This window comes from Paenochrobactrum pullorum (genome assembly GCF_041929845.1).
In the GTDB taxonomy this organism is placed as follows: Bacteria; Pseudomonadota; Alphaproteobacteria; order Rhizobiales; family Rhizobiaceae; genus Paenochrobactrum; species Paenochrobactrum pullorum.
The window spans coordinates 291,540-338,680 of the sequence record NZ_JBHEEH010000001.1 but is presented as its reverse complement, the minus strand read 5'-3'; the positions used below and the strand labels follow the sequence as shown (position 1 = coordinate 338,680).

38 protein-coding genes, 1 tRNA gene and 1 riboswitch are annotated in these 47,141 nt (G+C 49.7%); of the genes, 24 read left to right on the top strand and 15 right to left on the bottom strand.

What is annotated here, in order from left to right:
* Positions 1-781: 781 nt before the first annotated feature.
* A complete protein-coding gene (locus tag JNC77_RS01695; RefSeq protein WP_374830412.1) occupies positions 782-1,672 on the top strand; it encodes a cell wall hydrolase in 891 nt (296 codons plus the stop codon).
* Between the two features lie 125 nt (positions 1,673-1,797).
* Here the strand turns inward: JNC77_RS01695 and JNC77_RS01690 are convergent, their stop codons facing one another.
* Positions 1,798-4,284, bottom strand: a complete 2,487-nt coding sequence (locus tag JNC77_RS01690) for a PIG-L family deacetylase (protein ID WP_374830410.1) — start codon at positions 4,282-4,284, stop codon at positions 1,798-1,800.
* A 451-nt stretch (positions 4,285-4,735) separates the two neighbouring features.
* Between JNC77_RS01690 and JNC77_RS01685 the strand changes: the two genes are divergently transcribed.
* Positions 4,736-5,989 (top strand): aminopeptidase, encoded by a 1,254-nt coding sequence (locus JNC77_RS01685; RefSeq protein WP_374828984.1) that lies wholly within the window; start codon positions 4,736-4,738, stop codon positions 5,987-5,989.
* Between the two features lie 105 nt (positions 5,990-6,094).
* Here JNC77_RS01685 and pheT read toward each other — a convergent pair whose 3' ends face one another.
* The 6 genes from pheT to infC all read right to left on the bottom strand — a co-directional run bounded on the left by pheT (position 6,095) and on the right by infC (position 12,150).
* Positions 6,095-8,512 (bottom strand): phenylalanine--tRNA ligase subunit beta, encoded by a 2,418-nt coding sequence (pheT, locus tag JNC77_RS01680; protein ID WP_374828983.1) that lies wholly within the window; start codon positions 8,510-8,512, stop codon positions 6,095-6,097.
* 21 nt (positions 8,513-8,533) lie between these two features.
* Entirely contained in the window at positions 8,534-9,643 is a 1,110-nt protein-coding gene (gene pheS, locus JNC77_RS01675; RefSeq protein WP_374828982.1) for a phenylalanine--tRNA ligase subunit alpha, read from the bottom strand.
* A 147-nt stretch (positions 9,644-9,790) separates the two neighbouring features.
* Positions 9,791-10,609, bottom strand: coding sequence for a BUD32 family EKC/KEOPS complex subunit (locus JNC77_RS01670; protein WP_374828981.1), 819 nt, complete (start codon positions 10,607-10,609; stop codon positions 9,791-9,793).
* An 89-nt stretch (positions 10,610-10,698) separates the two neighbouring features.
* On the bottom strand, positions 10,699-11,100 hold the full coding sequence (gene rplT / locus JNC77_RS01665; protein ID WP_343801999.1) for a 50S ribosomal protein L20: 402 nt from the start codon (positions 11,098-11,100) through the stop codon (positions 10,699-10,701).
* A 28-nt stretch (positions 11,101-11,128) separates the two neighbouring features.
* On the bottom strand, positions 11,129-11,329 hold the full coding sequence (gene rpmI, locus JNC77_RS01660) for a 50S ribosomal protein L35 (protein ID WP_184222183.1): 201 nt from the start codon (positions 11,327-11,329) through the stop codon (positions 11,129-11,131).
* Positions 11,330-11,673: 344 nt separating this feature from the next.
* Positions 11,674-12,150: a translation initiation factor IF-3 gene (gene infC, locus JNC77_RS01655; RefSeq protein ID WP_374830408.1), complete on the bottom strand. Its 477-nt coding sequence runs from the start codon at positions 12,148-12,150 to the stop codon at positions 11,674-11,676.
* Between the two features lie 359 nt (positions 12,151-12,509).
* On the opposite strand from infC, the gene JNC77_RS01650 reads away from it, so the two are divergent.
* The 13 genes from JNC77_RS01650 (at position 12,510) to JNC77_RS01590 (ending at position 28,895) form a co-directional block, all read left to right on the top strand.
* On the top strand, positions 12,510-13,280 hold the full coding sequence (locus JNC77_RS01650) for an alpha/beta hydrolase (RefSeq protein WP_374828980.1): 771 nt from the start codon (positions 12,510-12,512) through the stop codon (positions 13,278-13,280).
* Between the two features lie 11 nt (positions 13,281-13,291).
* A complete protein-coding gene (locus JNC77_RS01645) occupies positions 13,292-14,452 on the top strand; it encodes a benzoate/H(+) symporter BenE family transporter (RefSeq protein ID WP_374828979.1) in 1,161 nt (386 codons plus the stop codon).
* Between the two features lie 184 nt (positions 14,453-14,636).
* A riboswitch (glycine riboswitch) is annotated at positions 14,637-14,740 on the top strand.
* Between the two features lie 47 nt (positions 14,741-14,787).
* Positions 14,788-15,897: a glycine cleavage system aminomethyltransferase GcvT gene (gene gcvT / locus JNC77_RS01640; protein WP_374828978.1), complete on the top strand. Its 1,110-nt coding sequence runs from the start codon at positions 14,788-14,790 to the stop codon at positions 15,895-15,897.
* Between the two features lie 5 nt (positions 15,898-15,902).
* Complete coding sequence (gene gcvH / locus JNC77_RS01635) at positions 15,903-16,271, top strand: glycine cleavage system protein GcvH (RefSeq protein ID WP_374828977.1); 369 nt, start codon at positions 15,903-15,905, stop codon at positions 16,269-16,271.
* Positions 16,271-19,069, top strand: a complete 2,799-nt coding sequence (gene gcvP, locus JNC77_RS01630) for an aminomethyl-transferring glycine dehydrogenase (protein ID WP_374828976.1) — start codon at positions 16,271-16,273, stop codon at positions 19,067-19,069. The genes gcvH and gcvP overlap by 1 nt, the downstream gene beginning before the upstream one ends.
* A 485-nt stretch (positions 19,070-19,554) precedes the next feature.
* A complete protein-coding gene (locus JNC77_RS01625) occupies positions 19,555-20,541 on the top strand; it encodes a Gfo/Idh/MocA family protein (protein WP_374828975.1) in 987 nt (328 codons plus the stop codon).
* Positions 20,542-20,754: 213 nt separating this feature from the next.
* Entirely contained in the window at positions 20,755-22,662 is a 1,908-nt protein-coding gene (gene dnaK, locus JNC77_RS01620; protein ID WP_374828974.1) for a molecular chaperone DnaK, read from the top strand.
* Positions 22,663-22,965: 303 nt separating this feature from the next.
* Entirely contained in the window at positions 22,966-24,114 is a 1,149-nt protein-coding gene (dnaJ, locus tag JNC77_RS01615) for a molecular chaperone DnaJ (RefSeq protein WP_374830406.1), read from the top strand.
* A 200-nt stretch (positions 24,115-24,314) separates the two neighbouring features.
* Positions 24,315-24,914, top strand: coding sequence for a phospholipid N-methyltransferase PmtA (pmtA, locus tag JNC77_RS01610; protein WP_374828973.1), 600 nt, complete (start codon positions 24,315-24,317; stop codon positions 24,912-24,914).
* Between the two features lie 228 nt (positions 24,915-25,142).
* A complete protein-coding gene (gene pyrF, locus JNC77_RS01605; RefSeq protein ID WP_374828972.1) occupies positions 25,143-25,841 on the top strand; it encodes an orotidine-5'-phosphate decarboxylase in 699 nt (232 codons plus the stop codon).
* Between the two features lie 100 nt (positions 25,842-25,941).
* Complete coding sequence (locus JNC77_RS01600; protein ID WP_374828971.1) at positions 25,942-26,232, top strand: DUF1330 domain-containing protein; 291 nt, start codon at positions 25,942-25,944, stop codon at positions 26,230-26,232.
* Positions 26,233-26,334: 102 nt separating this feature from the next.
* On the top strand, positions 26,335-27,276 hold the full coding sequence (gshB, locus tag JNC77_RS01595; protein ID WP_374828970.1) for a glutathione synthase: 942 nt from the start codon (positions 26,335-26,337) through the stop codon (positions 27,274-27,276).
* 89 nt (positions 27,277-27,365) lie between these two features.
* Entirely contained in the window at positions 27,366-28,895 is a 1,530-nt protein-coding gene (locus JNC77_RS01590) for a YifB family Mg chelatase-like AAA ATPase (RefSeq protein WP_374828969.1), read from the top strand.
* Positions 28,896-28,902: 7 nt separating this feature from the next.
* On the opposite strand, the gene JNC77_RS01585 is transcribed toward JNC77_RS01590, so the two are convergent.
* On the bottom strand, positions 28,903-29,421 hold the full coding sequence (locus tag JNC77_RS01585; protein WP_374830404.1) for a transglutaminase-like cysteine peptidase: 519 nt from the start codon (positions 29,419-29,421) through the stop codon (positions 28,903-28,905).
* 520 nt (positions 29,422-29,941) lie between these two features.
* On the opposite strand from JNC77_RS01585, the gene JNC77_RS01580 reads away from it, so the two are divergent.
* Together JNC77_RS01580 and JNC77_RS01575 are read left to right on the top strand one after the other, a co-directional pair.
* Positions 29,942-31,045, top strand: coding sequence for a branched-chain amino acid ABC transporter substrate-binding protein (locus JNC77_RS01580; protein ID WP_374828968.1), 1,104 nt, complete (start codon positions 29,942-29,944; stop codon positions 31,043-31,045).
* Between the two features lie 292 nt (positions 31,046-31,337).
* The gene (locus tag JNC77_RS01575) at positions 31,338-31,538 is read left to right on the top strand and encodes a hypothetical protein (protein WP_374828967.1); all 201 of its coding nucleotides are present in this window, start codon (positions 31,338-31,340) and stop codon (positions 31,536-31,538) included.
* Positions 31,539-31,738: 200 nt separating this feature from the next.
* On the opposite strand, the gene JNC77_RS01570 is transcribed toward JNC77_RS01575, so the two are convergent.
* Together JNC77_RS01570 and JNC77_RS01565 are read right to left on the bottom strand one after the other, a co-directional pair.
* Positions 31,739-32,788 carry an aldo/keto reductase gene (locus tag JNC77_RS01570; RefSeq protein ID WP_374828966.1) on the bottom strand — a complete coding sequence of 350 codons (1,050 nt, stop codon included), beginning with the start codon at positions 32,786-32,788 and terminating at the stop codon, positions 31,739-31,741.
* A gap of 131 nt (positions 32,789-32,919) precedes the next feature.
* Positions 32,920-34,017 carry a saccharopine dehydrogenase family protein gene (locus JNC77_RS01565; protein ID WP_374828965.1) on the bottom strand — a complete coding sequence of 366 codons (1,098 nt, stop codon included), beginning with the start codon at positions 34,015-34,017 and terminating at the stop codon, positions 32,920-32,922.
* A gap of 122 nt (positions 34,018-34,139) precedes the next feature.
* On the opposite strand from JNC77_RS01565, the gene JNC77_RS01560 reads away from it, so the two are divergent.
* The 3 genes from JNC77_RS01560 to JNC77_RS01550 all read left to right on the top strand — a co-directional run bounded on the left by JNC77_RS01560 (position 34,140) and on the right by JNC77_RS01550 (position 37,566).
* Positions 34,140-34,568, top strand: a complete 429-nt coding sequence (locus JNC77_RS01560; RefSeq protein ID WP_374828964.1) for an Lrp/AsnC family transcriptional regulator — start codon at positions 34,140-34,142, stop codon at positions 34,566-34,568.
* A gap of 244 nt (positions 34,569-34,812) precedes the next feature.
* Positions 34,813-36,198, top strand: a complete 1,386-nt coding sequence (locus JNC77_RS01555; protein ID WP_374828963.1) for a DUF6538 domain-containing protein — start codon at positions 34,813-34,815, stop codon at positions 36,196-36,198.
* Positions 36,199-36,414: 216 nt separating this feature from the next.
* Positions 36,415-37,566, top strand: a complete 1,152-nt coding sequence (locus JNC77_RS01550) for a COG3904 family protein (protein WP_374828962.1) — start codon at positions 36,415-36,417, stop codon at positions 37,564-37,566.
* Positions 37,567-37,927: 361 nt separating this feature from the next.
* Here JNC77_RS01550 and JNC77_RS01545 read toward each other — a convergent pair whose 3' ends face one another.
* The gene (locus JNC77_RS01545; RefSeq protein ID WP_374828961.1) at positions 37,928-38,566 is read right to left on the bottom strand and encodes a recombinase family protein; all 639 of its coding nucleotides are present in this window, start codon (positions 38,564-38,566) and stop codon (positions 37,928-37,930) included.
* A gap of 202 nt (positions 38,567-38,768) precedes the next feature.
* Between JNC77_RS01545 and JNC77_RS01540 the strand changes: the two genes are divergently transcribed.
* On the top strand, positions 38,769-39,194 hold the full coding sequence (locus tag JNC77_RS01540) for a hypothetical protein (RefSeq protein ID WP_374828960.1): 426 nt from the start codon (positions 38,769-38,771) through the stop codon (positions 39,192-39,194).
* Between the two features lie 1,245 nt (positions 39,195-40,439).
* On the opposite strand, the gene JNC77_RS01535 is transcribed toward JNC77_RS01540, so the two are convergent.
* The 4 genes from JNC77_RS01535 to JNC77_RS01520 form a co-directional block, all read right to left on the bottom strand.
* Positions 40,440-41,009: a Rha family transcriptional regulator gene (locus JNC77_RS01535; RefSeq protein ID WP_374828959.1), complete on the bottom strand. Its 570-nt coding sequence runs from the start codon at positions 41,007-41,009 to the stop codon at positions 40,440-40,442.
* A 530-nt stretch (positions 41,010-41,539) separates the two neighbouring features.
* Positions 41,540-41,785, bottom strand: coding sequence for a hypothetical protein (locus JNC77_RS01530; protein WP_374828958.1), 246 nt, complete (start codon positions 41,783-41,785; stop codon positions 41,540-41,542).
* A 273-nt stretch (positions 41,786-42,058) separates the two neighbouring features.
* A tRNA-Ala gene (locus JNC77_RS01525) sits at positions 42,059-42,134 on the bottom strand.
* A gap of 220 nt (positions 42,135-42,354) precedes the next feature.
* Positions 42,355-42,729: a TIGR02300 family protein gene (locus JNC77_RS01520; RefSeq protein WP_374828957.1), complete on the bottom strand. Its 375-nt coding sequence runs from the start codon at positions 42,727-42,729 to the stop codon at positions 42,355-42,357.
* Positions 42,730-43,060: 331 nt separating this feature from the next.
* On the opposite strand from JNC77_RS01520, the gene aroA reads away from it, so the two are divergent.
* The 3 genes from aroA (at position 43,061) to rpsA (ending at position 46,939) form a co-directional block, all read left to right on the top strand.
* Positions 43,061-44,401, top strand: a complete 1,341-nt coding sequence (aroA, locus tag JNC77_RS01515; RefSeq protein WP_374828956.1) for a 3-phosphoshikimate 1-carboxyvinyltransferase — start codon at positions 43,061-43,063, stop codon at positions 44,399-44,401.
* The gene (gene cmk / locus JNC77_RS01510; protein ID WP_374828955.1) at positions 44,394-45,035 is read left to right on the top strand and encodes a (d)CMP kinase; all 642 of its coding nucleotides are present in this window, start codon (positions 44,394-44,396) and stop codon (positions 45,033-45,035) included. The genes aroA and cmk overlap by 8 nt, the downstream gene beginning before the upstream one ends.
* 203 nt (positions 45,036-45,238) lie before the next feature.
* A complete protein-coding gene (gene rpsA / locus JNC77_RS01505; protein WP_374828954.1) occupies positions 45,239-46,939 on the top strand; it encodes a 30S ribosomal protein S1 in 1,701 nt (566 codons plus the stop codon).
* The last annotated feature ends 202 nt before the right edge of the window (positions 46,940-47,141 follow it).

Below are 47,141 nucleotides of genomic sequence, written 5' to 3'. Positions count from 1 at the left end.
GTTAATGTTGAAAGGCGCACAGTTTTTCTAAGCGCATGTCTTTATCCCGAAACCGGTAACCACTTTCGGGAGACATGCGTGCGCGGTGCAGGCTATTCATTCGGTTAATGTTGAAAGGCGCACAGTTTTTCTAAGCGCATGTCTTTATCCCGAAACCGGTAACCACTTTCGGGAGACATGCGTGCGCGGTGCAGGCTATTCATTCGGTTAAATCGCCTCATCAATAAACATAAGAAAAGCGGCAGCTTGATTAAATCGGCTGCCGCTTTTTCGAATCGATATCTGTCCTATAAATCATGATTTTTGATGAAAACCGTAAAAACGGGTCGATTATCACACAAAGTTACAATTCAGGAATAAAGTTGAGAATGGCATAGGGAACCATAAAAGCAAAAGCGCATTTGCTGTTTTAAACATATGTTCGAGCTAAGTCTGCGTTAAACCAAACGAAACTGCCCTGCCTCTCATTGTTTGCCTCAAAAAGCTATAAATCAGGGGCTTTCAAAGCATGTTACATGAAAATGCGCCGCAGCATCAGCCAAAGCTTTTTAAGAAAATATTAATATAAATAAAGTTTCATCAAAACTGTATCCCGATAAATTTCACGTCTTTTAGGCGTTCATTCACGAATTTATTGTAACTGTGACATTTGACCCACAGGTTCGAATGCGGTTAAAAAATCACACGGATCCACAAAAGACAAAAAGTTACCCGCTTTGGAGCTCTTCCACTGCGCCCTTACAACTTTCGTGCCTGATATAGGATTAAACTGATGAAACACATGTTCTCTGGTCATTCGGCAAAATTTGCCCTGACAATGGCAATGCTGGCAGCATCAGTAATTGTTTCAGGCTGCACCACCACCGACCAGACCGCAGCGCTCAGCAGCGCTAAAGCGACGACCCAAACAGCCAGCGCTGATAAAGGCAATGTCATCCGCGTCAATGGTGTGAAAACCTATACTTACACACCGAAAGACCGTGAATGCCTCGAACGCGCCATGTTCTTTGAAGCCAACCGCTCCAGTCAGGATGGCCTTGTTGCCGTTGGAACAGTTGTGATCAACCGCCTGTTGTCAAAACAATATCCAGATACGATTTGTGGCGTTGTCGGTCAGAAAAACCAGTTTGCGCCGGGTGTTCTGACCCGCAAGATGAATTCAAAAGCGCTGCCGGATGTGCAAAAAGCCGCCGATGAAGTATTGAAGGGCAAGCGTCACCCCGCCGCCAAGAACTCAATGTTCTTCCATACGGCCGGTTTGAAATTCCCTTACAAAAACATGCATTATGTGCTGGTTGCAGGCGGCAATGCTTTCTATGAAAAGCGCAATAAGGACGGCTCCTTGCAAGCGCCTGTTCCTTCAGAGCCATACAATCTGGCCAGCATCTACACACCACAAAATCAGGCTGTGCCGAGCGACAAGGCATATAATGTCACCACACCACAAACGGCAGAAGAACCGGCAGCAATTGCACCGACCACAATGATTGCGGCTGCCGAACCACAAGCGCCGGTACGGACACAACAGAATACAACTGCACAAGTAGCTGAGCTACAAGTACCGCTGCCAACGGCACAGCCAACTGAATCATTGGCCTATGCACCGGCTGCCGAAAATGTGGATGCGATCGGTGCGTTCCTACTGACGCAGCAGCGCCCAGCCCTCAACTGATTTTTTAAATTTCTCTATAAAAAAAAGCCCCGCCAGCAGAACTGACGGGGCTTTTTTCTTGTCATATTTTTTCTTTATCGCATTATCCTACGCAAAACCGCTTCACACTTTTGCTGGAAATGCTCTTAGTGCTTGGCAGGCTGAACCAGATTGGCCAGCAAGCGGAATGCACCCGGCACCAGCTTGTCGAGCTGATGATGCAGCACAAGGCTTGTATGCGTATGACGGCCTTCACCAATTTCAGCAGAAACCAGTGAACCTTTCAGCTTGTCTTCACCGGCATCGCTCATGGCGAGCAACGGCTTGTAAGCCTCGTCCCATTCGGATGCGAAATAAAGACCGCGTTCCTTATCCCAATTCGCCCAGTCTTCCGGCCCGATTTTGTTCGGGTAGTTGAGCAATGGATGATCAGGCTCAAGAATATCCACCTCCGAATTCGCGTCTGTCACGCGGAAACGGATGGAAGGCGAGCCGATTTTCAGGAATGCCGGTGGCACAGTTTCAGGGTTCCAACCGTCCGAAGGGCGATGATAAAGCGTTACCAAATGGCCGCCCTTCTTAACCCATTCGTGCAAGGCCGGAACAGCAGCCGCCAGATCTTTACGACGACCGAAAGCAAAAATACCAACGACAATGGTTTTCAGATCACGGTATTCACCGCGTTCAACATCCGTTGGTGAAAGCTCCACGACATCAATGCCGAGGCGCTTCATCCACAGACCAACATTATCATTACCGCCGCTGATATAGCCAACTTTGTGGTTCGCAGGCAGTTCAGCACCAACGGTCTGAACAGGCACGGAAACCTTGGTCGGCACAACGGAACGGCCTATATGCGGGTAAGAGAAGGTGTTGATTGCATAGGCTTCTTTGCCGAGCAATTCCGGCTCGATCGCAAAGCGAACTTCACCCGGTTTTGCCGGTGGTTGCAGGTCAAAACTTGCAGCTTCGTCAGATGTGTTGCCAGTTTTGTTCATCGCCCAGCCTTCAGGCAGATCAATCTTCAGATCATCCGTCTTGGCATTGGTAACCGTTGCCGTCATTGCAACTGGCTCAAGCTCTTTAGCTGTGTTGAACACAACGGCATCAGGCTTCAGTTCCAGCGATGCGGATGGCAGAACGCGCAAGGCATCTTCCAGATCCACATCAATTACCGCAGCGCGATCACCAATTTTAGCGGTCAGACGCACGAAGGCATCGCCGTTACCACCAAGCGGATCAAATTGCTCGGTCAAGGGATTGGTAAGGCTCGCATCAGCTGATGCAGTTACCTGATCACCTGCCGCATTCAAACCTTCGCGGGCAATGATTTCTGCCGACTGAATTTCCACGCTTTCAGGCGCATCAACAAGGGTTTTAATGGTGATCGTATCACCGGCCTTGATGTCTGCTCCTTCAGTAAAGGCACGGATATGCATGCCAGACGCTGTTGCCAGCGCCAAATCGATTTCGCGTGTCTTGCGTTCCAGACGATGCGCGATATTGTCATGCAGTTCCTGCGGCAACTGCTTGCGTGCTTCATCAACGGCTTTGCCGATTTCGAGGAGCTTGGCAGTGACAACAACAGGATCGCCATAATCAGCAAGGGCTTCGTCGATCAAGCCTTGCGCATTGCGCAAGCTATCTGCCGCAGAAGCAGGCATGCCATCAACATTGGCGATATCGCCAACAGTTGCAACCAGACCTTCGCGAATGTCTTTTTCAGTTTTCGCTGGCTCGCCCTTGGCAACTTTAGCCAAATGCAATGCCCATTCGGTCTGGGGTTCCGGACGCCAGCGCCCCATAGCCTGTGTGAGGTGGCAAGAACGTGACCATTCACCCATCTGCGGGAAGGTTGCGCCTGAAATTTTATCGCGTTCAGGTGCTGTTACCGTCAATGTGGTTGGTGGTGGTGGAGTTTCATCATCGTAAACACCACCGCCGCCGCCATAAGCAGGCGAATAGATTTTCGGCACGCTCCAAGGGGCAAGGCCGGCCTCAATCTGTTCCGGGAACTCATCTGGGTTGCCGGAGATGTCAGCTGTGATAAAGGTTGCAACCACTGCCGCACGGTGATGACCATGCTGCCCCGGAACATCAAGGAAGCAGTTCATCACGATATCAGGCTTATACTGACGGAAAGCCCATGTCATACGCTCGATGACGCGGTCACGACCCCAACGATCGATTGTCTGGTTCGGATCTTTGGAAAAGCCGAAATCATGGACGCTGTCATTGTGGCCGCGACCACCAAATGCCAACGAGGCATCTAATGAGCGTGATGCTTCTTCCATTTCGCGGGTACGCAATACACCCAGCACAGAGCCACGCTCCGCACCAATGCTGTTTTGACCGCCTTCACCACGCGTGATGCAATAAAGCACTGGACGGATACCATAGACATGGCGCAATGATGCCAGCAGGCCGCTTGGCTCGTCATCCGGATGCGCGCCGGTGGTCATGAATGTGAGCGTTGAGGTCAGACGCTCCAGACGGCGATGCATAGTAACAATCGCCGGTTCCAATTTTTGTTTCGCGATCAACTGAAGATCGCTGGCCGGTGCCGCATAGGCAGGCATTCGGGTTGCTAAAAGTGCCGGGGGAAGGGAGGCGATAAACAATCGCCTTGTCATTTTAGTCACGATTTACTCCTCTCATCAAAGGCGCTCCCAAGGAAGTTTCCGCACGCGACAGTGGGGAGGAAACTTACTAACACCTTGTATTCACTTAACTATGCCTGCCCTTTACCAAAGCAGACAAGACGCTACCGTTTAATTCTTGTTCTTGTGTCTACGTATCAGCGCGCTTGTGCCGATTGATCGAGTATGATGAAGTAAATATAATAACTCAAGTGTGTTGATATAATTTACTGTAATAAACCTTTCACGAAATGAAACTTACATTTTTATTTCAACATAAACTTGCGTGCTCGTTTAAATGACAAAAACAAAGCAGTATTATCGAAAGTTTCATCGCTACGGGTATCTGCTCAATTCGCTTATGCAACACTATGAATTGTGACTGGTCACAGCTTAGCCAAGGCGTTATGTTCAGCGCAGAAAATTCATAAAAGCAGAGGCCGTTATGTCCTATACATTACCGGAAAATATTATTGATCCTGTGAAGCTCGACCGTCTGGCCGAGGTCGCCGTTAAAGTTGGCTTGCGTTTGCGGGAAGGACAAGATCTCGTCATTACCGCACCTGTTTGCGCCCTGCCATTGGTGCGCCTGATTGCCAAACACGCCTATCAGGCTGGTGCCGGACTGGTAACCCCATTTTTCTCCGATGATCAGATTGCACTTGCGCGCTATCAGCATGCCAATGATGCAAGCTTTGATCAGGCCGCTGACTGGCTTTATGAAGGCATGGCCAAAGCTTACAGCAAAAATGCGGCTCGCCTTGCCATTGCGGCAGACAATCCACTGCTTCTCGCCAACCAAGACGCTGGCAAAGTTTCGCGCGCCAACCGCGCTAATTCCAAGGCCTATCAGCCGGCATTGGAGAAAATTGCCAATTTTGACATCAACTGGAATATCATTTCTTATCCAAATCCTGAATGGGCCGCTTTGATGTTCCCTGAAGCATCGCCGGAAGATGCAACCCGCCAGCTCGCTGATGCGATTTTTGCCGCCTCCCGCGTGGATGTCGAAAATCCGGTTGCCGCTTGGGAAGCGCATAATGCAGCGCTGAAAGAACGCACCACCTATTTGAATGCCAAAAACTATCACTCCTTGCATTTCAAAGGTCCGGGCACCGATCTGATTGTCGGGCTGGCAGATGGTCATGAATGGATGGGCGGTGCGTCGGTTGCCAAAAACGGCATTATCTGCAACCCGAATATCCCGACCGAAGAAGTGTTCACCACACCGCATGCATTGCGCGTCAACGGCCATGTTTCCAGCACTAAGCCATTGTCGCATCAAGGCACATTGATCGACAATATCGCTGTACGCTTTGAAGATGGCCGCATCGTTGAAGCCAAAGCCAGCCGTGGCGAAGAAGTGCTCAACAAAGTACTGGATACGGATGCCGGTGCGCGTCATTTGGGTGAAGTGGCCTTGGTGCCGCATTCCTCGCCAATCTCGAAAAGCGGCTTGCTGTTCTACAACACATTGTTTGACGAAAATGCTGCCAGCCATATTGCGCTTGGTCAGTGCTATTCAAAGTGTTTTGTTGATGGTGCAAACCTTACACCGGATGAGGTTAAAGCCAAGGGCGGCAATTCCAGCCTGATCCATATTGACTGGATGATCGGCTCTGATCAGATCGATGTCGATGGCGTCAATGCCGATGGCAGCCATGAGCCGCTGATGCGCAAAGGCGAATGGGCTTACTGATAAGCGACAAAATATGAAAAAAGCCGGAAACCAAGGTTTCCGGCTTTTTTTATTGTCTTAAATTTATCCCAAACAATGATCTGTTTGGGATAATATCAGAAAAGATTAACCGCGCAGCACGCCGCCGGTTTGTTTGGCAACAGCCTCGATGATCTTCTTGGCCACAGCTTCCAGATCTTCTTCGGCCAAAGTCCGGTCAAGCGGCTGCAACAGAACTTCGATCGCAACCGATTTTTTATTCTCGCCCAAAGAAGCACCGGCAAAAATATCAAACACCTGTGCATTGCTGATCAGCTTCTTGTCGGCAGACATCACCGCACGGATCAGGCCGCCTGCTTCCACATTGCTATCCACCACAAAGGCAAAGTCGCGTTTGACGGTCTGGAACTGTGACAGAACCAATGACGGCTTGGTGCAGGTTGCTTTTTTCTTCGGCTCAGGAATGGCATCAATGAAGACTTCAAAGCCGCAAAGCGCGCCGCTCACATCCAAGAGTTCCAGCGTATCCGGATGGAATTCACCGAAATAGCCAAGCACAACTTTTGGTCCCAGCTTCAGCGTGCCGGAACGACCCGGATGGAACCATTCAGGTGCGCCCGCTTCGATCTGGATGCGGTCAACCGGAGCGCCTGCGGCTTCCAAAGCTGCCAGCGCATCCGCCTTGGCATCATAAACACCAACAGCCGGCGCATTGCCTGACCAAAGACGACCTGCACCTTCAACACCAGCAGTGCCGCGGCGGATACCGCCAGCCACACGGCGTTGATCTTGAGGCTTTTCGCCTTCATAAGTGCCAGATACTTCAAAAAGCGCCAGATCAGCAAAACCGCGATCTGCATTGCGCTGTGCTGCAACCAGCAAGCCCGGAAGCAAGCTCGGGCGCATATCCGACATATCGGCCGCAATCGGATTGGCAAGCTTCAGTTCCGGTTTGCCGCCGCCAAAGGCTTTGGCATGCGCTTCCGGAATGAAGGAATAAGTCACCGCTTCCATCATACCGCGGGAAGCCAGCATACGGCGTGCCATGCGGGTGCGGATTTGCAACGTGGTGAGAATCTTGCCGTTGACGCTCCCCATATTTTCCAATGGCTGCGGTTCAATTTCATTGAGACCGTGAATACGCATCACTTCTTCAACAAGATCGGCTTTGCCTTCCACATCACCGCGCCATGACGGCACTTGAACAGTCAAAACAGCTTTACCGTCACCAGACACGCCGAAGCCGAGCCCCGTCAAAATCTGTGCCGCTTCTGCATATTCCACATCCAGATTGGTCAAACGCTTGACCTCTGACACAGGGAAAGTGATTTCACGCGGGGCATATGGCTGATAACCGACAACTTCTGTTTCGGTTGGCGTACCGCCGCACAAATCTATTACCAGTTTGGTTGCATATTCAAGGCCGGAAACCATGAATTCCGGATCAACACCACGTTCAAAACGATAACGGGCATCGGTGACAATACCGAGCTGCCGGCCGGTGCGGGCAATGGTGATCGCATCCCAAAGGGCGGATTCAATCAGCACATCGGTGGTGTTTTCATCACAGCCTGAATGTTCGCCACCCATAATACCGGCAATGGATTCAGCGCCATTATCATCGGCAATGACATACACGTCCGATGATAATTTATATACACGCTGATCGAGCGCCAGAATGGTTTCACCATCTTTGGCAGCACGTACAGTCAGATTGCCTTTGACTTTGGCAGCGTCAAACACATGTAACGGGCGACCATAATCAAAGGTGACATAATTGGTGATATCCACCAGTGCATTGATCGGACGAAGTCCAATGGCCTTCAGGCGCTGCTGCAACCATCGCGGGCTGGCCTTATTTTTAACGCCTTTAACCAAGCGAAGTGCAAAACCATTACAGAATGGTTTGTCGGCAGGCTGATCAAGCACCACTTTAACCGGAGTTTCACCTGTGCCTTTGATCGCTTCAATCTTGTCACCTTTGAGTGTACCAAGACCGGCTGCGGCCAGATCACGGGCAATCCCATGAACGCCTGCACAATCCGCACGATTCGGGGTCAGGCCGATTTCAATGATCGGATCATCAATGCCCATATAGCTCGCATAGCTGGTGCCGACAGGTGCATCTTGAGGAAGATCGATGATACCGTCATGCTCGTCGGACAGTTCCAGCTCGCGCTCGGAGCACATCATGCCGAAGCTTTCAACGCCACGGATTTTGCCAATCGACAGAGTGACATCAATACCCGGCACATAATCGCCCGGACGACCCAAAACACCAACCATACCGGCACGCGCATTGGGCGCACCGCAGACAATCTGCAATGGCTTGCCGTCACCTGCATCAACAGTGAGTACACGCAATTTATCGGCATCAGGATGCTGCACGGCAGTGAGAACTTTGGCAATTGTGAAAGCTTTGAAGCTGGCGCGGTCATCTACGCCATCAACTTCCAGACCAATATCTGTCAGCTTCTCAACGATCTCATCCAGCGTCGCTTCAGTTTCAAGATGTTCTTTCAACCAGGAAAGTGTGAATTTCATTTTATTTGTCCTTTCCGCCTCTTATGCACTCAGACCGCCGAACAAAGTCGGCAGATCTAACGGGCGGAAGCCGTAATGATTAAGCCAGCGCACATCAGCATCAAAGAAAGCGCGCAAATCAGGCATGCCATATTTCAGCATGGCGATACGATCGATACCCATACCCCATGCAAAGCCCTGATAGATATCCGGGTCAAAGCCCGCATTGCGCAACACATTCGGATGCACCATGCCGCAACCCAGAATTTCCAGCCAGTCATTGCCTTCGCCGAATTTCACTTCACGCCCTGAGCGGTCGCACTGGATGTCAACTTCGACAGAAGGCTCGGTGAACGGGAAGAAGCTCGGACGCATACGCATTTTAACCGAAGGCACTTCAAAGAAGGCTTTGCAGAACTCTTCCAGCACCCATTTCATCTGGGCAACAGTTGAAGATTTATCGACAACCAGACCTTCCACCTGATGGAACATCGGGGAGTGGGTTGCATCAGAATCCATGCGGTAGGTTTTACCCGGAATGACGATGCGGATCGGTTCGTCACGGCCTTCCTTGTCACGCATCTGCGCAAAGCGCTCCATAGTGTGAACCTGCACCGGAGAAGTGTGGGTACGCAGCAATTTGCGCTCACCGCTCTCATCCGGATTAAAGAAGAAAGTATCATGCATTTCACGCGCCGGATGGCCTTCAGGGAAGTTCAACGCAGTGAAGTTGTAATAATCGGTTTCAACATCCGGCCCTTCGGCAATCGAAAAGCCCATATCAGCGAAAATTGCGGTAATTTCGTCAATCACTTGGCTGATCGGATGGATACGACCGCGCGATGCAGCAGAACTGCGCACCGGCAAAGTCACGTCGAGCTTTTCGCGCTCCAAACGGACGGCAACAGCCAATTTATGCAATTCGGATTTGCGCGCTGCCAAAGCCTCTGTCACGCGGTTTTTCAATCCGTTGATCGCCGGTCCCTGCTGCTGGCGTTCTTCCGGCGACATCGAGCCCAATGTTTTCAGTTTCTCTGAAACCGAACCCTTTTTACCCAAAGCCGAAACACGCACCGCCTCGATGGTGCTCTCATCACCGGCGGCGGCAATTTCGCCCATAATTGTCTGTTCTAATTGTTCAAGATCACTCATAATTATGCCTTTATACCTTCGGGATACGAGGGCTTCGGGTGTGTTAAAACCGGGAAATCATTTAGATGAAAATGATCTGTTCCGGCCTGATCGGGTCTTTTTTCAAGCGGTCACCTCAGGCAACCTGTTCGTGTCCGCTTGAGACATTCAGTTCTTTAAAGCCTTATCGAAAAATTCCATTGCTTTTAACAGTCTTTTACCGTCGCCGCCCAGATAAAAACGCTTCAAAAAACGCAACGGGCGGATGGTAAAGCGAAAGAAATCAACAATTTTGTTCAATTCACGAATAACATCTTCAGGAGCAATTACCCGATAAGCGGCAAATGCCTGCGCACTGGTTTCCGGCAATCGCGCTTGCGACGAAATCTGGAAGAACATCAGCCATAAATCGCGTGCCTGTGCTGTTGCAAGCGCCATTACGGCTTCCGGCTCTTCTTCAAAATCCAGAAAACCAACTTCGGATCGAACCGAGAAAAAATCACGCGGATGCGGACGGCCATGACAAAGACCACTTGCATGAACTTTGGCCAAAGCCTCCGCACATTCAATCAAAACACGATCATGCGCCTGAGGATCCGTGCGCCTGAGTGCATCAAGCCGTACCTGCTGTATCGGCGTTGCATCGCCCAGCACCACAACATTTTCTTGCGTCCAAACCATATCCGGCACATGCAAACCAGCGCTTTCAAATGCTTGCATTTTGCGCAATTCGCGCGCGCGTTGCCCTTCACTATCTTCAATACGCGGTGAGCGCATAAAAGCATAAGGCATAAAACGCGAAAGCTTGCTATGGAGACGCTTGGGCAGCGGCACGGCTTCAACATTGTAGCGCTTGATCCAGAGGGTACGACCGTCAATCTCAGCCTTCATGATACGTTGACCCGTACTGCGAGCAACAGCCTGAGCCAGAGCATCGTGATGATCCTCTGCCCATGTGCGACCGGCAATTTGCGTATCAATGTTCATGTCAAATCCGGAAAATAAGAAAACCCGCGCCAGCCGAGCCAGCGCGGGTCCCAAAAGTTATTCAATCGTGCTTTGGGAAGGCGGCTGGCTTAACGAACAGCGCCTTCAAAAGCGTTAGGCGTGGTATCTTTCAGATATTCCAGTGCCTTTTTCGCAGAATCAACCAGAGCTACAAATGCTTCAGGTTCATGGATAGCGATATCCGACAGAACTTTACGGTCGATTTCAATGTTTGACTTCATCAGGCCATCGATGAAACGGCCATAGGTCAAGCCATGCTCACGAACAGCAGCGTTGATACGCTGAATCCACAGAGCGCGGAAATTACGCTTACGATTCTTGCGATCGCGGTAAGCATACTGCTTTGAGCGATCAACAGCTGCCATAGCAGTACGAATGGTGTTCTTGCGACGACCGCGGAAACCTTCTGCCTGCTTGAGAACTTTTTTATGTTTAGCGTGGCCAGTTACGCCGCGTTTTACACGTGCCATAGTATGATCTCCTTAAGGATATAGCGGCTTAGAGGCCGTTTGGCAGGAACTTCTTCACGATCTTTGCATCTGGTTCGCTAAGAACCATGGTGCCGCGAGCATCGCGAAGGAACTTGTTCGAGCGCTTGATCATGCCATGACGCTTACCGGCAGCAGCAGCTTTGATTTTGCCGGTTGCGGTAATTTTAAACCGCTTTTTAGCGGAGGATTTGGTCTTCATCTTGGGCATTTTGCTCTCCTAATCTAGAGGCCCTCAACATTCGTTTGAACATCAGAGCTCTGGTTTTCTACTTCCAGACCGACCAAAGTCTGAAAAGCACACGAAACCGCCACGGCATGCCCTGCCGGTCGGTTCGAACGAGGCCTTATAGGCATAATATGATAAAAACGCAACTACTGAATCATCGCGCCGTTTTGATTTAAACCAGCACAGCCAATAAATACGTACAATAAATATTGAAAACAAAAAAAACCGCCCGAAGGCGGTTTTCTTTTAACTCACTGCTTTTGCTTCCGGATAAGGGTAAACCCTTCAATCTGCAAGCAAATCTGAATCATCAGCGCTCCGCACAATTAGCGCGGCGCAAGAACCATCATCATCTGACGACCTTCAAGGCGTGGCTCAGCTTCCACCTTGGCGATCTCCAATGTTTCTTCTTTAACGCGCTGCAACAGCTTCATACCCAGTTCCTGGTGCGCCATTTCGCGACCACGGAAACGCAGTGTGAACTTAACCTTATCACCTTCATCAAAGAATCGGTGCGCAGCTTTCATCTTCACTTCATAATCATGAGTGTCGATGTTCGGTCGCATCTTAATTTCTTTGATCTCGACCGTTTTCTGTTTTTTGCGCGCTTCAGCGGCTTTTTTCTGACTCTGATACTTGAGCTTACCAAGGTCAACAATTTTACAAACAGGCGGTTCTGCGTTCGGTACGATCTCTACAAGATCGAGCCCCGCTTCCTCTGCCATCGCAATGGCATCCTGAATGGTCATGTCGCCGTGGTTGTGGCCCTCGGCATCGATTAGCTGAACCCGGGGAACCCGGATGTCGCGGTTGGAGCGCGGTCCGTCTTTCTGGACCGGCGTCGCTCTGAACGGTCGGCGAATGGTCGTTAACTCCTCAAAAATTAAACTTCTCGGCGGCACTTTTATCAGCTTAACAGCAAAATAACAGTGTCTTGCAAACGCTGCCGCATAACTAGCGCGGACATGGCGTCAAGCAAGTGCGGATGTCAATAGCATCTTTGTTAAGAAAAATCACCCCCAACCGAATAAATCGGTCAAAAGCATGCCTCCACGATAATATTTAGGCACATTACTCAGTTTTTCAAGGCTTTTACGCTATTGAACAAGGCTTCTCATGCGTATAGCCCTATCATAATTGAAATAAACGGAGACTGGCAGCAATGACAGAAAACCTTGAATTCATCGATGTTGATGGCGCACCTATTGCCCTACGTTACCGTGCAGGCAGCAAGGCACAGGGAATCACATGGTTGGGTGGTTATCGGTCAGATATGCTGGGCACCAAAGCAGAATCGCTCAACCAATGGGCAGCAGCCAATGATCACGAATTTTTACGATTCGACTATTCCGGCCACGGCGAATCGGGTGGTGATTTCAATGAAGGCACCATTTCGTGCTGGCTGAATGAATCACTCACCGTGCATCATCAATATAATAAGAAACCGCAAATTCTCGTCGGCTCATCGATGGGTGCATGGATTACTTTGCGCATGACGCAGGAACTGATCAAACAAGGTCAAGGACCCGCGGGAATCATTCTAATTGCACCGGCACCCGATTTTACCGCCCGCCTGATCGAACCAAATTTAAGCGAAGAACACAAAAAATCGCTGGTTGAGAACGGCTATTTTGAAGAACCTTCCGAATATTCACCCAATCCATTCATCTATACCCGCAATCTTATCGAAGACGGACGAGACAATCAGGTTTTGACCGACATTATCGAAACCGGTTGTCCGGTGCATATTTTGCAAGGGATGAAGGATGAGGATGTTCCTTATTCACACGCTCTGCTGCTGACAGAACATCTGCCGGTCGATAATGTGACCTTGACCCTTGTGCGCGATGGTGATCATCGCCTTTCCCGCCCGCAAGATCTCGAACTATTAACGCGCTCTCTCGACATGATGATCAACCAAATCAATAATTAAGGTTACAGTTCATGCGGTTTTCGGTTTTTGCCTCATCCAGTGTTGCGGCTATTGTAGGCTTCGGCGGTACATTGGCTCTCATTATCGCAGCAGCCACAACACTGGAAGCAAGCCAAACCCAAACCGCAAGTTGGGTCACGGCCGTTTGTCTGGCTATTGCCGCAGCCTCCGCCTATCTCAGTATCCGGTATAAAATGCCGATTATCGCAGCATGGTCCACGCCCGGACTGGCATTAATTGGTGCCAGCAGCGGTTTCACCATCAATGAAGCAGTCGGGGCTTTTATCGTCACCGCGGTTGCGATCATTCTCACCGGCCTGATCAAGCCATTGTCCCGCCTCGTCTCCAGCATTCCCACTTCCGTTGCCTCCGGCATGCTGGCCGGTGTTTTGGTCGGCTTTGTTTTAAACGCTGCCAAGGCTGCACAAATTGATCCGCTGATGGTGCTGCCGCTCGCAGTTCTGTTCTTTATTATCCGATTGTTTAATCCCTCGCTTGCCGTGATAGCGGTATTGATCGTCGGCGTTATTTTTGCGCTTGTCACAGGCCGCTCGCCCAGCCTTCCGGCGCCTGAGCTATCAACACTGGAATTTATCACGCCGACCTTTCATCTCAGCGCCATGATTGGCTTAGCACTGCCGCTCTATCTGGTCACGATGGCATCGCAGAACTTGCCCGGTTTTGCTGTACTACGTGCCTTTGGCTATGAACCGCCAACAGGGCCGGCACTGCAAATTACCGGTCTTGTCTCTTTGATTTCAGCATTTTTTGGTGCGGCAACAAGCAATTTAGCGGCGATTTCTGCCGCCCTTTGCACGAGCCCAGACGCTCATCCCGATCACGCAAAACGCTGGCTGACAGGCCCTGTCTACGCCGGGATTTATATTGTCTTTGCGCTTTTTGGTGCTTCACTCGTGGCGATATTTGCGGTTCTGCCGCCGGTTCTGATCGCCTTGATTGCCGGTCTTGCGCTCTCCGGTCCTTTTATCAACGCCATGACTTTAGCTCTTTCAAAAGAAAAGGAGCGCTTGAGTGCGGTGGTCACCTTTGCAGTCACCGCGTCCGGCATCAGTTTTTTCAGCATCGGCTCCGCCTTTTGGGCGCTTGCGGCTGGTCTGTTGGTGGTTGTACTGGACCACGCCCAAGGCAAATTGTCGCGCAAAACCGGCTGAAAGCCAACAGAAAGCGAGTGACTTGAGTGCGCGTTTCGGCTAAGTCATAGGGCGTCGAGGGTAAGGAGCAATCAGCGTCTGCCCTGTCTGTCTGCGGGAGAGCGTCGGGAGCAGCTTATCTGTATCTTGGCCACCGAAGGGGAAATCGCCCGAAATCTCTCAGGTATCCAGAACCGCTGACAGGAAAGGCAACTCTGGAAAGTCGGGGCATTGCTCCCGCGCCGAAGGTGTAAGTGTAGTTTATCTTAAACTATGCGAGTCTCTCAGGCTTCAGACAGAGGGGCACTGAAGCAGCCGCATTTTGCGGATGCATTCGTGCGACTTTTGGAGTTGATATGGGCGATACGGCACAAACCTCTTTAAAAACCCTGCCATTGCAGGATATTCATGAAACAGCGAAAGCACGTTTTGGCGGCTTTGCCGGCTGGAACATGCCAATCACCTACCCGCTGGGCGTGATGAAAGAACATCTGCATGTGCGTGAACAGGCTGGTCTGTTCGACATTTCCCACATGCGTGTGATTGAAATTTCCGGTGAAGATGCAGCGAAACTGCTGGCAGAAGCCTGCCCGCTTGATCCGCTTTCCATCCCGATGAACCAGTCGAAATATACATTTCTGCTCAACGAAAATGCAGGCGTTGAAGACGATCTGATCGTCACCCGCTTGGGCGAAAACCGCTTCATGATCGTTGCCAATGCGGGCAATGCCGATGCGGATATCGCGCATCTCAATAAGGTTGCAGCTGGTAAATCTGTGACCGTCAACCCGCTTGACCGCGTTCTTTTAGCACTTCAAGGCCCTGCCGCAGCCGATGTTGCAGCCAAAGCAGGCGTTCCTGGTGGCGAACTGACATTCATGACCGGTATCGAGCCAAAAGCTGACTGGTTTGTCACCCGTTCCGGTTATACCGGTGAAGACGGCTTTGAAATTGCACTGCCTGAAAAAGATGCCCGCGAACTGCTCGCTAAACTGTTTGCAGATGAACGCGTTGCATGGATCGGTCTTGCAGCGCGAGACAGCCTGCGTCTGGAAGCCGGTCTTTGCCTGCATGGTCAGGACATCACCCCTGAAATCAATCCGGTTGATGCCGGTCTTCTCTGGGCTGTGCCAAAACCTGTGCGCGAAACTGCCGGTTTTATCGGTGCCAAAACATTCTTGGAAAAATTGGCCGCTGGTGCCAAAGCCAAGCGCGTTGGTCTGAAGCCTGAAGGCCGTCAGCCTGTGCGTGCAGATGTCGAACTTTTTGATGCAGACGGCAACAAAATCGGTCGCGTCACTTCCGGCGGCTTCGGCCCTTCAGCCGGTCATCCGGTCGCGATGGGCTATGTCACCCCTGAATTTGCCGCTGTCGGCTCCCGTGTTTTTGCAGATATCCGCGGTAATCTCGTACCGCTTGATGTTCATTCACTTCCATTTACACCGCATCACTACCACAAAGGATAACAATCATGGCCTCTATCCTGTTTACTGAAGATCACGAATGGCTCAACAACGATAATGGCACTGCCACTGTCGGCATCACCATACATGCGCAAGAACAGCTCGGCGACCTCGTATTCGTCGAACTGCCGGAAGTTGGCCGCAAGGTTACCAAAGGCGAAGCCATCGTCGTGGTTGAATCTGTTAAAGCTGCTTCCGACGTTTACGCACCGGTTGACGGTGAAATCGTTGAAATCAACGATGCTGTTGTCAATGATCCGTCACTCATCAATCAGGCTGCAGAAGGCGAAGGCTGGTTGTTCAAGCTCAAGCTTGCTGACGAAGGCCAAATGAACGGCCTGCTCGATGCAGCCGGTTATAAGGCTTTGGTAGACTAATGACACAAGGCTCACTCCCATTTGTGGATCGTCATATCGGTCCCCGCGAGGCTGACGAGCGCACCATGCTTGCTGCGCTCGGCGTTTCCTCGCTGGATGCACTCATCACACAGGCTGTGCCGGAATCCATTCGCTTCAACCGCGAGTTGGACTTGCCGCAGCCTTTGAGCGAAGCGGCGGCTCTGGCCGAATTGCAAGCTGTGATGAATAAAAACATCGTCAAGAAAAGCTTTATCGGCGCTGGCTATAACGGTTGCTACACCCCGCCGGTGATCCAGCGTAACCTGTTTGAAAATCCGGCTTGGTACACGGCCTATACGCCTTACCAGTCCGAAATCAGTCAGGGTCGTTTGGAGCTGCTGTTCCACTTCCAGACACTGGTGACAGAGCTGACCGGCCTGCCGGTTGCTTGCGCATCATTGCTTGATGAAGCAACGGCTGTGGCAGAAGCAATGGCTATTGCTTACCGCCATCATCGCGAAAACCGTCACCGCGTGCTGATCGCTGGTGAATTGCATACACAGACTTTGGATGTACTGCGCACCCGCGCCGAGCCTTTGGGCATCACCATTGAAACATCGGGCGATGTCGATGCAGACACCACCGCTCTGATCGTTCCATGGCCTGATACAAAGGGCGTTTACGGCGATTATAAAGCTGTAATCGCTGCTGCAAAAGCACTCGGCACACAAGTCATTGCTGTAGCCGATCCGCTGGCTCTGACAGTGACCGAAGCCCCTGCCGAATGGGGTGCCGATATGGCTGTTGGTTCCATGCAGCGCTTTGGCGTGCCAATGGGCTTTGGTGGCCCGCACGCAGCCTATCTTGGCGTGTCGCAGGCTCTGACCCGTATCATTCCGGGTCGTATCGTTGGCCAGTCCACCGATGCACATGGCCGTGTTGGTTACCGCTTGGCACTGCAAACCCGTGAGCAGCATATCCGTCGTGATAAAGCGACATCCAACATCTGTACCGCTCAGGCATTGCTGGCCAATATGGCGGCTTCTTATGCTATTTATCATGGCCCTTCCGGCTTGCAGTCGATTGCAACAGAAGTTGCCAAACGCGCAAGCAATTTTGCGGATGCCGTGAAAAAGGCAGGCTTTGAGCTGGCTGGCGACAAGCTGTTCGACACCGTCACCGTCAAGATTCCAGGTAAAGCTGCATCTATTGCGGCAGAGGCCGACAAAACTAATCGTTTGCTGCGCATCATTGATGCCGACACATTGGCTGTAGCCTTTGACGAAACATCAAGCGACGAAGATGTGGCTGCGATTGCCGCGCTCTTTGGTGCAACTGTTGCAAGCTCTGACACAACACGTCTGCCTTCGAGCCGCACATTGGCCTTCCTGACACAGGAAGTGTTTCATCAGTACCGCTCCGAAACCGAAATGATGCGTTTCCTGCGTCGTTTGGCCGACAAGGATCTGGCGCTTGACCGTGCGATGATCCCGCTCGGCTCCTGCACCATGAAGCTCAATGCGGCCGCAGAAATGATGCCGGTAAGCTGGAACTCGGTTGCCAATATGCATCCGTTTGCACCAGCAGAACAGAGCACCGGCTACGCCCAGATGACCTCCGACGTCGAAAACTGGCTTTGTGAAATCACCGGCTTTGCGGCCGTGTCCTTACAGCCAAATGCCGGTAGTCAGGGTGAATATGCCGGTCTTCTGGCTATCCGCCGTTACCATCAGTCCCGTGGCGACCATCAACGCGATATCTGCCTGATTCCGTCATCAGCTCATGGTACCAACCCTGCCAGCGCCAGCATGGCCGGTATGAAAGTAGTTGTGGTCAACTGTCTGCCGGAAGGCGACATCGATATTGAAGACCTCAAGGCAAAAGCTGAAAAACACAGCGCCAACCTTGCTGCCTTCATGATCACCTACCCGTCCACTTACGGTGTGTTTGAAGAAGGCATCCGCGAATTCTGCGAGATCGTTCATTCCCACGGCGGGCAGGTCTATTTCGACGGTGCAAACCTGAATGCTCTGGTTGGCCTCGGCCGTCCTTGCGATATTGGTGCCGACGTTTGCCACATGAACCTGCATAAAACATTCTGCATCCCGCATGGCGGCGGCGGACCGGGCGTTGGCCCGATCGGTGTTGCCAAGCATCTGGTGCCGTTTATTCCGGGTCACGTGGAAAAAGGCACGAGCAATGCTGTCTCCGCAGCGCCGTTCGGCAGTGCATCCATTCTGGTCATCACATGGATGTATATCCGTATGATGGGCGGTGCCGGTCTTACACGCGCCACCAAAATGGCCATTCTCAACGCCAACTATATTGCGCATCGCTTGGAAGGGCACTTCCCGATCCTTTATAAAGGCAAGAACGGCCGTGTGGCACATGAGTGCATCGTGGATACACGCGTACTCAAAGATCAGGCAGGCATCAGCGTTGAAGACGTTGCCAAGCGTCTGATTGACTACGGCTTTCATGCGCCAACCATGTCATGGCCGGTTTCCGGCACATTGATGATTGAGCCGACCGAATCCGAACCGTTGAACGAGATTGACCGTCTGTGTGACGCCATGATCGCCATTGCCGGTGAGGCGGACAAGGTTGCCTCCGGCCATTGGCCACAGGACGACAACCCGCTGGTCAATGCTCCGCACACTGCCATTGATACAATTGGTGGTGAATGGACGCATCCTTACTCACGTCAGGAAGCTGTATTCCCGAATGCTGATGCTGATCCGACTGCCAAATACTGGCCGCCGGTATCGCGCATCGACAATGTGGCTGGCGATCGTAATCTGATCTGCTCATGCCCTCCGATGCAGGCTTATGCATAAATTCAGTTACTAAGTTTAAAAAAGGCGCCGCGGGAAACCACGGCGCCTTTTCTTTTATCGCGCAAAACATCTTCACCGGCATAGGCTGGCTGCAATCAAAATTATTCAAATTGCAGGCAAAAAAAGAGCCGGACTAAAGAGTCCGGCTTAAAATTTATGAAGGTGCCATAAAGGCGAAACCTTCAGAGGGGAACACTTACCGCGCGCAATGGGAGGAGGCACAGCGGTAAGTAACCCTGATATGGATCAGCGGTCTTTAATATTCAACCCCTTTTGTCAAATTTTCTGAGTATTTCGGTAAAAAATGAAAATTCATCTGAAATAACACATATAAAACAGTGAATGTGCAACCAACGAGCTAAAACCACATACGCATTTCAACTCAAAAGAGCCCTGAAAAATATTCAAAAGAATCAGTATTTCTATTTTTGAACGGGGCGCGATACAGTCATCAATAAACATCAGTGCAATATGAGAGGAATATCATGTTCAGGTGGGGCATCCTGTCGACGGCGAAAATCGGCATCAGTCAAGTTATTCCGGCAATCTGTGCCAGTGAAAACGGTGTAGTAAACGCAATCGCCAGTCGCGATTTGACCAAAGCACGTGAAGTTGCCGCCCGTTTTGGTGCCAAACATGCTTTCGGCTCTTATGACGAGCTGCTTGCCTGCAATGAAGTGGACGGAATTTATATTCCGTTGCCGACATCACAACATGTGGAGTGGACGCTAAAAGCAGCCAAGGCCGGTAAACATGTCTTATGCGAAAAGCCGATTGCCCTCAAAATGCAAGAAATTGATGCGCTGATCGCCGCGCGCGATCAATATGGCGTAGTGATATCAGAAGCTTTCATGGTTTATTACCATCCGCAATGGATCAAACTGCGTGAACTGTTGCAGCAAGGTGTGATCGGACATCTGCGCCGTGTCGAAGGGGTATTTACTTATTTCAACAATGATCCGGCCAATATGCGCAATCAATTATCGCTTGGCGGCGGTGGTCTGCCTGATATCGGTGTTTATCCGGTGGTGACCACCCGCATGAGTACCGGCCTTGAGCCTTTGCGCATTCGTGCCCAAATTGAATTTGATCCCACCTTCAAAACCGACCGCTATGCCAGTGTAGAAGCGCAATTTGACGGATTTGACCTGCATTTTTATGTCTCCACACAAATGGCACACCGTCAATCGATGCTGTTTCATGGTGATAAAGGCTATATTGAAGTGGATGCGCCCTTCAATCCGCTCAAATATGATCACGCTCGCATTACGCTGCATAATGCCACACATGACACCACAACCGCCTACACTTTCCAAAATATCAACCAGTACCAGTTGCAAGCGGAAACATTTGTGCGTAAAGCACGCGGCGCGCCTGTCAGTGTTTTCAGTCTTGAAAACTCAAAAGGCAATCAGCATTTCATTGATATGGTCTATGAAGCCGGGAAAAAAGGAAACTGGACAGAGGTTTAAGTCGTTTTTTCATGGTTTCGGGCAAATTCCTGTCACTTGATGCAGTAATTTTGCAGAACTGGCCTAAACCGACTTGCAGTGAAAATAACCCTTTCTTATATACCCCTCAACAGGATGCCTTAATTTGTAACGAAGGGGCAGCCTAGAACCGATAGGGGCCGCTTAACAGAACGCTCGTCAGAGGTCTAAGCGGTTTGCTGAATGGAGATAAATATGGCTAAAGTAATTGGTATTGATCTGGGAACGACCAACTCCTGCGTAGCTGTCATGGACGGCAAAAACGCGAAGGTCATCGAAAATGCGGAAGGTGCACGCACCACCCCGTCGATTATCGCTTTCTCCGACAGTGACGAACGCCTTGCCGGCCAGCCTGCAAAACGTCAGGCCGTCACCAATCCGGAAGGCACCTTGTTTGCTGTCAAACGTCTTGTCGGTCGTCGTTTCGACGATCCGATGGTCACCAAAGATAAAGATCTGGTGCCATACAAGATTGTTAAAGGCGACAATGGTGATGCGTGGGTAGAAGTCCACGGTACAAAATACTCACCTTCGCAGGTATCCGCGATGATCCTTCAGAAAATGAAGGAAACCGCTGAAGATTACCTCGGTGAAAAAGTTGAACAGGCTGTTATTACAGTTCCTGCATATTTTAACGATGCGCAGCGTCAGGCAACCAAAGATGCCGGCCGCATTGCAGGTCTGGAAGTTCTGCGTATCATCAACGAACCAACTGCTGCGGCTCTGGCTTACGGCCTCGATAAGAGCGAAGGCAAGACAATTGCGGTTTATGACCTTGGTGGTGGTACCTTCGACGTTTCCATTCTGGAAATCGGCGACGGCGTTTTTGAAGTGAAATCAACCAACGGTGATACATTCCTCGGTGGTGAAGATTTCGATATGCGTCTGGTTGAATATCTGGTCGCAGAATTCAAAAAAGAACAGGGCATTGACCTGAAGAACGACAAGCTTGCTTTGCAGCGTCTCAAAGAAGCTGCTGAAAAAGCCAAGATCGAACTTTCGTCTTCACAGCAGACCGAAATCAACCTGCCGTTCATCACCGCAGACCAGACCGGTCCTAAGCACCTGGCCATCAAACTGTCGCGCGCCAAGCTCGAAACCCTCGTGGATGATCTGGTGCAGCGCACCGTCAACCCATGTAAGGCTGCATTGAAAGATGCCGGTCTGAAGCCGGGCGACATTGATGAAGTTGTTTTGGTTGGCGGTATGACCCGTATGCCAAAAATTCAGGAAGTCGTTAAAGAGTTCTTCGGTAAAGAACCGCACAAGGGTGTGAACCCTGATGAAGTTGTTGCGATGGGTGCAGCAATTCAGGGCGGTGTCTTGCAGGGCGATGTTAAAGACGTATTGCTTCTCGACGTTACCCCGCTTTCACTGGGTATCGAAACATTGGGCGGTGTTTTCACCCGTCTGATCGAACGCAACACCACGATCCCTACTAAGAAGTCACAGACGTTCTCGACCGCTGAAGACAGTCAGTCTGCTGTAACCATCCGCGTGTTCCAAGGTGAACGCGAAATGGCTGCCGACAACAAGATGCTTGGCCAGTTTGATCTGGTCGGTATTCCACCGGCACCACGCGGCGTTCCGCAGATTGAAGTGACTTTCGACATCGACGCCAACGGTATCGTTAACGTATCCGCAAAAGATAAAGGCACAGGCAAAGAACACCAGATCCGCATTCAGGCATCTGGCGGTCTTTCCGACGCCGACATCGAACAGATGGTTAAAGATGCTGAAGCCAATGCCGAAGCCGACAAGAAGCGCCGTGAAGCTGTTGAAGCCAAGAATCAAGCAGAAGGCCTCATCCACTCAACTGACAAGTCGCTGAAGGAATACGGCGAAAAAGTTTCGGCTGAAGACAAACAGGCTATCGAAACTGCACTGGCAGCATTGAAAACTGCTGTTGAAGGTGATGATGCAGAAGACATCAAGGCCAAGACACAGACCCTTGCTGAAGCTTCAATGAAGCTTGGCCAAGCCATGTATGAAGCCAATCAGGGCGAAGATGGCGAGGGCGGTGAAGCCGGTGAAAAGACATCTGATGATGATGTTGTTGACGCTGATTTCGAAGAAATCGACGACAACGAAAAGAAGTCATAATCTAGCTGATATGGGGGAAAGCCCGGCTTATGCCGGGCTTTCCGACATTCAAGCAAATTTGTTCAAGCTTTAAGCTTGAAAGGCAAAACATTGGCGGCTGTTCCGGTTGTTTTGTTTCAAGTTTGAACCGGTCAGAGAGCTTAAATTTCATTCAAAGTTTGAGGCACTCTGTCATCCGCAGCCAGTCGCGATAACATCTTGTTTCAGATCTGGTATCGCTGCCAGTTTTCTTATGTTTTGCGCGCTGTGAGGTCATTTTTAGTTTTTGGCCGTCATTATGAGAGCCGCCTGAAAGACGAATTCATGAAGATCGACTATTACGAAATCCTAGGTGTTACCAAAACAGCTGATGATAAAGTTCTTAAATCGGCATATCGTAAACTTGCCATGCAGTACCACCCCGACAAAAATCCGGGGGACGCGGAAGCAGAGCGCAAGTTTATCGAGCTTGGTGAAGCCTATGATGTGCTGAAAGACCCGCAGAAACGAGCAGCCTATGACCGCTTTGGTCATGCCGCCTTTGAAAATGGCGGTGGCGGTGGCGGTGGTTTTGGCGGCGGCTTTGGTGGTGGTTTTGGCGGTGCCGGTGGCTTCTCCGATATATTCGAAGATATTTTCGGCGAGATGATGGGTGGCGGGCGCCAGCGTCGCTCCGGCGGCCGCGAACGCGGTGCCGATCTGCGATACAATATGGAAGTTTCTCTCGAAGAAGCTTTCGCCGGTAAGACTGCGCAAATCCGTGTACCAAGCTCCATCACGTGTGATGAATGCAGTGGCTCAGGTGCAAAACCGGGCACACAGCCTGTCACTTGCGCCACCTGTGGCGGTGCAGGACGTGTGCGCGCCTCGCAAGGTTTCTTCTCGGTGGAACGCGCCTGCCCGACCTGTAACGGCCGCGGCCAGACGATTCCTGACCCTTGCACCAAATGTTCCGGTACAGGCCACGTTTCGCAAGAGCGTTCGCTCTCGGTCAATATTCCGGCTGGTATCGAAGACGGCACCCGCATCCGCTTGTCGGGCGAAGGTGAAGCGGGAACCCGTGGCGGACCATCGGGCGATCTTTATATCTTTATCTCCATCAAGCCGCATGAGTTTTTCCAACGTGATGGCGCTGATCTTTATTGCAAAGTGCCTATTTCCATGACTACGGCTGCGCTTGGCGGCCAGTTTGAAGTAACCACATTGGATGGCACACAAACGCGTGTGAAAATTCCTGAAGGCACCCAGAACGGCAAGCAATTCCGCATGAAGGCGAAGGGCATGCCGATACTGCGGCAAAACAACATTGGTGACCTTTACATTCAGGTGGCGATTGAAACGCCTCAGAACCTCAATAAGCGCCAGCGCGAGTTGTTGCAGGAATTTGAGGAAATTTCTTCCAAAGAGAATAGTCCGCAATCGACCGGATTTTTTGCACGGATGAAAGATTTCTTTGAAGGAATTAAGGATTAAGGGGCTTTATAGCCCCTTTTTCTATGTTTATCATCAAAAGCACAACTGTTTCATAAAAAAACGAAGTGTGATTTCATCGACGAGAAAAAGCAATTTCTTGCCACAAATTTCATGCTATGAACGAAACTTCAAAACAGTTTCCCTGTTTATGAACAGGATCAAATTGCTTTTGCTACATGACGCTAATGGGAGATCGCATAATGGCAGGACCGCTGGCACGTAAATTCGCCGAGAAATTCAACGAAGAAATTCGCTTCTTTAAGGGCTGGATTGACGGGCCGAAAGCCGTCGGAGCCATTTTGCCGACAAGCTCCATCACTGCGCGCCGCATGGCAAGCGTTATCGACACAACATCCAAAATGCCGGTGCTCGAACTTGGGCCCGGCACTGGCGTCATCACCAAAGCAATTTTGCAGCATGGCGTGAAAGCGCAAGATCTCTATTGCGTCGAATATTCGGAAGATTTTGCCAAACATCTGCGCATCAATTTTCCCGATGTAAACATCATTCAAGGCGATGCCTTTGATCTCGACATCACTTTGGGCGACAATAAAGGCATGATATTCGACAGCGTCATTTCTGCGGTACCATTGCTGAACTTCCCTGTTCCGGCACGTGTTCAGATCATTGAAGATTTGTTGCGCCGTGTGCCAGCTGGCCGTCCGGTCATCCAGATCACCTATGGCCCGCTTGCACCGGTTCCGGCCGGTAAAGGCAATTATGTGGTCAAGCATTATGACTTTGTCATGCGCAATGTGCCGCCAGCACAATTATGGGTCTATCGCAGCCCACTTTCCTGAGCGAAAGCAATATTCACGAATTAACGTTTATAGGAGCGTCCAAGGCCGCTTTGGGCTGGCTCCGACCATAAAGATACCTTCAACCAAATCATAGCTGAAGGCATGTTAATATTTGTCCTATAATTTGTCGGCATCGCCCGCGTACTTAATGCGTTTATAGGCTTTCACAACTCGGATGTTTGTGCCAATAACAGACTGTTTGTGAAAAGATATAAAGGGTAAAGTGGCATGACTGTGGAAGATATACGCAGCCGTCTCATTGTCGGATTGGATGTACCGACGGTTAAAGACGCAGAGCATGTCGTTCATGAATTAGGCGACACAGTTTCCTTCTACAAAGTCGGTCACCAACTGGCATTTGCCGGTGGTTTGGATTTTGTCCGCACCTTGATTGCGGCAGACAAACAAGTTTTTCTCGATATGAAATTGCTGGACATCGACAATACGGTGGCCAAAGGTGTGGAAAATATCGCCAAAATGGGCGTGTCCATGCTGACATTGCATGCCTATCCAAAAGCAATGCGTGCAGGTGTTGAAGCGGCAAAAGGCTCCAATCTTTGCCTGCTCGGTGTCACAGTTCTCACCTCCATGGATGACGAAGACCTGATCGAAGCAGGCTATAACGACAATGCGCAGACCCTCGTTTTGCGCCGTGCTGCCCAAGCGCGTGAAGCTGGCATGGGCGGCGTGGTAGCCTCAGCCGCAGAAGCCGCTGCCATTCGCCAGATCGTCGGCAAAGATATGGCCATCGTCACCCCAGGCATCCGCCCGCAAGGGGCTGAGCGTGGTGATCAGAAGCGCGTTATGACCCCGTCTGATGCTCTCAAAGCCGGTGCCAGCCATCTGGTGGTGGCGCGCCCGATCATTGCAGCACCGGACAGACGTGAAGCAGCAGAGAAAATTCTGGCCGAAATGGCGGTAAGCTAATCATCCCTAAAGTATAAAGCCGAAGTCTGAATGCCGCATTGCCGGCAAGATTTTGAAAAGCTTAAAGTTTCATCTTAATCATCAGGAGGAGATTGATCATATGACCAAAGCTTATTGGATTGCACGTGTTGATGTTAAGGATCCGGAGCGTTACAAGGATTACGTCTCGACCGCCAAGCCTGCCTTTGAGCGCTTCGGCGCGAAATTTCTTGCCCGTGGCGGTAAAGCAGAACTGGTGGAAGGCCAAGGCCGCGCGCGCAACGTGATTATCGAATTTGAATCGATGCAGCACGCACTGGATTGCTTCAACTCACCGGAATATCAAGCAGCCCAAGCCATTCGCCAAACCGTTGCCGACGGCGAAATTGTACTGGTGGAAGCCGCCGTTTAAAATAAAACAGATATCCGCTCTAAAAACTCACTTGAAGTCGAGGGCGGATATCCTATTTGCCATAAACACTTAAATGACAAACGCGAAAGCCCTCAGGAGACCATGGCCTTGAAGATTGCAGTTCAAATGGACCATATCAGCACCATCAATATTACAGGGGACACCACTTTCGCGCTTTGTCTGGAAGCTCAGGCGCGTGGCCACGAGCTTTATCACTACACCCCTGATCGCCTTTCGATGCGCGATGGTGCAGTGACGGCACGCCTCGAAAAACTCGAAGTGCGCGATGTCAAAGGCGACCATTACACCTTGAGCGAGCCGGAGCGTCGTGACCTTTCGGAAATGGATGTGGTGCTGCTGCGCCAAGACCCGCCATTCGACATGAATTACATCACCACCACGCATTTGCTTGAGCGTATTCACCCGAAAACTCTGGTGGTCAATGATCCAGCATGGGTGCGCAACAGTCCTGAGAAAATCTTCGTCACCGAGTTTCCGGATCTGATGCCGGAAACACTGATCACTAAAGATATTCAGGAAGTGCTGGAATTTCGCAAACAATATGGCGACATCATCATCAAGCCGCTTTACGGTAATGGTGGCGCCGGCGTTTTCCATCTGACCACCGATGATCGCAACCTGACATCGCTATTGGAAATGTTCGAGCAAATGTATCGCGAACCCTTTATTGCGCAGCGTTATTTGAAAGATGTCCGTGCCGGTGACAAACGCATCATCCTGATTGACGGCGAACCGGTGGGCGCGATCAATCGCGTACCGGCTGAAAGTGATGCCCGCTCCAATATGCATGTGGGCGGCCGTGCGGAAGCCACTGAACTTACCCCGCGTGAGCAGGAAATTTGTGCCCGTATTGGTCCGTCCTTGAAAGAGCGCGGCTTTATTCTCGTCGGCATTGATGTGATCGGCGATTATATGACCGAGATCAATGTGACCTCGCCAACGGGTTTACGTGAAATCAAACGCTTTGGCGGTGCCGATGTCGCAGCCCTGTTCTGGGATGCCGTGGAAGCCAAGCGTAACTAAATTCCTATTGAAGCACCATCTTTGACATGATCTATTCATAAGGGCTGCGGTGTAAATCGCGGCCCTTATTATATCAATCGGGGGCTTTTATGATTTCACGCGTAGGTACGGTCGCATTTCAAGGCATTGATGCCGTTCCTGTTGACGTGCAAATCATGGTGGCTCCGGGAAAGATGGGCATATCTATTGTCGGCTTGCCCGATAAAGCTGTGGCAGAAAGCCGTGAGCGTGTGCAGGCAGCGCTTCATGCCTGCGGCCTGTCACTGCCTGCCAAACGCGTCACCATCAATCTGGCACCTGCCGACCTGCCCAAAGAAGGCTCGCATTACGATCTGCCGATCGCGATGGGCTTGATGGCTGCCATAGGCGCCATTCCTAATGATGTTTTGCAGGAATATGTGGTGCTTGGTGAATTGTCGCTTGATGGTTCCATTACCGCGGTTGCGGGTGTGCTACCCGCCGCAATCGGTGCCAACCGGCAAAATAAAGGGCTGATCTGCCCCTATGCTTGTGGAGCCGAAGCCGCATGGGCGGGAGCCGCTATTGATATTCTGGCACCACGCAGTCTGATTGCGCTCGCCAATCATTTTAAAGGCACGCAAGTTCTATCCCGCCCTGAACCTGCCAAACACTTGCCCCTCACCTCCTCGCTTGATCTGGCCGATATCAAGGGACAAGAAACCGCCAAACGCGCGCTGGAAGTGGCGGCTGCCGGCAGTCATAATTTGCTGATGGTGGGGCCTCCCGGTTCCGGCAAATCCATGCTGGCACAAAGATTGCCAACGATCCTGCCGCCACTTTCGCCGCGCGAGTTGCTTGACGTTTCGATGATATCTTCCATTGCAGGAGAGCTGACGGGCGGGCGTCTTTCCGATCATCGCCCGTTTCGTGCACCCCATCACTCTGCCTCGATGGCGGCCATGGTAGGCGGCGGACATCGCGCCAAACCGGGGGAAGTATCGCTTGCTCATAATGGCGTGTTGTTTTTGGACGAGTTGCCGGAATATAGCCCGCAAGTGCTCGATTCGCTACGCCAGCCATTGGAATCGGGCGAAGTGAGTATCGCCCGTGTGCAGCATCGCACCCAATATCCGGCGCGCTTTCAGCTGATTGCCGCTATGAACCCCTGCCGTTGTGGCATGGCAGGCGAACCGGGGCACACCTGCGCCAGAGGCCCGCGCTGCCAGAGTGATTATCAGGCGCGTGTTTCCGGCCCTTTGATTGACCGTATTGATTTACGTGTGGATGTTGCTGCCGTATCGGCGCTTGATCTGATCCAGCCCGCAAAAGGCGAAAGCAGCGCCGTGATTGCTGAACGGGTGGCCAAAGCGCGCAACATTCAACAACAGCGCTATCTCGAATTAGGTCTTGATAGCTTCATGACCAATGCCAGCTGCCCGACTGCTCTGGTGGAAAGAATTGCCGTGCCTGATCAAGCAGGCTTGCAGCTTTTGCATAGCGCCAGCAAAGCCATGCAATTTTCGGCGCGCGCCTATCATCGTATCTTGAAAGTTGCGCGCACCCTTGCGGATTTGGAAGCACAAGACAATATCAGTGCCAAACATCTGGCCGAGGCGATTTCTTATCGCATGGGCGCGGAGCGCTTATTATCTGCTTGAGAGCGTATTAGCGGCGAACCGAACCAACAACCAGATTGCTTGGTGTTTCAATCGAAACCCACTGGCCGGTATTTTTATCTGACTGACGCTTCAAATAGGTGTAATTTGTTGCCTGCCAGTTCAAAATTTCATCAGTCAAATTATCAAGAATAAAATCACCGCGATCTGTACGCAGCGTCAAAACCGCATGGCCTTCGCCATCTGGTTTGCGCACAACGGTGATCAACATATGTGAAAGCGAAATGCCAGCCTGTGACAACTCACGCTGCTTGAGCAGAACATAATCTTCACAATCGCCAACGGTGGTTGGATAAGCCCAATATTCTTCCTGACCGTAAATTTCCATGTCTGTCATCGGCTGGATACGATCATTGACGGAGAGGTTCACCTGTACGATCTTATTCCAGACCTGTTGGTTGAGCTTCAAAGGTGCCATGCTTTTATTGCGGATATTGCATTCGGCACTTTCACGTTTGCAGAATTCATAATGGCCGATTGGCTGTGATGTCAGACCGCCGGTGATCATAAATTCACCCGAAGCAGCGGCAGTTGATGCAAAGAGGCCGAAGGCGGCAACTGCACTTAAAACACCAACTGAAACTTTTTTAAACACGGGAAACATACTCAACGCCTTTGCCGCGGGTCCAAACATTAACAAAACGTTAATGTTAGAAGAGCGTAAGAGTCAATTCGAAGAGGCTTTACCGCGCCGAACTTCTTAAAAATTGGTTAACAGCCACAAGCTCCTTTTTTAAGCACTCAAACCGTTTTCCAGAATAAAACCAGCTGAAAATACAAAACATGGGCGACGATCTAAATAATTTTATTGCGTAACACCCCCTACAAACAGACTATTGCATTCAAATTAGAGAAGTGCTTTGTAATTAGATTAAGGGAACAGGTGTTCCTGCCGTTATACTCAGGCTTTTATAAAAGCTGCTATGACAGCATTTGGTAATTGCGGGGGAAAGCATCCGGTCGATGTTCGGACGGTTGACGGGTGCGTAAGAAAATCTACGGGATTAATCCCGATTAAGGAGAATGGAATGAAATTCAAGCTTTTGTCAGGTGTAGCATTTGCCGCCAGTCTGGGTTTAGCCAGCGCAGCTTATGCAGACATCACCATTGGTCTGATTGCACCACTGACAGGCCCTGTGGCTGCATTTGGTGATCAGGTTAAAAAAGGTGCCGAAACTGCCGTTGAAGAAATCAACAAAAACGGTGGTGTCCTTGGTGAAAAGCTCGTTTTGAAGATTGTTGATGATGCCGGTGAGCCAAAGCAGGGCGTTTCGGCTGCCAACCAGATCATCGCCGACGGGATCAAGTTTGTTGTGGGGCCGGTCACCACCGGCGTTACCATGCCTGTTTCTGATGCTCTGTCTGAAAACGGCGTTGTCATGGTCACGCCAACAGCAACCGGCCCTGACCTGACCAATCGCGGTCTCGATTACATTTTGCGTACCTGTGGCCGTGATGACCAGCAAGCCGACGTGATGGCTGACTATGTTCTGGCTAATCTGAAAGACAAAAAAGTTGCTATCGTTCACGATAAGGCAGCTTACGGTAAAGGCCTTGCAGATGCATTTAAAGCAGCCATCAACAAAGGCGGCATGACGGAAGTTCACTATGATTCTGTGACACCGGGCGAAAAAGATTATAGCGCCCTAGTCACCAAGCTGAAAGCAGCAGGTGCTGAGCTCGTTTATATCGGCGGCTATCACACTGAAAGCGGCCTGCTTTCCCGTCAGCTGAAAGATGCCGGTGTGAATGTCACCATCCTTGGCGGTGAAGGTCTTTCCAACACTGAATATTGGGCAATTGGCGGTAGCTATGCCGATAACACCATCTTCACCAATGCCGCAGATGCAATGAAGAATGAAGATTCCAAAGCTGCTGCTGCTGCACTGGGTGCCAAAAACATCCCGGCAGAAGCCTTCACCATGAATGCCTATGCGGCCGTGGAAGTTCTCGCAGCTGGCATTACCAAAGCAGGATCGGCAGACGATGCTGATGCGGTCAATAAAGCAATCAAAAGCGGCGAGCCAATTGCAACAGCGATCGGCAAGCTCAGCTATGGTGAAACCGGTGATCTATCATCACCAAGTTTCTCACTTTACAAATGGGTGGATGGCAAGATCGCCGATCTTTGACAAGATATGATCCTGTCAATTGTGCCAAATTTTAAAACATAGGCGCAAAATTGCTCATATAAAAAATAATAAAAGGCGCTGTATGAAACCAGCGCCTTTTATTTTTTATCAAAGCATTGAAACTGTTTGACAAAAATTTCGAACACCTCAAAACTCAAACCATAAAGACTTTTATTCATATTCAATCAGACTGTTCTCAGCTCTTCTTTATTAATTTGATTTAACCAAACCTTAACCATCCTGCCATAATTTTGAAGACAAGATTTTAAGCGGACATATGAGGGCGAGCATCATGCAACGCTATAGATTTGATGACAAAAACATTTTGATTCAAGCTTTGGTCGAACTTCTCAATCAAGGCATCCAGCCAGATGAACTGGATACGGTATTAAGCCGTATCGGCCCTGTCGATCTTGATCTCATGCATGAATGCTTGTGCGATATTTACGCCTACAACAATATCAGCATGGAAGAAATCGATATGGCTGCCTGATCAGGCGCTGAATATTTATTTTGCGTTCTTGCCAGTTCTAGCAGTTTAAACCCTGTCATTTATCTGTAATGATAATGCTCTATAGATAATGACAAATCAGAGATTATTTCGCTCATGACCACGGAAGTACTGGCATTCGAGTGAAATAAGCAGCGGAAGGTCGGGGCAACCCCGACCTTTTTCGTATTTTAAAGCCTGTTTTAAAGCGGGCGCGGATGGTCACGATAAACACGTGCAATATCACTCAAAACTTCATCGCTTAATTGCAGTTCACCAGCTTCAATATTGCTCTTTAACTGCGCCATTGATGTAGCGCCAATAATGACCGATGTCATAAACGGGCGGCTCAAGGCAAAGGCTAATGCCATTTGCGCAATATCCAGCCCGTGCTTATCCGCTACAGCACAATATTCCCGCACGGCTTTGGAGGCATATTCATTATTGCGCCAGAAACCGTCCACCGCCACGGTACCGCGCGCACCTTCAGGCATCGCACCATTTAGATATTTACCGGTCAGCACACCAGCTGCCAGCGGCGAATAGGCCAGCAAGCCCACTTTCTCATGACGGGCAACTTCGGCCAGATCATAATCAAAATGCCGCTGCAACAGACCGTATTCGTTTTGAATGCTGACCATAGGGGCAAAACCGGCTTCACGCGCCAAACGCTGCCATTGCATCACACCCCATGCGGTTTCATTCGAAAGGCCGGTGTGGCGTATTTTGCCCTCTTTGACCATATCATTCAGGCCATCAAGCACATCGGCCATACGCTCCAGCACGCTTTCAGTTGAGTGCGCCGGATCATCCGAATAGGCCTCATATTTCCACGCTGCGCCAAAATGGAAATTGGGACGGCTTGGCCAATGAATTTGATAAAGATCAATATAATCCGTTTGCAAACGGCGCAGACTTGCCTCTACCGCTTCACGGATATTCCGGCGGTTTGGTGCCGCACCGTCGCGGATCCATTTTTGTCTGCCACCACCGGAAATTTTGGAGGCTAAAATAACTTTGTTACGCGCACCGGATTTTTTAAACCAAGTACCGATATAATTTTCTGTTTTACCAAAGCTTTCCGCCGACATCGGCACGGCATAGCCTTCGGCTGTATCAATAAAATTAATGCCTTGCGAGAGTGCATAATTTAGCTGAGCATGCGCATCTGCTTCACTATTCTGAACACCCCATGTCATGGTGCCCAGACAAATTTCGGTAACTTGCAGGTCTGTGCGACCCAGTTTCTTCATTTTCAACGTTACATTCCCTGGAAGGTTCAATTCTCCCCCAAGATGTAACCTGCAAAATTATCAGGCGCTACACCGAATATCATTTTTTGCAGCAGGCAGCGTTTGGAATTGCCGCTGCCTGCCAATTTCATCTAGCAACCGTGATGGTGCTCGGCTTGCGCATAGACTTTGCCAAAACGATTTTCGAGAAACTTGCCCAGAGCAATTTCTTCTTGTTTGACAAAACCTTTTTGCGGCAAATGCCCGTCGGCCAACATATCCAGCACTGCGCAAATAGCGGAAGCCGTCGTAATCTGGATGCCGCTACGCACCACATCGCCAATAGCGCGGGCATAAATCTTGTTGGCGTAGGTTTCCTGCACCAGACGGCCATTTTTGCGACCGCTAACTGTCACAAAAATCACCACCACATCCTGCAAGGTCGATGGCAACGCATTTTCAAAAATATCTTTAAGCACATCACGGCGATCCCGCAGGCCCAGATCATTGAGCAGTGCCTTCATGATCGCAGCATGACCAGGATAGCGAATCGTGCGATAATTGAGTGTGCGCACTTTGCCTTTCAAGGTTTCGCACAAAGTGCCGAGCCCACCGGACGTATTGAAAGCTTCATAGGTCACACCATCAAGCGAGAACTCTTCACGCTCTTCCAATGCCGGAACTTCCGTCAATTCACCGTCGACAATCGCCTCGCACGGCTCGCAATATTCATTGATGACGCCGTCCGTGCTCCATGTCAGATTATAATTGAGCGCATTGGACGGATATTGCGGCAAAGCGCCTACACGCATGCGCACCGTATCCAGCGTATCAAAATGGCTGGCCAGATCATAAGCTACAATAGAGATAAAGCCCGGCGCCAGACCACATTGCGGGACAAAACAAGTTTTGGCGGTTTTAGCCAAATCTTTCACAAAACGGGTGCTTGCCACATCTTCAGTCAGATCAAGATAATGCACTTCCGCATCTGCGGCGGCCTGTGCAATGCGGGTGGTCAAATGAAAAGGTGCGGCACTCAAAACTGCAAATTTACCGGTCAGAACTTTTTTCAACTCAGCCGCATTTTCAATATCGATCATGCTGGTTTTGATGCCTTTTGATGCCTCCAAAGCATCAAGCTGCGCCTGTGAGCGGTCAATAACGGTGACGGCATAATCACCCGTCGCATTCAGAAGATCAGCAATGGTTGCCCCGATTTTACCTGCACCAACAACGACAACTTCTTTCATGACAATCTCCCTCGAATTCATAATAGACATTTAGAATCGCAGAGAGTACATGCAAATAGTAGCTGCACTTATATCAATATGACGTTGCCAATTTGAACGATTTGACGTAATAATTAATCATTATGCTGACAAAAGCTGATCATACCCTAATTGCACTGCTGCGTGAAAATGCGCGTGCCTCTACCACCGAACTGGCAAGACGGTTAGGGGTTTCGCGCACAACCGTACAAAGCCGCCTTGAAAGACTGGAAAAATCCGGTGCGATTGAAGGCTATACGGTGCGCCTTTCCTCAATTTACGAAAAAGATTTGGTACGCGCTCATGTGCTCTTAACCTGCCTGCCGAAATTATCACCACAGGTGGAAGCACGGCTGCGAACGATTCTCGCCGTGCGTTCCTTACATTCCGTCAGCGGTCATTATGATATGGCCGCAGTGGTGGAAGCTCCCTCCATCGGCGAGCTTGATCAGGTGCTGGATCAGATCGGCGCGTTGGAAGGGGTCGAGCGGACGATGTCCTCGATCATTCTATCTACGCGAATCGAACGTTAAAAATTTAATCTGCCGCTATCTCTGTAAAACCTTATTCATGTTGTGAATGTCACAGCATAACAATCACGAATAGGCTGATTGTGACGATCAAACATAAGTAAAAATGATGAGGAAAATTTGGTGGAGCCAAGCGGGGTATATCATTGCGCACCAAATTAGAGTTTAATATCAGTAATTTGTAGACTTATCAGCACCTTAGTGGTACGTCAATGGGGTACGTGGCGTGGTACGTGAGGGTATTTCTTTGGCAAAACGTATAACGAATAACACACAATATCTTGAGCTACAGAGAGGGAAATGGCGCGTCACTGTTAGCGTCCCTAAAGCCGTTCAAAAGAAAATAGGAAAGACACGCTTAAAGCAGTCTTTGAATACCGATAGCCTTTCAATCGCCAATCAACTCAAATGGCCTATAGTGCGTGAGTTTCAGAGTATCATTGCATCTGCACACAAGCCTGAGACAGACATAAGGGCAATTGCTGAGGAGCTTAGAAGGCAGCGCTCAAAGGCGACTTGTGATATTGATGCAATTGAAATTGAAGCGGGTATATCTCAGACCATAGATATATTGCTCGGTCAGGAGATTGGCATCTACACAGACCCCAATACGGGCGAGGAAGAACCTGTCTATGCACCCGAAGCCGTTCAGCGTGTGCAAGAGTTTAAAGCTGTCCTGCATGGTCAAGCGACACTCTTAAGCGAACACCACGACCAATACATGAGCCAGCTAACGGTCAAGCCTCGTACCAAGGCCGATGACAAACGTGCAATTGCTCTTTTAGAGCGCTGGTGCAGCGAACAAGGCGTTCCCCCTTACCTACAGTCATTTCCTACTCGAAAGGCCGCTGTAGCTTTCATGGATGCATTACCAGCCATGGAACCCACGCTATCACCTACCACACTAAATAAGTATGTACGCCGTCTATCGAGATACTGGCAGTGGCTTGAGAAGCGTGATGAAGTCCCGCTGAATGTTTGGGCTGGACAGTCCTTTGCCGTTCCAGAGACACCTCATGATGAAGTAGAAAGGCCATTCACTGACGAGGAAATGGTAAAACTTCTGTCCGGCAATGCTACACAAGAGATGCATGATCTCATGAGAATTGCAGCTCTTACAGGTTGCCGCCTAGACCCTATTGTGTGCCTTCGTGTGCGTGACTGCCTTGATGAAGGAATGTTTGTTTTCAAACCTCAGAAGAAGGAAAAGGCACCCCGCCTATGCCCTATTCATCCTGCACTGACCGAAATTATTGAGCGCAGAACAAAGGGGAAAGAGCCAGACGACCCTATATTCCCCGAATGGCCTGCACCAAAGAACCCTAAATCAACGCGGGAACGATCATTTAAAGCTTCTAACCATTTCACCGAATATAGGCGCTCTGTAGGCGTTGCAGATGAAATTAAAGGCAAGAGGCGCTCCCTAGTAAACTTTCACTCATTTCGCCGCTGGTTCATCACTAAGGCCGAACAAGCTGATCAACCGGAATCCCTTATCGCATCCGTGGTGGGTCATAAGCGCCAAGGCATGACGCTTGGGGTCTATTCAGCAGGGCCAGCAAAAGAGCAGGCAAGGCGCTGTGTGGAGGCTGTGCAATTGCCAGACTTGAGCATGGCAAATGCGGATAAATAAATATCCTGAGCCGTTACTCTGACCTAAGTAAAGAAGAACGTGAATGGATATAAGGCCACTACGTTAGCAAAGGCAAAACCAGCAACCGTGCCTATGGTGTTCGTGACTTTGGTGATAGGGTGAACGATGTGGAATTTAAGGGGCTGGATTTGTCACACTTGAGTAAAACTCAACACTGATAAATAATTGGGAATGTAACTTGTGGGGATTGTTGCATTGCGTATTTTTGTCTTAATCGTATCTTTCTTTATTATTTCTTCTATAGCAAAAGCCGATTTGAAATATGAGCCACTAAAAGAAGAAGATGAAATATCTGTCCTGATTGTAAGCGGCAGCTTTGAATACGATGATGATTTATCGTTATTTCTTAAAGCGGTTAGCGACCATCGTGCATCAGCTATTATGTTCAATTCTGGTGGTGGAAATGTCTATAAGGCAATTGAGTTAGGAAAACTCATCAGGGCTTTACGACTGGGTACGCTACAGCCGCGTGGTATGGAATGTTCGTCCGCTTGCTCATTGGCTTTCCTTGGAGGCACCATACGGTTAGCTGAGGCTGGCTCAATTGGGGTGCATAAATCTTCATTCAATAACTCCACAAACATGAATGCTCATGATGCAGTCGCAAGCATTCAAAAAGCCACCGCTGATATAATGGGCTACATTACTGAGATGGGAGCGGATGCTAACTTGCTCCAGCTAGCGTTACAGTATGATAACGATGATATGCGTTACCTGTCTTTAAAAGAAATGAAAAACTATAGGGTTGTAACTGAACAGGAAGCCACGCAACCTTCATCTCCACCACAGATTGCAGCCACTCCACCAACAACTTCTTATACTACACCAACATACACAGCCCCACCTCAGGCAAGCTATCAGCCAGTCTATCGTCCAAACCTGAATGTTCCTACCGCACACTCTGGTGTTGTCCACCACCCTAAGAAACAAGCTGCAATCAAGTTTGACCCCGATAATAAATCACGCACCCTAGTGGAGTTACGAAACGGCGCTACGGTTTACTTACAGCCTTACGATAAACAATGGTACAGAGTGGCCTATGGTGACTACAGGGGCTATATGCATCACTCTTGGGTACATGTAGATCAATATGAATTACCAAGATCAGAGAAACGTTATATCCAGATAAGCAGTTTTGATAATTATGAAGATGCCCTAGAGTACGTAAACAAGTCAGCCCTTAATCTGGATATTTATCTTTCCACAAATGGCTGGTTAGCAGTTACCCTGCGAGGAACCTTTAGCAGTACTGAGGCGGCTGCTTTAACGAAAGAACTAAAAAGCAAAAGACGAATACCCCAAGACTCTATCTTCAACTATGGAAACACGTATATTCGGAAACTATGAGATAATAAAATTGGAGGATAAAATGAAAATTAAAACCATAATAATTTGTCTAGGTGCAATTCTTTTTAGTTCATCTGCTATAGCTGATACCGCAGTGCGCGGCCATATGCGTAACAATGGCACCTTTGTGCAGCCACATATGCGCACCAACCCTGATAGAACTATGTATAATAACTATTCAACACAGGGGAATGTTAATCCATACAATGGCAGAAGGGGAACTGTTTCACCATCCTATAGACCACGAAACAGCTACATAACTCGGAGTGCGCCTCGTAATAATTACGGTACTTACAACTCAAATAGACGTAGTTATAAATCACGTTATTGAGCTACGGAACTGGTAATATTACACTAGAAATTACATCCTCCAGAGTGCCAATGCTTTCTCTGCGTCTGCCCTGTGATCTCTAATGCGATAGATAGTCTGTCTGGTTAATCCTGTCTCCTTAGCAATAAAACTAATAGACATGCCATCAGACAGACTAGACACGACCTTATCGAATGTGGCTCGGTCATAACTCGGCTTCCTGCCCTTATAGTTATCCTCACCAGCCCTAGCCTTAGCACCCGCTATACCAGCCCTCTGAGCCTCCTTAGTCGCCTCAGCTTGCGCTTGTGCAGTTGCAGCCATGAACGCTATCAGCGCGTCTCTAACAGCCATTTGGATAGGGTCTGTGGTCGAGCCATCGAATGTCATATTATTGATCACAGTCTTGATGATCACACCACGGCGCATGAACTCCCTGATAGTGTCCGTAACGTCTGCATAGTTACGCCCTAAGCGATCAACCCAACGTACCACAAGAACGTCACCAGCGCGTAGCATATCAAACAAGCGCCTCCCCTCAGGACGATCTTTCATTAAGACACTGACACCAGATACACCATGATCAGCAATGACCTGATCAAACTTAAAACCAGCAGCTTCAGCCTGTGCCTGTTGGTGGTCGAGGTTCTGCTCTGACGTTGATACACGGGCATATAGAATGGTCGCCATAATATCCTCTTAGGGTGTACGTTAGACATATGTCCGAATGAATATGTGTACGAAAACAAACAGTCAACCCTAACGGACAAAAATAAATACACATTACATATGACCGCTAAGGTATACCCTATCGGACACACTCATACTTCATATCACATTGACACTCATTAGTTGCTTGATTAGCTTTGTACTGCTTATGGGGGATTTTTAAATGGCATATTTAGATCAAGCCACTACAGCAGAAACAAGGAAAACAGCATTCGCAGTACTATTAGCGATATTCATTGTTATTCCGGCACTACTACCTGCTGCGGCCATCACTATCGTTTACGCTTTTTTCCTTAAGTTTTTTATCAGTGGAGGCTCATGGCTTCCCTATACTGATGTGTTAGCACTTACTATAATACCGGAGCTTTTAAGGGGGGCGGTCGTTGGTGGCATTGCTATATGGGTTTCACGTTATTTCTTCCCTCAAAGCAACCTAGAAGCTATTCGACTAGCAACTATGGCATTCTGGGGCGCAATCCTTTTGCTTTTGCTTATTTTCAGCCTCAGTGCAGTCGGTTTCACACTGGACACAATCGGCGGTATCGCATGTGCTGTAGGTCTCGGAATTGGACTATGGTCGATAGAGTAATGATACTTCTTCGGAGGGGCTATGTGAGTTGCATATATCGACCTGAACAATATTGCAGGTCGTAAGTTCACGTTTAGCTTGATTAAAGATAAGACCGCATAGGGTAAGACATCCCCACTGTGTAAATGTAGTGACATATTTTAAATAGCTTTCCTCCCACTCTTTGCCACTCTTAAGTGCCACGGGGGGAAAAGCGATAATTCCACATATCCGATTACCGCCTGACATTTTTTCTAAAAAACAATCCGGTTAGTGAACTGACTGAATGATCAGACATCGATAGCAGGGATTATGATTATTCACTGTAGCGTCAGGCCGCCTAGAGCGTTCTTAAGGCGAAACGGTACAAACTACCTAAGAGACGCTTAAAGCCGCTCCACGGCCTACCGCTACAAGAAACAGAGCTACATAATTCATATACCGTCTTATCAGACAGCAAAGCCATCCTTCGGATACTCCTGATAGCGTCTTTTCCTAAGACCAAGATCATCACTATCAACAATATCAAACTCAGCCCATGCACTTAGTGATCTGGTCTTAAAGACTGGCACTGTACCCCTACGAACTTCCACAAGCGTATCTTCGGGATAGCCTAGGCCAATCAGCTTGCGACACAATGGGGGAATAGGGTCTTTCTTAGGGTGAGCATATGCATGTTCATTACACACAGCCGTGTGCATTCTCCCCTGAGACAACAGGTGAATAGTTAGCATTCTAATTTTCCTGATAATGGTTGGTGATGATTGTTTGACAAAAATCCCGACCAAAGGCTTAGAAGCTAAGCTATGACCATATTTAGAATATGATGGGTCGGAGTGTTTCACTCACTGACAGAATGATGATTTAGATTGTGTCAGGATGATCTAGGGTCTTATGGTTCCCATCAGCCTTGTTAAGGACGGGCATAGGATATTTATCATTATGACCACATAACCCTAAGCCTCCCCTTAGAATTAGCTATAGGCAAGCTAAAGGGATGAACTGAACATAGAGGGTCATAAGGTAAGATATTAAAGGAGGATGATTATTATAATTATCTCCTAAGTCTCCCCTCCTACCTCCTTAGGCTAGCATGAAGCTATCATTAGGTAAGCATAAGAATAACCTTAAGATATATATCTATATACAAACCTAGGGGGGGATAGAGGGGGTCTCTCCTATTGTGAGGGGTAATTAACACACCATATTTAGTATGCCAAAACTAAAAATCGATACTACATATAGGGCACCAAAGAGGTAGGAAGTTTATTTAATTTGTAGGAGCATTCCCCCAAATTGGCGACTGTGGTTATGTGCAACTGCACGGGAGCCAACCATAGCTAGTGGCTTGAGCTTCTCCACTTCACGCTTAGCTGCTTCCTTAGCGCGGTACTCCTCAGCCCATGCGATTGCTGCGGCTGCGGGGTCAGCGAAGTTAGGGAGTGCAGGAGTGGAAACCTTTAGCTTGGCCTCCATCTCGTTAAAGGCTGCGATGTAGGATTCTTTAAAACGCCCCGCTTCTGCACCAGTGAAGCCCATGACTAGGAAAGCAAAACCGTCCTTAGTCATATCAAAGGAACGGCGAACCTCGCCCTTGGCATCCTTATAAGCAACCAACTCAAAATTGAGTGCGTTAAAATTTTCGCTGCAATCAAGGTTATCAATATCACGCAGAACATTATAATGGCGCTTACCAAAAAAGTCAGCCACATCACGGCTATTGGCAAACACCTTGCCATCTTTAACCGTGACCAATGGAACGATTGATGTGTAGCCTGTGCTATCTAAATATCCATTGGGCTCAAAATTGAGCTCAGTGAAGCTGTCTCGGCTCATATCAAGGGCGCGATAAAAGCCACCCTCTCATAAAGCCTTATATGAGCATAACGCAAAATTGCGTCCTGTAAGGTTTCGGTCATATTTATCTTGGATGATAATAGCCTCAAACATAGATACCTTCAAAACTGAGGGCATAATTGAAAATTCAATTCTGCTTCGAGTGTCGCACTAATGAGGACACCAATCTCAAACAATCCAAAATTGGATGCAATGGACGGTTCCGTTTCGATGAACCACCCTTGTTCCTGAATTTCTAGGAGCAAGCGGCCTATATCATTTAAGATATTATCGTGGCGCTTACCAAAATGCTCAGCCACATCACGAGTCATATCAAAACAAATGTGTGACTGATCACCTGCGTTTGAGTGCTTATCCCCCCTGCATAAAAGTATGCATGGGGTGCTGCAAATCTTCCGTTCTGCTGGTCGATATAGGGGGTATGCTCAAAATTGAGCACACTACTAAGCATGCTTAAGGGGACGCTGGTATTAACGCCCAACGCCCCCCTCTTTGAACTTTTCAGTCAATCATCTTTCAATTGAAATGATACAATTCAAACGACCAGCGAACATCTCTAAGTCTGGAGTGTCATGTTTCTGCCAACCGTAACCAACATTGCAATCCCTCCACTCAACCCAGAAGCTAAGCTTTGTCAATGGCAAACGGAACCAGAAACCGCGATGCTGGAGGCTAAACACATTACTGAGGCTGTCACGAGCATCCATGACTAAGTTGTAAACAGCTTGATTAGTGGAGGAGAAAAAAGCGTTCATGATTACTTATCCTGCATGTGAGTTAACGACATGGCGAGAAGCCACTAAGCAGGCGCATGGGAACCTAAAGACACACCATTGAGTAAACAGCATGAAGGCCATGAGCCTGCCGAGAGGCTCCCTTAGCGAATCAGACGAATCAAATAATGAGATTTAGAACAAGCACAACTAAAAGCGTGGTACGTAAATGGGGTACGTAGCGTGGTACGCGGCCAACATTTCGACATTACTAACTTATTGATTTTTAAAGATAAACACACTTCACATAGTGAATGGTGGAGCCAAGCGGGATCGAACCGCTGACCTCTTGCATGCCATGCAAGCGCTCTCCCAGCTGAGCTATGGCCCCATCAATCTTTACTGCTTTTAAAGCGGGATGAACCGGGTGTTCATCTTAAAGATTCGCAAGTTTTAAACTTGCTATGGCGGCTACTTAAAACGAGCCGCAAAGAAGATCAAGAGGTATTTTTCAACTCTTGCAAAAGCTTTGCACTTTTGTACATAGCTTTTTGAATTCCGGCGGGTATTCGTTATTCGACACCCGCCGGTTTCTTAACTCCAAGACGAAATCAGGCCTCGTCGTCGTCGTCGCTGACGCCACCGCCGATAAGGCCGGTCATGTCATCTTCGTCATCTTCTTCTTCCAGGAATGTGTCGTCGCCGTCATCATCCAGCTCGACATCATCATCCAGATCAGGAAGATCATCGTCTTTTACATCGCCATCCGCATCTTCGAGCGAGATGAATTCAGGTGCGTCAACGGCAACATCAACACCTTCTGCTTCTTCCTCTTCTTCTTCACGGCTATCAACCGAAGTTTCGAAGTAAGAACGCGGATAAGATTGTCCTGTATAAGGAGAAACAATCGGATCGCGATTGAGATCATAAAATTTACGACCCGTTTCCGGATCAATACGTTTAGTACCAAGTTCAGGTTTTGCCACGTCAAGCCTCGTCATTTTACTGGCTACAGCAGTCCGCGCAGGCACCTCACGAAGCCAAGCATCAGGACACGCCTTTCACGGTGTTTTTCCGGTGCATAAACGTAATTGTACACCTTTGTCAAAGACAAAGACGATATTGCCTCATCTTCATCGCATGTTCTACATATTTTTACCGTGTTTTTCCTCCCTCTCATTTCGGCCAAGGGTCTTTTAGCCACCGGTTTTTGTTTTGCAGGATGACCGCGTGGGCAAGCTGTGCTAGGAAAGCAGCGCTTTTATCAATCCTGGTCGTCAGACACGACCCATTAATGCGACAAGCGAACAAACGAACATGTCCCATTCTGCTTCCCCGAAACCTGCAACCGCCCGCCGCTCGACGGCGCTTAAAGGCGATATCCGCATTCCGGGTGACAAATCTATCTCCCACAGATCCTTCATGTTTGGCGGTCTCGCCTCCGGCGAAACCCGCATCACCGGCCTTTTGGAAGGTGAAGATATCATCAATACCGGCCGCGCCATGCAGGCCATGGGTGCCCAAATCCGCAAAGAAGGCAATGAGTGGATCATCAATGGTACCGGCAATGGCTGTCTGCTTGAACCAGTAGCACCGTTTGATTTCGGCAATGCCGGCACGGGTGCCCGCCTCACCATGGGGCTGGTTGGTGTTTATGATATGAAAACCACCTTTACCGGTGACGCATCCCTGACCTCGCGCCCAATGGCGCGTGTGCTTGAACCTCTGCGCCTGATGGGCGTGCAGGTAGAGGCGGCTAGCGGCGACCGTATGCCTTTGACCCTGCGCGGGCCAAAAGTTGCAGCACCGATTCGCTACCGCGTGCCGATGGCCTCGGCGCAGGTAAAATCAGCCGTACTGCTGGCAGGTCTGAATACACCGGGTATCACCACCGTCATTGAACCAGTGATGACCCGCGATCACACAGAAAAAATGCTGCAAGGTTTTGGCGCGGATTTGAGCGTTGAAACCGATAGTGATGGTGTGCGTCACATCCACATTGTTGGCCAAGGCAAACTGACCGGCCAAACCATTGATGTACCGGGTGATCCATCCTCGACCGCATTTCCGCTGGTGGCGGCGCTCCTCACGGAAGGCTCCGACATCACCATCCGCAATGTGTTGATGAACCCGACCCGTACCGGTCTCATCACCACCTTGCAGGAAATGGGTGCCGACATTGAAATTCTCAATGCACGCCTTGCCGGAGGTGAAGATGTGGCTGATTTGCGGGTGCGCTCGTCTGAGCTGAAAGGCGTCATCGTTCCGCCGGAACGCGCACCTTCAATGATCGACGAATATCCGGTGCTGGCGATTGCTGCCAGTTTTGCTGAAGGCGAAACCATCATGGATGGTCTGGATGAATTGCGTGTCAAAGAATCAGATCGCCTTGCCGCCGTTGCCCGTGGGCTTGAAGCCAATGGCGTGGATTGCACCGAAGGTGAAATGTCACTGACTGTGCGCGGGCGTCCAGGTGGCAAAGGCATTGGCGGCGGTACTGTCGCCACCCACCTTGATCACCGCATTGCAATGAGCTTCCTCGTGATGGGTATGGCGGCAGAAAAACCGGTCACTGTTGATGACGGCAATATGATTGCCACATCCTTCCCTGAGTTTTTTGAAATGATGCGTGGTTTAGGGGCTCAGTTTGATGACTAAAGCTTTTACCATTGCCATTGATGGGCCTGCCGCTTCGGGCAAAGGTACCCTTGCCCGCAGACTGGCCGAGCATTACGGCTTCCATCATCTGGATACCGGCCTCACCTATCGTGCGGTTGCCAAAACCATGCTGGATCAGGCTTTACCGTTAGACGATGAGTCGGTCGCGGAAGCGATCGCCCTTTCCGTCAGCCTCAACCATCTTGATCGTAACGTGTTGGCTGCTCACGATGTGGGTGAGGCGGCTTCCAAAATTGCGGTGATGCCTGCCGTGCGTCGCGCACTTGTCAAAGCTCAGCAAAATTTTGCGCAAACACTGCCCGGCACTGTGCTGGACGGCCGCGATATCGGCACGGTTGTCTGCCCAGAGGCACCGGTCAAACTCTATGTCACCGCCTCGCCTGAAACACGTGCGGAGCGTCGCTATCAAGAAATATTGTCCAAAGGCGGCCAAGCCGTGTATGATGATGTCTTGAGTGATCTGAAGCTTCGGGACGAGCGCGACATGGGACGCAGCGATTCTCCATTACGCCCGGCAAGCGATGCACACTTGCTAGATACGACAAAAATGGATATAGAAGCGGCGTTTCTGGCTGCTAAAAAGCTTATAGATGCGGCATTAGCCCATCAATAGTTTTATCTGTTTGCCCAGATCATGAATCTGCCAATCTTATTTTTAAGATTGGGACTCTTGGACTAAACCTGCTTTGCTCCGCGTTCACCGCGCCGGATAGTCTCTTGATTTTATTCAGGAAACAGAACCGGAGCCAAGCAATTTGAAACACGAACCACCGGCGCTCTGTATCCGACTATATGACGGATACTTCAGGAGTTTATATGTCACAAATGAATCCTACACGCGAAGACTTCGAAGCTCTTCTGGCCGAATCTTTTGCATCTAATGACCTTGCAGAAGGTTACGTTGTCAAAGGCCGTATCGTTGCCATCGAAAAAGACATGGCAATCATCGATGCAGGTCTGAAGGTCGAAGGCCGGGTACCGCTGAAGGAATTTGGCGCCAAGGGCAAAGACGGCTCGATGAAGCCGGGCGATGAAGTCGAAGTTTACGTCGAACGCATCGAAAACGCTCTCGGCGAAGCTGTATTGTCACGTGAAAAAGCACGTCGCGAAGAAAGCTGGGTCAAGCTTGAACAGAAGTTCAACGCCGGCGAACGCGTTGACGGTGTTATCTTCAATCAGGTTAAGGGTGGCTTCACCGTTGATCTGGACGGCGCAGTTGCATTCTTGCCGCGCTCACAGGTTGATATTCGTCCTATCCGCGATGTAACCCCGCTGATGCACAACCCGCAGCCGTTTGAGATTCTCAAAATGGATAAGCGTCGTGGCAACATCGTTGTTTCACGTCGTACAGTTCTTGAAGAATCACGTGCGGAACAGCGCTCTGAAATCGTTCAGAACCTTGAAGAAGGTCAGGTTGTTGAAGGCGTCGTCAAGAACATCACCGATTACGGTGCGTTCGTTGATCTGGGCGGCATTGACGGTCTGTTGCACGTTACCGACATGGCATGGCGCCGTGTTAACCATCCATCGGAAATCCTCACCATCGGCCAGACCGTCAAGGTGCAGATCATCCGCATCAACCAAGAAACACATCGTATCTCACTCGGCATGAAGCAGCTTGAGAGCGATCCTTGGGATGGTATCGGTGCTAAGTACCCGATCGGCAAGAAGATCACCGGTACTGTCACCAACATCACCGACTACGGTGCATTTGTTGAAATCGAAGCCGGTATTGAAGGCCTGATCCACGTTTCAGAAATGTCGTGGACCAAGAAGAACGTACACCCAGGCAAAATCCTGTCCACAACACAGGAAGTTGAAGTTGTCGTTCTCGAAGTTGATCCGGTCAAGCGCCGCATCTCGCTCGGCCTCAAGCAGACCCTCGACAACCCATGGACAACCTTCGCTCAGAAATATCCGAAGGACACCATCGTTGAAGGTGAAGTCAAGAACAAAACCGAATTCGGTCTGTTCATCGGTCTTGATGGCGATGTAGACGGTATGGTTCACTTGTCCGATCTCGACTGGAACCGTCCAGGCGAACAGGTTATCGAAGAATACAACAAGGGCGATGTCGTGAAGGCAGTTGTTCTTGATGTAGACGTCGAAAAAGAACGTATCTCGCTCGGCATCAAACAGCTGACCGGCGATAGCGTTGGTGAAGCAGCTTCTTCCGGCGACCTGCGCAAAAACGCAGTTGTTGCTTGTGAAGTAACCGCTGTAACCGACAACGGTCTGGAAGTACGTCTGGTTGACCACGATCTGGAAAGCTTCATCAAGCGTTCAGATCTGTCCCGTGACCGTGACGAACAGCGCACAGAGCGTTTCTCCGTTGGCCAGAAGCTTGACGCACGCGTCATCGCTTTCGACAAGAAAAGCCGCAAATTGCAGGTTTCTATCAAGGCTCTCGAAATCGCTGAAGAAAAAGAAGCAGTTGCACAGTACGGTTCATCTGATTCAGGCGCATCGCTCGGCGACATTCTTGCTGCAGCAATGAAGAAGTCAGAAACCAACTAATAACATATCCCGAAAACTGCCCAAATTATAAAGCGGTTTTCGGACACGATATGTTAGACAATAAGTTTTCTGATAAAGCTTAAGAAATGCCCGCCGATATCACTATCGGCGGGCATTTTTGTTTGTACCTAAAACCTGCACAAATCAGGCGATCTGCAACAACAGAATGAAGCCGTAGCTGATGGTTCCCAAGAACAGCAAA

Bases quoted from the DNA above. Each gene is read 5' to 3' on its own strand.
- JNC77_RS01695 (WP_374830412.1), top strand. From the start codon at position 782: ATGTTCTCTGGTCATTCGGCAAAATTTGCCCTGACAATGGCAATGCTG.
- JNC77_RS01690 (WP_374830410.1), bottom strand. From the start codon at position 4,284: ATGACAAGGCGATTGTTTATCGCCTCCCTTCCCCCGGCACTTTTAGCA.
- JNC77_RS01685 (WP_374828984.1), top strand. From the start codon at position 4,736: ATGTCCTATACATTACCGGAAAATATTATTGATCCTGTGAAGCTCGAC.
- pheT (WP_374828983.1), bottom strand. From the start codon at position 8,512: ATGAAATTCACACTTTCCTGGTTGAAAGAACATCTTGAAACTGAAGCG.
- pheS (WP_374828982.1), bottom strand. From the start codon at position 9,643: ATGAGTGATCTTGAACAATTAGAACAGACAATTATGGGCGAAATTGCC.
- JNC77_RS01670 (WP_374828981.1), bottom strand. From the start codon at position 10,609: ATGAACATTGATACGCAAATTGCCGGTCGCACATGGGCAGAGGATCAT.
- rplT (WP_343801999.1), bottom strand. From the start codon at position 11,100: ATGGCACGTGTAAAACGCGGCGTAACTGGCCACGCTAAACATAAAAAA.
- rpmI (WP_184222183.1), bottom strand. From the start codon at position 11,329: ATGCCCAAGATGAAGACCAAATCCTCCGCTAAAAAGCGGTTTAAAATT.
- JNC77_RS01650 (WP_374828980.1), top strand. From the start codon at position 12,510: ATGACAGAAAACCTTGAATTCATCGATGTTGATGGCGCACCTATTGCC.
- JNC77_RS01645 (WP_374828979.1), top strand. From the start codon at position 13,292: ATGCGGTTTTCGGTTTTTGCCTCATCCAGTGTTGCGGCTATTGTAGGC.
- gcvT (WP_374828978.1), top strand. From the start codon at position 14,788: ATGGGCGATACGGCACAAACCTCTTTAAAAACCCTGCCATTGCAGGAT.
- gcvH (WP_374828977.1), top strand. From the start codon at position 15,903: ATGGCCTCTATCCTGTTTACTGAAGATCACGAATGGCTCAACAACGAT.
- gcvP (WP_374828976.1), top strand. From the start codon at position 16,271: ATGACACAAGGCTCACTCCCATTTGTGGATCGTCATATCGGTCCCCGC.
- JNC77_RS01625 (WP_374828975.1), top strand. From the start codon at position 19,555: ATGTTCAGGTGGGGCATCCTGTCGACGGCGAAAATCGGCATCAGTCAA.
- dnaK (WP_374828974.1), top strand. From the start codon at position 20,755: ATGGCTAAAGTAATTGGTATTGATCTGGGAACGACCAACTCCTGCGTA.
- dnaJ (WP_374830406.1), top strand. From the start codon at position 22,966: ATGAAGATCGACTATTACGAAATCCTAGGTGTTACCAAAACAGCTGAT.
- pmtA (WP_374828973.1), top strand. From the start codon at position 24,315: ATGGCAGGACCGCTGGCACGTAAATTCGCCGAGAAATTCAACGAAGAA.
- pyrF (WP_374828972.1), top strand. From the start codon at position 25,143: ATGACTGTGGAAGATATACGCAGCCGTCTCATTGTCGGATTGGATGTA.
- JNC77_RS01600 (WP_374828971.1), top strand. From the start codon at position 25,942: ATGACCAAAGCTTATTGGATTGCACGTGTTGATGTTAAGGATCCGGAG.
- gshB (WP_374828970.1), top strand. From the start codon at position 26,335: ATGGCCTTGAAGATTGCAGTTCAAATGGACCATATCAGCACCATCAAT.
- JNC77_RS01590 (WP_374828969.1), top strand. From the start codon at position 27,366: ATGATTTCACGCGTAGGTACGGTCGCATTTCAAGGCATTGATGCCGTT.
- JNC77_RS01585 (WP_374830404.1), bottom strand. From the start codon at position 29,421: ATGATCACCGGCGGTCTGACATCACAGCCAATCGGCCATTATGAATTC.
- JNC77_RS01580 (WP_374828968.1), top strand. From the start codon at position 29,942: ATGAAATTCAAGCTTTTGTCAGGTGTAGCATTTGCCGCCAGTCTGGGT.
- JNC77_RS01575 (WP_374828967.1), top strand. From the start codon at position 31,338: ATGCAACGCTATAGATTTGATGACAAAAACATTTTGATTCAAGCTTTG.
- JNC77_RS01570 (WP_374828966.1), bottom strand. From the start codon at position 32,788: ATGAAGAAACTGGGTCGCACAGACCTGCAAGTTACCGAAATTTGTCTG.
- JNC77_RS01565 (WP_374828965.1), bottom strand. From the start codon at position 34,017: ATGAAAGAAGTTGTCGTTGTTGGTGCAGGTAAAATCGGGGCAACCATT.
- JNC77_RS01560 (WP_374828964.1), top strand. From the start codon at position 34,140: ATGCTGACAAAAGCTGATCATACCCTAATTGCACTGCTGCGTGAAAAT.
- JNC77_RS01545 (WP_374828961.1), bottom strand. From the start codon at position 38,566: ATGGCGACCATTCTATATGCCCGTGTATCAACGTCAGAGCAGAACCTC.
- JNC77_RS01540 (WP_374828960.1), top strand. From the start codon at position 38,769: ATGGCATATTTAGATCAAGCCACTACAGCAGAAACAAGGAAAACAGCA.
- JNC77_RS01535 (WP_374828959.1), bottom strand. From the start codon at position 41,009: ATGAGCCGAGACAGCTTCACTGAGCTCAATTTTGAGCCCAATGGATAT.
- JNC77_RS01530 (WP_374828958.1), bottom strand. From the start codon at position 41,785: ATGAACGCTTTTTTCTCCTCCACTAATCAAGCTGTTTACAACTTAGTC.
- aroA (WP_374828956.1), top strand. From the start codon at position 43,061: ATGTCCCATTCTGCTTCCCCGAAACCTGCAACCGCCCGCCGCTCGACG.
- cmk (WP_374828955.1), top strand. From the start codon at position 44,394: ATGACTAAAGCTTTTACCATTGCCATTGATGGGCCTGCCGCTTCGGGC.
- rpsA (WP_374828954.1), top strand. From the start codon at position 45,239: ATGTCACAAATGAATCCTACACGCGAAGACTTCGAAGCTCTTCTGGCC.